55 protein-coding genes, 1 tRNA gene and 1 pseudogene (1 of these 57 running past the window's edge) are annotated in these 55397 nt (G+C 71.9%); 39 read left to right on the top strand and 18 right to left on the bottom strand.

The features are described 5' to 3' along the window. Positions 1-1131, top strand: partial view of an MMPL family transporter gene (locus ACIOFR_RS31325; protein WP_401002615.1) — the 3' portion only. Its footprint begins 1074 nt before the window's first position; 1131 of the gene's 2205 nt are visible here — the last part of the coding sequence; its start codon lies off the left edge, out of view; its stop codon occupies positions 1129-1131. 153 nt (positions 1132-1284) lie between these two features. Next, positions 1285-2874, top strand: coding sequence for an MFS transporter (locus tag ACIOFR_RS31320; RefSeq protein WP_401002614.1), 1590 nt, complete (start codon positions 1285-1287; stop codon positions 2872-2874). A gap of 31 nt (positions 2875-2905) precedes the next feature. Here ACIOFR_RS31320 and ACIOFR_RS31315 read toward each other — a convergent pair whose 3' ends face one another. Continuing rightward, the gene (locus ACIOFR_RS31315; protein WP_401002613.1) at positions 2906-4549 is read right to left on the bottom strand and encodes an FAD-dependent oxidoreductase; all 1644 of its coding nucleotides are present in this window, start codon (positions 4547-4549) and stop codon (positions 2906-2908) included. Between the two features lie 338 nt (positions 4550-4887). Here ACIOFR_RS31315 and ACIOFR_RS31310 point away from each other — a divergent pair, with 338 nt between their 5' ends. From ACIOFR_RS31310 to ACIOFR_RS31275, 8 genes are all read left to right on the top strand, one after another. Further along, a complete protein-coding gene (locus ACIOFR_RS31310; protein WP_401002612.1) occupies positions 4888-5976 on the top strand; it encodes a SchA/CurD-like domain-containing protein in 1089 nt (362 codons plus the stop codon). A gap of 80 nt (positions 5977-6056) precedes the next feature. Further along, positions 6057-6497, top strand: coding sequence for a cupin domain-containing protein (locus tag ACIOFR_RS31305; protein WP_401002611.1), 441 nt, complete (start codon positions 6057-6059; stop codon positions 6495-6497). Then, positions 6494-7759 carry a beta-ketoacyl-[acyl-carrier-protein] synthase family protein gene (locus ACIOFR_RS31300; RefSeq protein WP_401002610.1) on the top strand — a complete coding sequence of 422 codons (1266 nt, stop codon included), beginning with the start codon at positions 6494-6496 and terminating at the stop codon, positions 7757-7759. The genes ACIOFR_RS31305 and ACIOFR_RS31300 overlap by 4 nt, the downstream gene beginning before the upstream one ends. Beyond that, the gene (locus ACIOFR_RS31295; protein ID WP_401002609.1) at positions 7756-8988 is read left to right on the top strand and encodes a beta-ketoacyl synthase N-terminal-like domain-containing protein; all 1233 of its coding nucleotides are present in this window, start codon (positions 7756-7758) and stop codon (positions 8986-8988) included. Before ACIOFR_RS31300 ends, ACIOFR_RS31295 begins: the two co-directional genes overlap by 4 nt. A gap of 46 nt (positions 8989-9034) precedes the next feature. Continuing rightward, on the top strand, positions 9035-9289 hold the full coding sequence (locus tag ACIOFR_RS31290; RefSeq protein ID WP_401002608.1) for an acyl carrier protein: 255 nt from the start codon (positions 9035-9037) through the stop codon (positions 9287-9289). Between the two features lies 1 nt (position 9290). Then, positions 9291-9746, top strand: a complete 456-nt coding sequence (locus ACIOFR_RS31285; RefSeq protein ID WP_401002607.1) for an SRPBCC family protein — start codon at positions 9291-9293, stop codon at positions 9744-9746. Between the two features lie 5 nt (positions 9747-9751). After that, positions 9752-10084 (top strand): TcmI family type II polyketide cyclase, encoded by a 333-nt coding sequence (locus ACIOFR_RS31280; RefSeq protein WP_401002628.1) that lies wholly within the window; start codon positions 9752-9754, stop codon positions 10082-10084. A 319-nt stretch (positions 10085-10403) separates the two neighbouring features. Further along, a complete protein-coding gene (locus ACIOFR_RS31275; RefSeq protein WP_401002606.1) occupies positions 10404-10769 on the top strand; it encodes a hypothetical protein in 366 nt (121 codons plus the stop codon). Between the two features lie 79 nt (positions 10770-10848). On the opposite strand, the gene ACIOFR_RS31270 is transcribed toward ACIOFR_RS31275, so the two are convergent. Together ACIOFR_RS31270 and ACIOFR_RS31265 are read right to left on the bottom strand one after the other, a co-directional pair. After that, positions 10849-11949 (bottom strand): methyltransferase, encoded by a 1101-nt coding sequence (locus tag ACIOFR_RS31270; protein WP_401002605.1) that lies wholly within the window; start codon positions 11947-11949, stop codon positions 10849-10851. A 50-nt stretch (positions 11950-11999) separates the two neighbouring features. Next, positions 12000-13061: a nitrous oxide reductase family maturation protein NosD gene (locus ACIOFR_RS31265; RefSeq protein WP_401002604.1), complete on the bottom strand. Its 1062-nt coding sequence runs from the start codon at positions 13059-13061 to the stop codon at positions 12000-12002. Positions 13062-13309: 248 nt separating this feature from the next. On the opposite strand from ACIOFR_RS31265, the gene ACIOFR_RS31260 reads away from it, so the two are divergent. Then, entirely contained in the window at positions 13310-13816 is a 507-nt protein-coding gene (locus ACIOFR_RS31260) for a pyridoxamine 5'-phosphate oxidase family protein (RefSeq protein WP_401002603.1), read from the top strand. Positions 13817-13944: 128 nt separating this feature from the next. Here the strand turns inward: ACIOFR_RS31260 and ACIOFR_RS31255 are convergent, their stop codons facing one another. After that, positions 13945-14472: a gamma carbonic anhydrase family protein gene (locus ACIOFR_RS31255; RefSeq protein WP_401002602.1), complete on the bottom strand. Its 528-nt coding sequence runs from the start codon at positions 14470-14472 to the stop codon at positions 13945-13947. A gap of 237 nt (positions 14473-14709) precedes the next feature. Then, positions 14710-16620, bottom strand: coding sequence for an OmpL47-type beta-barrel domain-containing protein (locus ACIOFR_RS31250; RefSeq protein ID WP_401002601.1), 1911 nt, complete (start codon positions 16618-16620; stop codon positions 14710-14712). A gap of 1056 nt (positions 16621-17676) precedes the next feature. On the opposite strand from ACIOFR_RS31250, the gene ACIOFR_RS31245 reads away from it, so the two are divergent. Together ACIOFR_RS31245 and ACIOFR_RS31240 are read left to right on the top strand one after the other, a co-directional pair. After that, positions 17677-19173 carry an AAA family ATPase gene (locus ACIOFR_RS31245; protein WP_401002600.1) on the top strand — a complete coding sequence of 499 codons (1497 nt, stop codon included), beginning with the start codon at positions 17677-17679 and terminating at the stop codon, positions 19171-19173. 32 nt (positions 19174-19205) lie between these two features. After that, positions 19206-19922 carry an HNH endonuclease gene (locus ACIOFR_RS31240; RefSeq protein WP_401002599.1) on the top strand — a complete coding sequence of 239 codons (717 nt, stop codon included), beginning with the start codon at positions 19206-19208 and terminating at the stop codon, positions 19920-19922. 80 nt (positions 19923-20002) lie between these two features. Here ACIOFR_RS31240 and ACIOFR_RS31235 read toward each other — a convergent pair whose 3' ends face one another. Then, positions 20003-20686, bottom strand: a complete 684-nt coding sequence (locus ACIOFR_RS31235) for an HAD family hydrolase (RefSeq protein WP_401002598.1) — start codon at positions 20684-20686, stop codon at positions 20003-20005. Continuing rightward, the gene (locus ACIOFR_RS31230) at positions 20683-21531 is read right to left on the bottom strand and encodes a GntR family transcriptional regulator (RefSeq protein WP_401002597.1); all 849 of its coding nucleotides are present in this window, start codon (positions 21529-21531) and stop codon (positions 20683-20685) included. Before ACIOFR_RS31230 ends, ACIOFR_RS31235 begins: the two co-directional genes overlap by 4 nt. A 597-nt stretch (positions 21532-22128) precedes the next feature. Between ACIOFR_RS31230 and ACIOFR_RS31225 the strand changes: the two genes are divergently transcribed. The 15 genes from ACIOFR_RS31225 to ACIOFR_RS31155 all read left to right on the top strand — a co-directional run bounded on the left by ACIOFR_RS31225 (position 22129) and on the right by ACIOFR_RS31155 (position 34571). Then, the gene (locus ACIOFR_RS31225) at positions 22129-22371 is read left to right on the top strand and encodes a hypothetical protein (RefSeq protein ID WP_401002596.1); all 243 of its coding nucleotides are present in this window, start codon (positions 22129-22131) and stop codon (positions 22369-22371) included. Next, entirely contained in the window at positions 22371-22709 is a 339-nt protein-coding gene (locus ACIOFR_RS31220) for a WhiB family transcriptional regulator (RefSeq protein ID WP_401002595.1), read from the top strand. Before ACIOFR_RS31225 ends, ACIOFR_RS31220 begins: the two co-directional genes overlap by 1 nt. Continuing rightward, entirely contained in the window at positions 22709-22882 is a 174-nt protein-coding gene (locus tag ACIOFR_RS31215; RefSeq protein ID WP_401002594.1) for a hypothetical protein, read from the top strand. Before ACIOFR_RS31220 ends, ACIOFR_RS31215 begins: the two co-directional genes overlap by 1 nt. Next, positions 22879-23805 (top strand): hypothetical protein, encoded by a 927-nt coding sequence (locus tag ACIOFR_RS31210; RefSeq protein ID WP_401002593.1) that lies wholly within the window; start codon positions 22879-22881, stop codon positions 23803-23805. Before ACIOFR_RS31215 ends, ACIOFR_RS31210 begins: the two co-directional genes overlap by 4 nt. Then, a complete protein-coding gene (locus ACIOFR_RS31205; protein ID WP_401002592.1) occupies positions 23802-24173 on the top strand; it encodes an RRQRL motif-containing zinc-binding protein in 372 nt (123 codons plus the stop codon). The genes ACIOFR_RS31210 and ACIOFR_RS31205 overlap by 4 nt, the downstream gene beginning before the upstream one ends. 46 nt (positions 24174-24219) lie before the next feature. Further along, positions 24220-24471 carry a hypothetical protein gene (locus ACIOFR_RS31200; protein WP_401002591.1) on the top strand — a complete coding sequence of 84 codons (252 nt, stop codon included), beginning with the start codon at positions 24220-24222 and terminating at the stop codon, positions 24469-24471. A 93-nt stretch (positions 24472-24564) separates the two neighbouring features. After that, positions 24565-26295, top strand: a complete 1731-nt coding sequence (locus ACIOFR_RS31195; protein ID WP_401002590.1) for a hypothetical protein — start codon at positions 24565-24567, stop codon at positions 26293-26295. 117 nt (positions 26296-26412) lie between these two features. Continuing rightward, a complete protein-coding gene (locus tag ACIOFR_RS31190) occupies positions 26413-28521 on the top strand; it encodes a hypothetical protein (RefSeq protein WP_401002589.1) in 2109 nt (702 codons plus the stop codon). Positions 28522-28764: 243 nt separating this feature from the next. Continuing rightward, complete coding sequence (locus tag ACIOFR_RS31185) at positions 28765-28953, top strand: hypothetical protein (RefSeq protein WP_401002588.1); 189 nt, start codon at positions 28765-28767, stop codon at positions 28951-28953. 17 nt (positions 28954-28970) lie between these two features. Then, complete coding sequence (locus tag ACIOFR_RS31180; RefSeq protein WP_401002587.1) at positions 28971-29384, top strand: hypothetical protein; 414 nt, start codon at positions 28971-28973, stop codon at positions 29382-29384. Between the two features lie 122 nt (positions 29385-29506). Next, a complete protein-coding gene (locus tag ACIOFR_RS31175) occupies positions 29507-30091 on the top strand; it encodes a hypothetical protein (RefSeq protein WP_401002586.1) in 585 nt (194 codons plus the stop codon). After that, a complete protein-coding gene (locus ACIOFR_RS31170) occupies positions 30088-31053 on the top strand; it encodes a bifunctional DNA primase/polymerase (protein ID WP_401002585.1) in 966 nt (321 codons plus the stop codon). The genes ACIOFR_RS31175 and ACIOFR_RS31170 overlap by 4 nt, the downstream gene beginning before the upstream one ends. Positions 31054-31276: 223 nt before the next feature. Beyond that, complete coding sequence (locus tag ACIOFR_RS31165) at positions 31277-32539, top strand: DUF3631 domain-containing protein (protein WP_401002584.1); 1263 nt, start codon at positions 31277-31279, stop codon at positions 32537-32539. A gap of 93 nt (positions 32540-32632) precedes the next feature. After that, on the top strand, positions 32633-32983 hold the full coding sequence (locus ACIOFR_RS31160) for a helix-turn-helix domain-containing protein (RefSeq protein ID WP_401002583.1): 351 nt from the start codon (positions 32633-32635) through the stop codon (positions 32981-32983). A 58-nt stretch (positions 32984-33041) separates the two neighbouring features. Continuing rightward, entirely contained in the window at positions 33042-34571 is a 1530-nt protein-coding gene (locus tag ACIOFR_RS31155; protein WP_401002582.1) for a tyrosine-type recombinase/integrase, read from the top strand. A gap of 118 nt (positions 34572-34689) precedes the next feature. On the opposite strand, the gene ACIOFR_RS31150 is transcribed toward ACIOFR_RS31155, so the two are convergent. Then, a tRNA-Pro gene (locus ACIOFR_RS31150) sits at positions 34690-34763 on the bottom strand. A gap of 100 nt (positions 34764-34863) precedes the next feature. Then, positions 34864-35805 carry a metallophosphoesterase gene (locus tag ACIOFR_RS31145; RefSeq protein WP_401002581.1) on the bottom strand — a complete coding sequence of 314 codons (942 nt, stop codon included), beginning with the start codon at positions 35803-35805 and terminating at the stop codon, positions 34864-34866. A gap of 189 nt (positions 35806-35994) precedes the next feature. Here ACIOFR_RS31145 and ACIOFR_RS31140 point away from each other — a divergent pair, with 189 nt between their 5' ends. Further along, complete coding sequence (locus ACIOFR_RS31140; protein ID WP_401002580.1) at positions 35995-36450, top strand: GatB/YqeY domain-containing protein; 456 nt, start codon at positions 35995-35997, stop codon at positions 36448-36450. A 173-nt stretch (positions 36451-36623) separates the two neighbouring features. On the opposite strand, the gene ACIOFR_RS31135 is transcribed toward ACIOFR_RS31140, so the two are convergent. After that, positions 36624-38888, bottom strand: a complete 2265-nt coding sequence (locus tag ACIOFR_RS31135) for a transglycosylase domain-containing protein (protein WP_401002579.1) — start codon at positions 38886-38888, stop codon at positions 36624-36626. A 349-nt stretch (positions 38889-39237) separates the two neighbouring features. Between ACIOFR_RS31135 and ACIOFR_RS31130 the strand changes: the two genes are divergently transcribed. Next, a complete protein-coding gene (locus ACIOFR_RS31130; protein ID WP_371503354.1) occupies positions 39238-39612 on the top strand; it encodes a WhiB family transcriptional regulator in 375 nt (124 codons plus the stop codon). Between the two features lie 257 nt (positions 39613-39869). On the opposite strand, the gene ACIOFR_RS31125 is transcribed toward ACIOFR_RS31130, so the two are convergent. Together ACIOFR_RS31125 and ACIOFR_RS31120 are read right to left on the bottom strand one after the other, a co-directional pair. Continuing rightward, positions 39870-41036, bottom strand: a complete 1167-nt coding sequence (locus tag ACIOFR_RS31125; RefSeq protein WP_401002578.1) for an ArsA family ATPase — start codon at positions 41034-41036, stop codon at positions 39870-39872. Continuing rightward, positions 41033-42106, bottom strand: a complete 1074-nt coding sequence (locus tag ACIOFR_RS31120; protein WP_401002577.1) for an ArsA-related P-loop ATPase — start codon at positions 42104-42106, stop codon at positions 41033-41035. The genes ACIOFR_RS31125 and ACIOFR_RS31120 overlap by 4 nt, the downstream gene beginning before the upstream one ends. Positions 42107-42266: 160 nt before the next feature. On the opposite strand from ACIOFR_RS31120, the gene ACIOFR_RS31115 reads away from it, so the two are divergent. The 5 genes from ACIOFR_RS31115 to ACIOFR_RS31095 all read left to right on the top strand — a co-directional run bounded on the left by ACIOFR_RS31115 (position 42267) and on the right by ACIOFR_RS31095 (position 44955). Further along, entirely contained in the window at positions 42267-42425 is a 159-nt protein-coding gene (locus ACIOFR_RS31115) for a DUF4177 domain-containing protein (RefSeq protein WP_095874066.1), read from the top strand. Continuing rightward, a complete protein-coding gene (locus tag ACIOFR_RS31110; RefSeq protein ID WP_401002576.1) occupies positions 42425-42895 on the top strand; it encodes a RidA family protein in 471 nt (156 codons plus the stop codon). Before ACIOFR_RS31115 ends, ACIOFR_RS31110 begins: the two co-directional genes overlap by 1 nt. A gap of 79 nt (positions 42896-42974) precedes the next feature. Beyond that, positions 42975-43847: an NUDIX hydrolase gene (locus ACIOFR_RS31105; protein ID WP_401002575.1), complete on the top strand. Its 873-nt coding sequence runs from the start codon at positions 42975-42977 to the stop codon at positions 43845-43847. A gap of 98 nt (positions 43848-43945) precedes the next feature. Next, positions 43946-44137 carry a hypothetical protein gene (locus ACIOFR_RS31100; protein ID WP_401002574.1) on the top strand — a complete coding sequence of 64 codons (192 nt, stop codon included), beginning with the start codon at positions 43946-43948 and terminating at the stop codon, positions 44135-44137. Then, on the top strand, positions 44134-44955 hold the full coding sequence (locus ACIOFR_RS31095; protein WP_401002573.1) for an MBL fold metallo-hydrolase: 822 nt from the start codon (positions 44134-44136) through the stop codon (positions 44953-44955). Before ACIOFR_RS31100 ends, ACIOFR_RS31095 begins: the two co-directional genes overlap by 4 nt. Positions 44956-45151: 196 nt before the next feature. Here the strand turns inward: ACIOFR_RS31095 and ACIOFR_RS31090 are convergent, their stop codons facing one another. Next, positions 45152-45826, bottom strand: coding sequence for a Crp/Fnr family transcriptional regulator (locus ACIOFR_RS31090; RefSeq protein ID WP_033818547.1), 675 nt, complete (start codon positions 45824-45826; stop codon positions 45152-45154). Between the two features lie 329 nt (positions 45827-46155). Here ACIOFR_RS31090 and nth point away from each other — a divergent pair, with 329 nt between their 5' ends. Both nth and ACIOFR_RS31080 read left to right on the top strand, forming a co-directional pair. Then, complete coding sequence (gene nth, locus ACIOFR_RS31085; RefSeq protein WP_401002572.1) at positions 46156-47025, top strand: endonuclease III; 870 nt, start codon at positions 46156-46158, stop codon at positions 47023-47025. Then, complete coding sequence (locus tag ACIOFR_RS31080) at positions 47022-47723, top strand: NUDIX hydrolase (protein WP_401002571.1); 702 nt, start codon at positions 47022-47024, stop codon at positions 47721-47723. Before nth ends, ACIOFR_RS31080 begins: the two co-directional genes overlap by 4 nt. Positions 47724-47766: 43 nt before the next feature. On the opposite strand, the gene ACIOFR_RS31075 is transcribed toward ACIOFR_RS31080, so the two are convergent. Continuing rightward, on the bottom strand, positions 47767-48762 hold the full coding sequence (locus ACIOFR_RS31075) for a DUF4389 domain-containing protein (RefSeq protein WP_401002570.1): 996 nt from the start codon (positions 48760-48762) through the stop codon (positions 47767-47769). 164 nt (positions 48763-48926) lie between these two features. Between ACIOFR_RS31075 and ACIOFR_RS31070 the strand changes: the two genes are divergently transcribed. Both ACIOFR_RS31070 and ACIOFR_RS31065 read left to right on the top strand, forming a co-directional pair. After that, positions 48927-50111, top strand: a complete 1185-nt coding sequence (locus tag ACIOFR_RS31070) for a MarP family serine protease (protein WP_401002569.1) — start codon at positions 48927-48929, stop codon at positions 50109-50111. 110 nt (positions 50112-50221) lie between these two features. Then, positions 50222-50923: a metal-dependent hydrolase gene (locus ACIOFR_RS31065; protein ID WP_401002568.1), complete on the top strand. Its 702-nt coding sequence runs from the start codon at positions 50222-50224 to the stop codon at positions 50921-50923. Positions 50924-51353: 430 nt separating this feature from the next. On the opposite strand, the gene ACIOFR_RS31060 is transcribed toward ACIOFR_RS31065, so the two are convergent. The 4 genes and pseudogenes from ACIOFR_RS31060 to ACIOFR_RS31045 form a co-directional block, all read right to left on the bottom strand. Next, a complete protein-coding gene (locus ACIOFR_RS31060) occupies positions 51354-52316 on the bottom strand; it encodes an alpha/beta fold hydrolase (RefSeq protein WP_401002567.1) in 963 nt (320 codons plus the stop codon). Positions 52317-52447: 131 nt separating this feature from the next. After that, on the bottom strand, positions 52448-52921 hold the full coding sequence (locus ACIOFR_RS31055; protein WP_401002566.1) for a phage holin family protein: 474 nt from the start codon (positions 52919-52921) through the stop codon (positions 52448-52450). Between the two features lie 218 nt (positions 52922-53139). Then, positions 53140-54438, bottom strand: coding sequence for a Na+/H+ antiporter NhaA (gene nhaA / locus ACIOFR_RS31050; RefSeq protein WP_401002565.1), 1299 nt, complete (start codon positions 54436-54438; stop codon positions 53140-53142). A 696-nt stretch (positions 54439-55134) separates the two neighbouring features. After that, positions 55135-55397: pseudogene (locus ACIOFR_RS31045) on the bottom strand (acetyl-coenzyme A synthetase); the annotation flags it as partial.

Here is a 55397-nt window from a genome sequence, read left to right as displayed (position 1 = left end):
GCCGAGTCCTCGACCGGACCGGGCGAGGAGGCCGCCGGTTTCTGGCACCGCTACGCGCGGCGGGTGGAGTTCCGGCCCTGGTCCTTCCTGGCCGGCGGCGTGGTGGTGATCGCGATCCTGGCGATCCCGCTGTTCTCCATCCAGCTCGGGCACATCGACGACGGCGCCGACCCGATCACCTTCACCGACCGGCGGGCCTTCGACCTGATGAGCGACGCCTTCGGCCCCGGCTCCAACGGGCCGCTGACCGTGGTGGTCGACCAGACCTCGGTGGCCTCCGCCGACCGCGCCGCGCAGGGCGCCGCCGTCCAGCAGGCGCTCACCGGCCTGCCCGGCTCCTCCAGCGTCACCCAGCTCCAGCCGACCCCGGACGGCGAGGTGCTGTTCGGCACCGTCTTCTCCTCGACCGTGCCGCAGGACGAGAACACCACCCACCTGGTCAACCAGCTCCGGGACACCGTCCTGCCGGCCGCACTGGCGGGCACCCCGGCCGAGGGCTACGTGACCGGCTCCACGGCCGGACAGGTCGACTTCCTCGACATCGTCTCCGCCCGGCTCCCGGTGATCATCGCGGTGGTGGTCGGCCTGGCCTTCCTGATCATTCTGCTGGTCTTCCGCGGGCCCCTGGTCGCGCTCAAGGCCGCCGTGCTCAACCTGCTGTCCATCTCCGCCTCCTACGGCGTGGTGGTCGCGGTCTTCCAGTGGGGCTGGGGCGGGCCCGCCCTGGGCGTCAACGGCAAGGTGCCGATCGAGAGTTACGTGCCGATGATGATGTTCGCCATCGTCTTCGGCCTGAGCATGGACTACGAGATCTTCCTGCTCTCCCGCGTCCACGAGGCCTGGACCCGGACGGCGGACAGCAAGGCCAGCGTCGCCCACGCCCTGGAGATCACCGCCCGCGTGATCACCTGCGCCGCGCTCATCATGTTCTCCGTCTTCGCGGCCTTCATCGTCAGCGACAACATCGTCGTCAAGATGCTCGGGCTCGGCCTCGCGGTCAGCGTGCTGATCGACGCCACCGTGGTCCGCCTGCTGATGGTGCCCGCGGTGATGACCCTGCTCGGCAAGTGGGCTTGGTGGACGCCGCGCTGGCTCGACCGGGTGCTGCCGCACCTCAGCCCCGAGGGCTGACGCCGCCGCGCGGCGGACGGAGGGACGCGCCCGCTACGGCGTGGCGCACGGGGGACGGTCGACGCGCCGCCATGATGATCGAGGACATCGGCAGTGGCGTCGCGACCCATCGTTAGGGGCTGGTCGGCAGCCCGCGTCGCGAAAGGCACCCCCGTGACCACACCACCCCCCGCCGGCGCCCCCGCCGACGACGCCGGGCAGCACCCGCACACCGCCGCCGGCACCGCCCCGGCCGGCCCGCCCCCGGGCGCCGGGCCCGGGGATGCGGAGCTCTACGAGCGGCGCTGGCAGGCCCTGTTCGTCTGCCTGCTGGCCGGCTTCATGTCCCTGCTGGACATCAGCATCGTCAACGTCGCCCTGCCCTCCGTCCGGACGGGCCTGCGGCTCTCCGACAGCGGCGTGCAGTGGGTGCTCTCCGGGTACGCGCTGGCCTTCGGCCTGGTCCTCGTCCCCGCCGGTCGGCTCGGCGACGCACGCAGCCGCCGCGCCGTCTTCATGACCGGCCTCGCCCTGTTCACCGCGGCGAGCGCCGTGGCCGGGGCCGCGCAGAACGAGACCTGGCTGGTGACCGCCCGCTTCGCCCAGGGCGTCGCCGGCGGCCTGCTGGTCCCGCAGATCTCCGGGTTCATCCAGCAGCTCTTCCGCGGACCGGACCGCGGCCGCGCCTTCGGGATGCTCGGATCCACCATCGGCATCTCCACCGCCGTCGGCCCGCTGCTCGGCGGGATCCTGATCGAGGCCTTCGGCGCCGAGGAGGGCTGGCGGTGGGTCTTCTTCGTCAACCTGCCGATCGGCCTGGTCGCGCTCGTGCTGGCCCACCACCTGCTCCCCGGCCCCCCGGCCTCCCCCGACGGTGCGCCGCGACCCGCCGCCGGCCGGGGCGACTTCGACCCGGTCGGGGTGCTCCTGCTGGGCGCCGGCACCCTGCTCCTGCTGCTGCCCTTCGTGGAGCAGCAGTGGCGCAACGAGGCCAAGTGGCTGCTGATCCCGGCGTCGGTGGTGCTGCTCGCGGCCTTCGTCGGCTGGGAGCTCCGCTACGGCCGCGACCGCGAGCCGGTGGTCCGGATGAGCCTGTTCCGGGCCCGCTCGTACTCGCTGGGGGTGCTGCTGTCCCTGGTCTACTTCGCCGGATTCACCGCGATCTTCTTCGTCTTCAGCCTCTACCTGCAGAACGGCGAGCACTACAGCGCGCTGCTCGCGGGCCTGGCGATCACCCCGTTCGCGCTCGGCTCGGCCGCCTCCGCGGCGATCGGCGGCCGGGTGGTGCACCGGTACGGCAGGCCGCTGGTGACCGCCGGGCTGGTGCTGGTGGTCCTGGGGCTGGCCGCCGCGGCGGTCACCGTGCACATCTGGTCGGGGCGGTACGTCGGCTGGGCGACGGCGCTGCCGCTGCTGGTGGCCGGGGTGGGCAGCGGCCTGGTCGTCTCGCCGAACCAGACGCTGACGCTCAGCCAGGTCCCGGTCGCCCGGTCGGGCAGCGCCAGCGGCGTGCTGCAGACCGCGCAGCGGATCGGCTCCGCGGTCGGGATCGCCGCCGTCGGCGCGGTGTTCTTCTCCTGGATGGGCACCCACCGGGCCGACTGGCCCGGCGCCTTCCAGCTGGGCCTGCTGATGGCGCTCGGCTTCGTCGTGCTGGCCCTGCTGGTGGCCCTCGCGGACGCCGTCGCCTGCCGGGCCCGACGCGGACACGCTCCGGCTGCCGACCCCGAGGGGGCCGGCAGCCGGAGCGGCGCCGGGCACTGAACCGGTCAGGCGCCGCGGGACGGGCCCGCGCTCACGCGTCGAGGCACAGCACCGCGCGCAGCGCCTGCGCCAGCACCGGCTCCGCGGCCGCGGAGCCCGCCGCCGGGGCGCCGGTGGCCCGCCAGGCCACGAACCCGTCCGGGCGCACCAGGACGGCGCCGTCGGCGCCCGTCCCGTAGGCCTCGGCCCAGCCGGGCCCGGGCTCCGGCGCGAGCTCGTGCTCGGGCCCGTCGCCGATCCGGTAGGCGGCCAGCGGGACGCCGTGCTGCCGGGCGAGCCGCTGTGCCGCGGCCCGCCAGGCCTCGCCGTCGGGGCCGGTGAGCAGCACCATCGAGTCCTCGAACAGGTCGAGGGTGGAGATCCGCACGCCCGCCCGGCGCACCCACAGGTGCGGCGCGCGGCTGCCCGGCTCGCCGGTCGCGGCGAAGCCGTCCGGCACCGGCGGCGCCTGCGGGTCGGTGCCCACGACCGCGCCCACCGGGTAGCGGTAGCCGAGGGCGACGGCCAGCACGTTCTTCTGGCGGCCGGTGCCGGGCACCGCGTCGTAGCCCGGGTGCCGGTGCTCGGCGGAGCGGGCGGAGGCCCGCGCTCCGGTGGCCTGGGCGACCGGCCGCCGCTCCTGACCGTAGGTCTCCAGCAGGCCGGGCCCGGCCCAGCCGCCGAGCACGGCGGCCAGCTTCCAGGCCAGGTTGTGGGCGTCCTGGATCCCGGTGTTGGAGCCGAACGCGCCGGTGGGGGACATCTCGTGGGCGGAGTCGCCGGCGAGGAAGACCCGCCCGGATTGGTAGCGCTCGGCCACCCGTTCGGCCGCGTGCCAGGGGGCCTTCCCGGTGATCTCGACCTCCAGGTCCGGCACCCCGACGGCGGCGCGGATGTGGGCGGCGCAGCGCTCGTCGGTGAAGTCCTCCAGGGTCTCGCCGCCGTCCGGGTTCCAGGGGGCGTGGAAGACCCACTGCTCCTGGTTGTCGACCGGCAGCAGTGCGCCCGGACCCTGAGGATTCGTCAGGTAGCAGGCGATGAAGTAGCGGTCGCCGACCACGTCGGCGAGCCGCTTGGCGCGGAAGGTGATGCTGACGTTGTGGAACAGGTCGCCCGGGCCCTCCTGCCCGATGCCCAGCCGCTCGCGGGCGGGGCTGCGCGGCCCGTCGGCGGCGATCAGGTAGTCGGCGTGGACGGTCCGCAGCGTGCCGGTCTCCCGGCTCCGCAGGACGGCCCGCACCCCGTCGGCGTCCTGCTCGAACTCCACCAGCTCGGTGCTGAAGCGCAGGTCGCCCCCGAGCTCGCGGGCCCGCTTCAGCAGGACCGGCTCCAGGTCGTTCTGGCTGCACAGGCACCACCCGGTCGGGCTGAACCGGGAGAGCGCGCCGCCGGGGTCGATCTCCCGGAACAGCCACTCCTGGTCCGCGCCGGTGAGGGTGTCCGCCTGGAGGATGCCGTGGTTGTCGGCCAGCACCGAGGCGGCCTCGCGGACCGCCTCTTCCACGCCGGCGGCCCGGAAGAGTTCCATCGTCCGGACGTTGTTGCCGCGTCCGCGCGGGTGGTGCGAGGTGTCCGAATGCTTCTCGACCAGGAGGTGTCTCACCCCGAGCCGCCCCAGGAAGAGCGAGGCGGACAGCCCCACCAGGGAGCCACCCACGATGAGGACCGGTACCCGGTCGCTGACCTCTGACTTCATCGAATCACTCCAGTCTCTGCGGGACGTGCGGCGGGATGCGGGCCTTCCGGCGGTCCTGCGCCGACCTCGGACAGCCCACGTACAGACTCCGGCGGAGAGGGCCCGTACGCCCGGTGAGGGGATGTCATGTCCCGGGTTTTCGCTCGGATGGCTTCCAGCCCTCGCGCCGTCCGTGACGGCGCCTCACGATCGAGCTCAGACCCGGTGGCCCGCACCCCGGCGGCGCCCGCTCCCCGCCGGACGCCGGATCCGACGTCCCGTCAGCTCGCGCGACCGGGCGCCGGACGCCGGACGCGGGCCCCCGGCACTGCCCGCCCTCCCAAGGAGAGACCGAAGACATGACGACCCTGACCGAACCCGTGTCGCGGCCCCAGGCCCTCGTCGCCTCGCGACTGCGCGTGGTGCTGTTCTGCGACATCATGGACGGCACCCAGCAGCGCTTCCTCGACGCCTACGAGCAGCTCCGCCACCAGGTCGCGGCCGTGCCCGGGCACGTCAGCGACCAGCTCTGCCAGTCGATCGAGGACCCCTCGCAGTGGCTGATCACCAGCGAGTGGGAGAGCGCCAAGCCGTTCCTGGCCTGGGTGGACAGCGAGGCGCACCGCGAGATGGTCAAGCCGCTGCACGGCTGCGTCCGGGACACCCGTTCGCTGCGGTACAACATCATGCGCGAGACCGCCGGCGACCGGACCTTCGACGGCCCGGCGCCGGTGACCGACGGCACCGTCCGGCACGCCCTCACCTTCAAGGTGAAGCCCGGCAGCGAGGCGGCCGTCGCGAAGATCCTCGCGGGCTACAGCTCGCCGGCCGCCCGGGTGGACGACCACACCCGGCTCCTGCGCACCTCGCTGTTCATGCGCGGCAACCGGGTGGTGCGCGCCGTCGAGGTCGCCGGCGACCTGGCCGCGGCCCTGCGCCACGTGGCGCAGCAGCCCGAGGTGCGGGCGGTCGAGGAGGCCATCAACCCGTACCTGGAGGAGGCCCGGGACCTGAACAACCCGGAGTCCGCGCGGTCCTTCTTCATGCGGGCCGCGCTGCCCGCGGTGCACCACGTGGCACGCTCCGCGGCGCCCGGCAGGGTCACCCGGTACGCGCTGCTGTACCCGGTCCGCAGCGGCTGCGGGGCGGCGCTGGCCGACCTGCTGGCGGCCCAGGACCAGCTCGCGGTGGCCGAGCCGGGCGGGGTGGTCGCGGCCGCCACGCTGTTCCAGCGCGAGGACGTGGTGGTCCGCGTCGTCGACCTGACGGCCGCCCCGGAGACCTCGCCCGACGTGGTGCTCGGCGTGGTCGGCGACCGCTCCGAGGGCGTGTTCGCCCGGCTGGTCGACCTCGACGGGCACGAGCTGAGCGACGGCGCGGCGGTCGGCCGCTTCCTCGCAGAGTGCCGGATGGACCTGGTCACCGACCGCCGCTCGAAGGACGCCTGAACCCGCGTCGTCCCCCCGTCCCGGGGCGGCGGCCCGCCCGCTCCGGGGTCTTCCCCGTCAGTCATCTTGGAGGTAGCACCATGACCACGCAGTTCCCACACATCGTGCACGTCGACGAGGCCGAGCCGAACCGACGACGCGGCGGTGACCTGCGCGCGATGCTCACACCGACCACCGTGGGCGCCACCAGCGGGTTCATGGGCCTGGCCATCGTGCAGCCGGGAGACCGGATCGGTGAGCACTACCACCCGTACTCCGAGGAGTTCGTCTTCGTCGTGTGCGGCGACCTGGAGGTCGACCTCGACGGGGTCGCCCACCCGCTGCGCCCGCAGCAGGGCCTGATGATCCCGCTCAACATGCGGCACCGCTTCCGCAACGTCGGCGACACCGAGGCCCGGATGGTCTTCCACCTGGGCCCCCTGGCCCCCCGGCCCGAGCTCGGGCACGTGGACACCGAGGAGACCCCCGTCGACCAGTCGGCCCGGGCCGTTCCCCCGGAACACGCCCGGGTGAACTCGTGACCAGGCGGGTGGCGGTCACCGGGATCGGCATCGTGGCCCCCGGTGGCGTCGGTGTCCGGGCCTTCTGGGACCTGCTCACCGCGGGCCGGACGGCGACCCGCGGCATCACCCTCTTCAACCCGGAGGGCTTCCGCTCCCGGATCGCCGCCGAGTGCGACTTCGACCCGGCGGCCCACGGCCTGGACGCCGAGCAGATCGCCCGTGCCGACCGGTACGTGCAGTTCGCCCTGGTCGCCGCCGCCGAGGCGGTCGGCGACTCGGGCCTCGACCTCGCCGCCGAGGACCCCTGGCGGATCGGGGTCTCGCTCGGCACCGCAGTCGGCGGCACCACCCGGCTGGAGCACGACTACGCCCTGGTCAGCGCCGGCGGCGCGCGCTGGGACGTGGACCACCGCAAGGCCGAACGGCACCTGCACCGGGCCTTCGCGCCCAGCACGCTGGCCTCCGCCGTCGCGGAGCAGAGCGGCGCGCACGGCCCGGTGCAGACCGTCTCGACCGGTTGCACCTCCGGCCTCGACGCGGTCGGCTACGCCTTCCAGTCCATCCAGGACGGGCGGGCGGACGTCTGCATCACCGGCGCCTCCGACTCGCCCATCTCCCCGATCACCGTGGCCTGCTTCGACGCCATCCACGCGACCTCCGAGCGCAACGACGACCCGGCGCACGCCTCCCGGCCGTTCGACGCCAACCGGGACGGCTTCGTGCTCGGCGAGGGCGGCGCCGTCCTGGTGCTGGAGGAGCTGGAGCACGCCCGCCGCCGGGGCGCCCGGGTGTACTGCGAGGTCGGCGGCTTCGCGACGTTCGGCAACGCCTACCACATGACGGGACTCACCCAGGAGGGCCGGGAGATGTCCGAGGCGATCGACAGCGCCCTGGCCCAGGCCCGGGTGAACAGCTCCGACATCGACTACGTCAACGCGCACGGGTCCGGCACCAAGCAGAACGACCGGCACGAGACCGCCGCCGTCAAGCGCTCGCTCGGCGCGCACGCGTACGCGACGCCGATGAGCTCGATCAAGTCGATGGTCGGCCACTCGCTCGGCGCCATCGGCGCCATCGAGCTGGTGGCCTGCGCCCTGGCCCTGGACAACGGCGTGGTCCCGCCGACCGCCAACTACGAGACGCCCGACCCGGAGTGCGACCTCGACTACGTGCCGAGGACCGCCCGCTCGGTCGCGCTGCGCAACGTCCTGTCGGTCGGCAGCGGCTTCGGCGGCTTCCAGTCCGCCGTGGTGCTCCGGCGCGAGGGGGTGACGGCATGACGGCCGCCCGGACACCCCGCCGCGCCGTGGTCACCGGCATCGGCGTCGTCGCGCCCAACGGCGTCGGCGCCGACGACTTCTGGAAGGCGACCCGCGAGGGCGCCTCCGTGCTCGGCCCGATCACCCGGGAGGGCTGCGAGCGGATGCCGCTGCGGGTCGCCGGGGAGGTGCACGGCTTCGACGCGCAGGCTGCCATCGAGGGCCGGTACCTCGTCCAGACCGACCGCTTCACGCACTACGCGATGGCCGCGGCCGACCTCGCGCTGGAGGACGCCCGGCTCACCGCCGACCCCGAGGACCCGTTCCGGGTGGGCGTGGTGACCGCGGCCGGCTCCGGCGGCGGCGAGTTCGGCCAGCGGGAGCTGCAGAACCTCTGGGGCCAGGGCCCGCACTTCGTCGGCCCCTACCAGTCCATCGCCTGGTTCTACGCCGCCAGCACCGGCCAGATCTCCATCCGCGGCGGCTTCAAGGGGCCGTGCGCGGTGGTGGCCAGCGACGAGGCCGGCGGCCTGGACGCGGTGGCGCACGCCGTCCGGACCATCCGGCGGGGCACCGACCGGGTCGTGGTCGGCGCCGCCGAGGCGCCGCTCGCCCCGTACTCGATGGTCTGCCAGCTCGGCTACCGCGAGCTCAGCCTCGGCGCGGACCCGGACCTCGCCTACCTGCCGTTCAGCGCGGCCGCCCGCGGCTTCGTGCCGGCCGAGGGCGGTGCGATGTTCGTGGTCGAGGACGAGGAGTCGGCCCGCGCCAGGGGCGCCCGGATCCGGGCCGTCGTCGCGGGTCACGCCGCCACCTTCACCGGCGCGTCCCGCTGGGCCGAGTCCCGGGAGGGCCTCGCCCGTGCGATCCGCGGCGCACTGGAGGAGGCGCGCTGCGCCCCCGACGAGATCGACGTGGTCTTCGCGGACGCCCTCGGCGTCCCGGAGGCCGACCGGGCCGAGGCGCTGGCCCTCGCCGACGCCCTCGGCGAGCACGCCACCCACGTCCCGGTCACCGCACCCAAGGCCGGCACCGGCCGTGCCTACTGCGGCGCACCGCTGATCGACGCCGCGGCCGCGGTGCTCGCCATGGAACACGGCCTGGTGCCGCCCACCCCCAACGTCACCGACGTCTGCCACGACCTCGACCTGGTGACCGGCTACCCGCGGACGGCCGGGCTGCGCACCGCCCTGGTGCTGAGCCGGGGGCTGATGGGCTCCAACGCGGCCCTGGTGCTGCGCCGGCCGTGACCCCGGCCAGGAACCGCCCGACCGACCCGACAAGGAGAACACCCTGATGGACCACCACCTGACCCACGAGGAACTCGCCGAACTGATCAAGACCCGGGCCGGCATCACGATCGCCGCCGACGCGATCGAGCACCCCGACGCGACCTTCGACGAGTTCGGGGTCGACTCGCTCGGCCTGCTCGGCATCGTCGGCGAGCTGGAGAACCGGTACGGCACCCAGATCACGCCCGGTGCCGAGATGTCCAAGACCCCGCAGCAGTTCCTCGACGCCGTCAACTCGTCCGTGAAGACAGGAGCCTGACATGCCCGGCCACACCGACAACGAGATCCTCATCAACGCCCCGGTGGACCTGGTCTGGGAGATGACCAACGACCTGGAGAGCTGGCCGCAGCTGTTCAGCGAGTACGCCACCGTCGAGGTCCTGGAGCGCGAGGGGCAGCGGACCATGTTCCGGCTCACCATGCACCCGGACGAGAACGGCACGGTCTGGAGCTGGGTCTCCGAGCGCGAGACCGACCGCGCCGCCCTCGCCGTCAAGGCCCGCCGGGTCGAGCCCGGACCGTTCGAGTTCATGGACATCCGCTGGGAGTACGCCGAGGCGCCGGACGGCACCCGGATGCGCTGGATCCAGGACTTCGCCATGAAGCCGACCGCCCCGGTCGACGACGCCGCGATGACCAACCACATCAACCGCAACTCGCGGATCCAGATGGAGCTGATCAGGGAGAAGGTCGAGAAGCGGGTGGCCAACGCATGAGCGAGCTGCACCGCACCCTGATCGTCGCCCGGATGAAGCCGAAGTCGGCCGAGGGCATCGCCGAGGTCTTCGAGGCCTCCGACCGCGGTGAACTCCCGCACCTGATCGGCGTCACCGGACGCAGCCTGTTCCAGTTCGGCGACCTCTACATGCACCTGATCGAGGCCGACCGCCCGCCCGGCCCCGAGGTCGCCCGCCTCGCCGGCCACCCCGAGTTCCGCGAGGTGAGCCGCCAGCTCACCGCGTACGTGGAGGCCTACGACCCGGCGACCTGGCGCGAGCCGAAGGACGCGATGGCCCGCGAGTTCTACCGCTGGGAGCGTCCCCGCACCTCGTGACACCGGCCCGGGCACTCCGCGACGCCCGCCCGGGCACCCCGAACCGATGGAGACCCACCGACGGCTGCAGGTCGAGCGCCCGGTGACCGCGACGGTCACCGGCGCCGACCGCTTGCACTCGCAGCCGCCCGCCCGCCGCCCGCCCGGAGAACCGGAACGGCCGTACCGGAGCTCGTCCGACGAGCCCCCGGCCGCCGGTGACCGTCGCGGGTTCCGCGCGTTCCCGACCACCTGCGGCACGCCGCAGGCGCAGTGCCGTGCGTCCCCTCTTGCCGACCGGATCGGCAAACGCACCGAAGGTATCGAAAGGAAGATCCCCATGCGTTCTGCACGCACCCTTCTCACCGGGGCGGCGCTCGCCGCGACCGTGCTCCTGGCCGGCCCGGTCGCCCAGGCCGACGACGGTTCCGAGGCCCGCCCCGAGCTGACCTGGGAGCAGAAGCAGGCCAAGGCCGCCTCGCCCGAGGGGCAGAAGACCTGGGCGGAGAAGCAGGCGTCGGCCGCGGCCGAGGGCGGCCAGGCGGCGAAGCCGACCGGTGGCGTGCACGCGGGCGGCGGCGGCACGGCCCTCACGCCCGGCGGGTCCGTCGCCGGGCAGGTCGCCGGCTCGGTCCTGCTGGCCGGCGGCCTCGCGGCCGGCGCGGTGGCGCTGCGCCGCCGCGCGGCCGGGAACGCCGCCCGCTGACCCCCTCGCACGCGCACAGCGATCCGGCCCGTCGGCTCAGCCGACGGGCCGGATCGCGGTCTCCCCGAGTTTCCCCGGGTCAGGCGGGAACGACGCTCTCGAACGCGTGCAGGTACGGGTTGACCGGCCGGACGTCCTGGACGAGCAGGCCGGCCTCGGTCATCAGGGAGAGCATGCTCTCCCGGGAGTGCTTGGCGCCGCCGACGTTCAGGAGCAGCATCAGGTCCATCGCCGTGGTGAACCGCATCGAGGGGCTGTCGTCGACCAGGTTCTCCACCACCACCACCCGGGCGCCCGGGCGGGCGGCGGCCAGCACGTTGCGCAGCGTGCGGCGGGTGCTCTCGTCGTCCCACTCCAGGATGTTCTTGATGATGTAGAGGTCCGCGCGGACCGGGATGTCGACCCGGCAGTCGCCCGGGACGAGCTTCGCGCGGTCGGCGAGGACGCCGCCCGGCCGCAGCCTGGCGTCGGCGTTCTCGACCACCTGGGGGAGGTCGAGCAGCGTGCCGTGCAGCGCCGGGTGCTTCTCCAGCAGGCTGGCCAGCACGTGGCCCTGGCCGCCGCCGATGTCCACCACGCTGGAGACGCCGTCGAGGTCGAGGAAGGCCGCGAGGTCGGCGGCGGACTGGCGGCTGGAGCTGGTCATGGCCTGGTTGAAGACCCGGGCCGAGTCGCGCGCGTCGTCGTGCAGGTAGTCGAAGAACTCCTTGCCGAACACGTCCGGGAAGATGTTGCGGCCGGTGCGGACGGCCTCGTCCAGGCGGGGCCAGGCCTGCCAGGTCCACGGCTCGGTGCACCACAGGGCGATGTGGTGGAGGGTGTTCGGGGCGTCCTGGCGCAGCTGACGGGACATGTCGGTGTGGGCGTAGCGGTCGTCGTCCGTCTCGGTGAACACGCCGTAGCAGGACAGCGCCCGCAGCAGCCGGCGCAGCGGTCTCGGCTCGGCGTGGACGGCCGTGGCCAGCTCCTCGACGGTCGCGGGCCGCTCGCCGAGCGCGTCGGCGACGCCCAGCGACGCGGCGGCGCGGACGGCGGCCGCGCAGGCCGCGCCGAAGACCAGCTCGCGCAGGCGCATGGCGGCTTGCGGGGATCCGGGCGGTGCGGCGCCGGCGGCCGCCGGGGGCGGGGGCGTCGGCTTCGCCGTGCTGCGGCGGGCGGCGGTCGGTCGTGCGGTGGTCATCGGGTCACCTTTCTCGTGGCGGGGATCCGGCCCCGGCGGGGCCGGGCTGGTCAGCAGTGGCCGGACGGTTCGGAGACCCGGCAGGTGTTTCCGGCGAAGGAGTTGTCCGTCCCGGCGGCGTCGCGGTCGGCGAGGTCGGCCGGGCCGTTGCGGAGGACGATGTTGTCCTGGACGGTGATCCGGCTGTTCGGGGTGCCCACCACGCTGCGGAACAGCACGATGCCGCCGGACATCGGCGAGGCGCCCTCGTTGTCCTCGACGCGGTTGCCGCTCACCTCGGTGTCCTCCACGCCGGTGAGGAGGATGCCGGTGCCCTGGATGTAGTCGAGCCGAGGGTTGGGCGGGCAGTACCGGTTGTTGGCGAAGACGTGGTTCTGGCGGACGGTCAGCGCGCCGGCCTTCGGGACGCCCTCGTCGCCCACGACGAAGACGCCGCCGCAGTTGCCGGAGATGCTGTTCTGCTCGACGGTCAGCTCCCGGGCCCGGCGGACCACGACGCCGATCCGGTTGCCGGTGAGGCGGTTGCCGCTGATCACGGCACCCCGGGTGTCCAGGCCCCCGCCCTCCTCGTTGGCGGCGTTCGCCAGGAAGACGCCGGCCTGGCCGTTGTTCCTGGCCTCGTTGCCGACCACCGTGGACCGGGTGGACTTCTCCTGGCTGATGCCCTGCTGGCCGTTGTCGCGGGCGACGATGCCGCGGACCTGGAGACGGTCCGTCATGGTGGCGGTGAGGCCGTTCTTGCTGAACCCCTGGAGGGTGAGCGCCTCGATCCGCACCCCGGACAGCGGGGTGGTGGCGGTGCCGCTGATGCACAGGCCGTGGCCGGCCGCGGCGCAGGCCTGCCCGGTCGGGGTCTCGGCCGGGGAGATCACGGTGGCCCGGCCGGCCCCGCGGATGGTGAGGTTGGGGGTGGTGACCTGCACGCTCCCGCGGTAGGTGCCGGCGAGGAGCTGGATGCCGTCGCCGGGGGAGGCGGCGTCGACGGCCTGCTGGATCGACTCACCCGGCCGGACCACGTGCCAGCTCGTCGCGTGGGCGGGGGGTGCCGTTCCCAGGGCGGCGAGCAGGGCGGCGGCGAAGCCCGCGCAGTAGTGAATCGGTCGTGTGGGCATGGGTGGTGACCTGCCTTCCGGGAGTTCGGTGGAGTCCGTGGGCGGTGACGTGCCGAGGCCCCGCGGGGTGCACGCCCGTCGGATCGAAGCTATGGGCGATCGGAGGGGGCCGCCACTCAGGGTGTCCGTGTGGATTCCGAGGGTGAAGGGGGGTGTGCCTGCGCGTCCGTCGCGTGTCGCGGCCGTACGGTGGGCGCAGCCCGCACCGGCGGGCGGTCGACGGCGTGCTGCCGCACGGAGGTGATCCGGTGTTGGAACCGTCCCGGGCCCGCCCGCACATGCCCGGTTACGGGATCCTGCCGGCGGACGAGGGCACCGGTCTGCTCCCGTGGTCGTGGGCCTGCGAGCGGCTGACCGGCTCGCACGACTACTGGCTCTCCACCGTGCGGCCGGACGGCAGGCCGCACGCGATGCCGGTGTGGGGCGTCTGGCTCGACGGCGCGCTCTGGTTCAGCAGCAGCCGGGCCTCGCGCAAGGCCCGCAACCTGGCCGCCCGCGCCGACTGCGTGGTGACCACGGACGACCCGCACGAGCCGGTGGTACTGGAGGGCCGGGCCGCCACGGTCGTCGACCCGGCGGGGATCGCCGTGTTCCTGGCCGCGCTCAACGGGAAGTACGGCACCGCCTACGGGATCGACTTCCTCGACCCGGCGGTGAATTCGACCTTCCGGGTGCGGCCCTCCGAGGTGTTCGGCCTGGTGCAGGAGGACTTCACGGGCTCGCCCACCCGGTGGAGCTTCCCGGCGGAGCACTGAGACCGGTGCGCTCGGACGGGCGCTCGGGCCGGCGCTCGGGCCGTCTCCCCGGTGGGCCTCCCGTCGTCACCGGCGCGCGGTGGACCGCGCGCCGGCGTGTACCCGGGGGTGAGCGTGGGCGTGGGCGGTCAGGGAGCCTCGATCTCGGCGTGCGCCAGGGCGAGCAGGACGTACCCCTCGCCGTTGGCCTTGATGCCCGCCCGCTCCTCCTCGGTGAGCTCCCGCCGGACCTTGGCGGGCACCCCGGCGACCAGGGATCCCGGCGGCACCTGCATCCCCTGCGGCACCACGGCGCCGGCCGCGACCAGCGACCCGGCGCCGATCCGGGCACCGTTGAGCACCGTGGCGCCCATGCCGACCAGCACGTCGTCCTCGACCGTGCAGCCGTGCAGCACCGCGTTGTGGCCGACCGAGATCCGTTCCCCGAGCACCGCGGGGAAGCCGAGGTCGCTGTGCACCGTGCAGTTGTCCTGGATGTTGGTGTCCGCGCCCACCACGATGGACTCGGCGTCACCCCGCAGGACGGCGCCGTACCAGACGCTCGCGCGGGGGGCGACGGTGACCGATCCGACCACCACCGCGTTGGGGGCGACGAACGCCGTGGGGTCGACGTCCGGGACACGGCCGGCGACGGCGGCGATCAGGGGCTCTGCCATGGTTCTCCCTCAGCTGGTGACGGCCGTACGGCCCCGGCCGGCCTTGCGGCCCTGGCTCGCCAGGCAGGCTACCCGCGGAGGGGCGGTGGCCGTGGGGGAACCTTCCTGACGGGCGGTCGGGCGGTCGGGCCGTGCGGCGAGCGCGGCCGGGCATGCGGGGACCCCCGGGCCGGAGGGGTGGCCCGGGGGTCCTGCGGAGCGGTCAGACACGCGGGAGCGGAGCACCCGCGGCCGGCGTCACGACGTCTGCTGCCAGCCGTCGTGCCGTCCGCCGTCGCAGTCGATCCGGATCGTCAGCGACCTGGTCTCCTCCAGGTTCTGCGAGTGGTCGACCGAGCGGTACAGCAGGGTGTGCTCGCCGTCGCCGCCCACCCGGACCGGGCCGGTGTACTCACGCCAGCCCGCGCCGTCGAGGTTGTACTCGGTCCTCGCCACGCCGGAGATGTCGTCCGTCGCGGTGAGGGTGACGGTGACGTCCTCGTGGTGGACCTGGTGCTTCCCGGGGTGCGGGTACGTCGTCGCCGTGGTGACCGGCGGTGTGGTGTCCACCGGGAGGTCCATGGCGGCCTCGTCGGGCGCCAGCTCGTCGTCGGGGGTCGGCGCCGGGACGCCGCCGGAGTCACCGGGGTGGCTGATCGAGCCGCCGCGCAGCTGGACGGCGTTCCAGTCGTCGTGGCCGGTGAGGGCGGTGATCTGCCCGTCGTTGTTGGTGTCGGCCGAGACCGGGTTCTCCTCGATCATGCCGTTGCAGTTCCAGTCGACCTGGCCGGCGGAGGCCAGCACGGTGACGAACGAACCGCCCCCGGTCGGCTTGGCGCAGTAGTGCCGGACGTCGAAGCTGCCCGTGCTGCCCGGGTACTGGCGCTCGTTCAGGCTGCTCTCCTGCAGCGAGGCCGCCTGCCGGGAGTAGTCCATCAGACCGGTGGTGGTCCCGGAGGCCAGACCCATCTGGTACGAGTAGTTCATCACGCTGAAGTACTGCGGCCGGTGGTTGGGCAGGTCGAAGTCGCCGCCGTGCCGCAGGCCGAGGTTGTGGCCGAGCTCGTGCATGAACGTCCCGGCCTGCTCGTTGACCGTGCCGACGCTGTTGGTGAAGCTGCCCAGGCTGACGATGAAGTCGCTGGCCGGGGTGCCGGCGGAGATGCCGCTGGATCCGGAGCCGGGTTCCAGGTTGTGGGCGGAGATCGCGTAGTGGAAGATCGACGCCCGCCCGGTGTTCACGAAGCCGCCCGTGGTGGCCGTCTTCAGCGCGTTGAAGGCGTTCCAGGTGTACATCCCGTTCGCGTCCTTGACCCCCAGGTTGGTGGTCTCGGTCAGCGCCTTCGCCTTGCTGAGGGTGCCCCAGGTCGCGCCGGTCGCGAAGTTGAGGACGCTGTTGGGCCCGGCGTCGACGTGCAGGTTGATGCCGGTCGTCGGGGAGTGCCGGTTGAACGGCGACTTCGCGAAGGCGTCGACCACCTTCCTGATCGCCTGCGGGTCGAGCGCGTGGCTGTGGGCCGTGCCGGCCATCCAGTCGAGCTGGACGAAGACGTCCGGCTTGTTCACGTCCGCACCCATCTTGGGCAGGTCGATGAACTGCGGGGCGGCGCCGTTGCCCGGGTTGATGGTGACGCCGTTGCGCTTCCAGTCGTCGGGGATCCCGTCGCAGGTCGTGGAGTTGCAGTCGAAGGTGAACCGGGCGGGCGAGGTCGGGTCCGCGCCGCCGCTGAGGCTCACCACGTAGCCGGTGGGCGCCTTCTGCGTGAAGCTGTTCTCCCCCGCGAGCGGGACGATCCAGCCCACGTCCACGGTCGCCGTGCCCTCGCCCGCGACCTGGTAGGAGACCGTTCCCTCGGTGCCGGCGAGGTCGCCGCACGCCACCGCCGTCCAGCGGCCGGTGGTCCCCGCGTTGATCCGCCCCGGAGCCGGGGCGAGCAGGCAGCCGTGCGCGACGTTGATGGCCGAACCGATCAGGTCCCGGTCGCTGTTGTTGACGACCTCCACGGTCACCGTGCCGCCCGCCCGGCGCGCGGCGGCGGCCGGCGTGATGGTCGCGACGACGGTGAGCAGGGCGAGCGCCATCACGAACAGGGCCGCGAACCCGCTCCGCCGCGACGCACCCGGCGCGGCCGGACCCCCGGGAACACCGGGAAAACGTTCTGTATTCATACGGTCACGCTAGGTGTCGAGCCCCCGTCGACCGCCCGCGACCCGTCCGGTTTGTCACTCCGACGGCCGCGTCGGCAGCCGCCCGGACCCGCCCGGGCCACCGCCGCGACAGGAGGCGGACGCAGAAGCCTTCCTGTCCACCCGTCACCGAGCCCCGGGTCGACCGCCCTTGCCGTCCACTGTCGGCGCACACGACAGAGGCCCTGCCGGATTTCTCCGGCAGGGCCTCTGCACTGGGTCGGGGTGGCGGGATTTGAACCCACGGCCTCTTCGTCCCGAATGAGGTCCGGATTCGCTAGGCACCTGCCACGACTGGGATCCATGCAGCTCAGGCCGTTGGTCTGCGTTGGCTTGGCCTGCCTTCGGAGACCCCTGATGGCAAATGCTTCTCCCGGAGTTCTCCCAGCCGCCACTCCGGCGAGGTCTAGTGGCCGGAAGCGGGCCTCGGCTCACGAGTCCACTTGCCTTCCGTTCGCGCACCCGTGGGCGGGCCAGGTCTGTGTTGGTTCAACCTGCGCGGGCAGCACGCCTCGACAGTAGCTTGCAGCGGCCCTCTGCGGGACGCGCTAGCTGGCTTCTACTGGTACCGCGCATCGAACCACTGACCGCTACCCGGGCCCGCCAGTCCTGACGGTGGGCTGCGGTGCCGGCGAGGAGGGCACATGTGCTTTGGCCCACCAGAGGACTCATCAGCTGGGAGTGTTGACGGAGATGCCTGCCGGCTCTGGCCTACGGTTCTGCCCTCGAGAGGCCGCTAGCCGAGCAGACGATGGAGGCTGGTTAGCCGTCAGTAGCTCCCTATACAGTCGCGGTCGCCAGCTGGAAGTCCCACAAATCTTCGGTTGGAGTAGCCAAACCGGGTACCGTCACTGTCATGGATGAGAGGGGCCGACGAGCGGGGCGCATGCGGCATCAGTTCTCTTCTCGCATGCGCTTGCTAGAGCGCGACGCTAGCCCCAACTCCTTCGACAGTTTGCGGGGAGTTGCGATGCAGACCTCCGTGGCTGACGCCACGTCCAACAGATCCCGCGCCCTGTACCTGAGGGAGAATTTGGAATGTACGTAAATAAGCTGACTATGAATGGCGTTCGAGGATTCGACGGAAAGCGAAAAGTTGCACTCGATTTCGCGCGGCCAGACGGCAGCTATGCAGGCTGGACCGTCCTAGCCGGACGCAATGGGTCGGGCAAGACGACGCTCCTTCGGGCGATTGCCATTGGCCTCATCGGGCAACGACTGTCAATGCAGCTGGAAGATACTCTTGAGGGGTGGCTTTCAGAAAACAGGAAGCAGGGAAGTATCGCTCTGGAGATCTCGAATGACCCACTCTGGGATGCGGGATATTCGGAGGAGACCTTGGGCACGGTCGCGATGTCTTGGAGGTTTGGGTCGGGCCGGTCCAGGAAGGTAATGGATGAGGCTCTTTTTGAGTATCGACTCAAAGAGCGCAATGAATTCCGCCACTTCATCGCACCTGAGCTCCAAGAGCACCTTCTGCTCGATCGAGTATCGGTATCCTTCAAGGCTGATGCCCTCCTAGGGGAAGTGCTTTGGTCGGGATCAAGGATTCCTGGATGGTTTATTGCTGCATATGGCCCTTTCCGCAGGTTGACGGGTGGAGACAGCGATTTTGAGCGATCCCCTGTTAATTCAAAGAATCCACGATCCAGCCGCATCCCCGACTACGCGGATAAGATGTTCGCGGTTCGGACTCTTTTTAGTGAAAGGGATTCGCTTTCGGAGGCGGTCGCTTGGCTTGTCCGTCTTCATTTGCAGCGCCTTGAGGAGCAGCAAGAGAATGTAAATTCGCGAGGATCGGCGGAGCTTCTGGAAGCCATCTTCGAGCTGCTCCAGGATGGCCTTCTCCCAGATCACTATAAAGTTGATCGTGTGGACTCGCAGGGCCTCTGGATCATTCATGATGAGACCGGAAGGTCCACACCTCTTCGCCAGATGAGCGACGGTTATCGGACCGTCGTTGCCTTGGTGCTAGATATTATCCGGCGCATGTTTGCAGCCTATCCTTATCCAGACGTTCATCGCGTTGTGTATCAAGATGGACGTCCGACGCTTCGGCATCCAGGGGTAGTCCTGATCGATGAGGTGGACGCGCATCTCCATGTTTCATGGCAGCAGCGGATTGGTGCTTGGTTGAAGCTTCATTTCCCTCAAGTGCAGTTCATCGTTACGACGCACAGCCCATACATCTGTCAGGCCGCGGACGAGAACGGCCTTATCAGGCTACCTGGTCCGAGTGAAGCTAGCCCCCCGAGCGTCGTTGACCAAGACCTCTACAGGCGGGTGGTTTATGGCACGGGGGATGACGCGGTAATCTCCGACCTTTTCGGGCTCGATACGCCATATTCAATGGAGGCTCAGGATCTTCGAAAGCGACTCTTGCGCCTGGAGAGGCTTCTGATCAGTGGACATGCCTCGGATGAGGATGTTGAATCGCTCCGGGAGATTAAGGTGCAACTCTCCAGTTCCCCAGTTACTCGTGTCGATGAAATCTCCGTCCGACTGCTAGGTGATTCCAATGGCGGTGGAATTTGATTCCCATTCGTCGAGTCGATCTGCCTAGCTCGGTGGAGTCTAAGCTTGCAATCCTTACCGGAGAGGTCGAGGCGTCGAGCGATCGCCTTAAGACGGTATCACTGGCGTGGAATCGGCAGACATTTAGGCGCGACGGGTACGCACCAGCACTGGAGGCGCTTCGAGGGATGGCGGCGGGTCATGACTGCTGCATGTACTGCGGGCAGAACCTCGCGGATCACATCGACCATTATGTGCCTGTTCATAGCGATCCCATGAAAGCCTTCATGTGGCTGAACTACCTACTTGCCTGCAGTACGTGCAACAGCAGGTTCAAGAAGGGTATTCATGAAGTTGATTCCGTGGGGGTTCCCATGCTTGTCAATCCGACGGCCGAAGATCCCTTTGTGCATCTCCACTTGATCCTGGATACGGGTGAATACTTCGGCATTTCGGATAGGGGAGAATATACGGTCAGGACTTGCGGGCTTAACAGTGAGAAGCGCCCCGACGCTCGTCGCCATGCGCTTGAGCTGATGTCCCTGGCTATTGGGCAGTGGATGAACGCCCGAGTTGAGGGCGCCTTGGCTGAGATGGATAGGGCGGCTAGCGTTATCCGAGATCAGCCTTTTGCTGCAGTCTTCCAATCTATGCTCAGGCAGGCTATGAGGGTCGACGCAGACGTGCTATTTTCTGGCATAGGTGATGCTCAACTACTGAATATGCTACGAGATCCTAGAGTGCAGGGCGACCTGAGATTATCTGTCTAGGTAGATTCTTGTGAATCGATGAGCGCGGTGAATCGTGATGCCGGCTGGCAGCGATTTCCCTGTCGCTACTCGAAGTGGGCTTAGACCAAGGCGTCTGCAATCGCTTGCATTGAGTGCACGATGGCAATCGCGCCAGCGGCGGACAGCCTGGCATCTTTCCCTGGTTTGTTGGCGTAGCCGATGGTGGGGACGCTGGCTGCGTCTCCGGCTTCCACGTCGCGGGCTGCGTCGCCGATGAAGACACACTCCTCAGGTCGAGTGCCCGCAGCTTCCATGGCTGCCAGTAGGAGGTACGGGTTCGGCTTCATCGATGACGGGTTGCCAGGTACCCGTCCGAAGACTCCGCTCACGCAGTCGCTCAGGCCGTGATCGGCCAGGTAAGCCTTGATTGCTACGGTGGCGTTGTTGCTGACGACAGACACTGACCGGCCCGAGTCTGCGCAGGCACGTAGAACCGATTCTCCGCCCGGAGTCGGCCGACCCACGCGCGCGGCTTCGGTCTCCAGCGCTGTCAGCAGGTTGTCTGCGCGAGCGGTCAGGTTCGGTCGGGCATCCGAGATCAAGCGAAGCAATGCGAGCGGGTCCTTCTCTCCTTCGCCTCCAGGCGGGGCCTGCCCGATGGCGAGCAGGCCCTCACGAAGTCGTTCCGCCACCTCAGGGGCTGGCAGCCCCGCGAAGACGGAGCAGATCGGGCCGTCGAAGTCGAGCAGGACGTGCTTCACCGGCCGGAGCACGTCCGCGAGCGACTGGGGGACCGTGCTCATCGCTGGCGCTCGTAAGCGATGGTGGTCCATACGCTGTCGAACCACATCTGGGCCTGCTGGACGTACTGCGACCCGAGCGACGCGTCATCAGGGCCGGCGGCATGGTGGAACAGGGTGGTGTCCTTGCCGGTCACGTCGTAGAAGGTGTGGTCGGCACCCTCGACCGCGATGGTCCGCTCGCGCAGCGGATAGAAGCCGAAGAAGGCTTCCGACCGGTTGAGGATGTACAGCTTGAACAGGCTCGACGCCCGGTGGACCTTGACCTGGACGCTCGCCGACTGAACCAGCCCCAGCTCTGCCAGCACCTCCACCGAGTGGGCGATGCCACCTGCGTTGGTCAGCGCGATGTTCCTGGCCCGCTCGCGAAGTGCCACCTCGTCAGCGAGGCCGTCGACCAGTACAGGGACGGCCATCGGCGCTGTGGTGTCTGGCAGCAGCAGTCGGACGGTGATCGACTCCGGCGTCAGCCGACCGGAGCGGACTTTGTCGAGTGGCTCTTGCATCGCGTTGTGCAGCGTCTCGCTAGAGAATCCGGCGAAGTCGAGCGTGACTTGCTGCTGCTCGAAGGCTGCTTCAAGGTGCGGCCGAAGTCCGACCGGGCGAGATGTCCGCTCTCGGACGAATGAGCCGCTTCCCTGCCGGGTCACGATCAGCCCCTCGCTCCGGAGCAGGTCGAGAGCTTTGTCCACAGTGCCGCGTGCCACGCCGAAGTACTTGGCCAGCTCGGGTCCGGACGGAAGTTTGTCGCCGGTCTCGAACCCCGGCTTCTTCGTAAGAATCGAGGCCCGCAGGGCGCTGCTGACCTGCTGATACGGGGGTCGGGAGTCATCGGGGTCTAGGGCCATGGGCCAATGCTAGGGCAGACGCCCAACAGACGCGAGAGACCTGACCCTCTTGACCTGCCTAAGCAGGTTCTCTATGTTGAGAGTGCCGCAACCGGGAGATGCGGGAGCGGCGCAGAGGGGCCTTCTTTGGGCTGCTCTGACCTGCACGAACGTGGCCCTGAGGGCGCGCGACAGCCGCCTGCACGGGCTGCTGAGAGCTGAGGCGGAGGACGCTGCAATCTCCGCAAAGGCCAGGGGACAGGGGCTTCGGCCCTGACTGGCGAGGTGGCCCGGTGACCGCGATCAACGGCCGGAGAGTGGGGGCGTGGCCCCCCTTGCAGTGTGAATCCCTTGATCGCTCGAACCGAAGGAGGTCCCGATGAACCTGGTCATCCGCGAGTCCCATAGGTCGCCTCACCGTGCCGGTAGCCGGTGAGGCTTCCCGACCAGCGATCACGGCTCCCGACGTGCACCGCCTTGGGCGGCGGTACGCCGGGTTCCGCGGCCGCTCGTCAACCGACTTGTGGCCTGAGCCCGTTGAGTGGACCGCCGCGCATTCCTTGGCCGGGCGCGCGGCGGCCCTCACGGGCCCACTTACCCCTTGGAAGAGGTAGACCCGTGCGACTGATTGTTGCAGGCCAGGAGGCCGCTACGGCCTCCGAGTTCGCCGAATTGGCCCTCGGCATCGACGTGGAGTTGTTCGGCGGCCCTGCCGACGAGACGGACACCGACAAGGTGGTCCGCCTTGCGGTGGCCAGGGACGTGCTCCGTGACCTGGCCCCCGAGCCTGCCCGCTACGCCCGCGCCCTGCTCAACACCGCAGAGCGCCGCCGGGCCCAGACGTGGAAGGCGGCCGCGTGATGACCCGCTACGTGCGCCGCGGACTGCGCGGCACCAACCGCCCGCACCTGACCGCCAGCCCCGCAGGGGACGCGGTCTTCACCCCGCCCGAGGCGGCCGGCAGCCTTCCGGGCGCCGCCTGCACCGGCGCCGACCCGGACCTGTTCTTCCCCGACGACGACGCCGACAACTACGGTTTCTGCGTCCTGCGGGCCAAGGACATCTGCTCCGGCTGCCCGGTCCGCGACATGTGCCTGGCCCTGGCGATGGAGCGCGGCGAGAAGCACGGCATCTTCGGTGGCCTCACCCCGTATCAGCGTCACCTGCTGAAGGACCGGCAGCGGAAGCAGGTGGCCTGATGACCACCGCCGCGACCGTGACACCGCTGTCGCAGGCCGATGAGGCCTTGCGCCGGGTCCGCGAGCAGGCTGCCCGGCTGGCGGAGCGGGTCGAGCGGCACACCGCGGACCTCGACGCCCGCCACCGCGCCGAGCGCGCCACCACCCCGATGCCTACCGGGGGTGCCCGGTGAGCCGCGACAAGCACGGTCCCGACCCGGCAGGCACTGAGGTCCCGACCGAGCAGCAGGTCCGGCGGACCGGCCGGGTGATCACCACGTTCACGTGGGTGCTGACCGGCGCGGTCGTCACGGTGAGCATGTTCACCGCCGCCCCGTTCATCGACGCCCACTCCCAGGGCTGGGGGTCCGGCCCAGTCATGTCGGTCGCCGCGGACGGCTGCTTCATCCTCAGCCTGCAAGCCGACAGCACCCTGGCCCGCTACGACGCCGACGGCGGCGCCTGGCCCCGGCTCTTCCGGTGGGTCACCGGCCTGGCCACGGTCTGGCTCAACATCGGGGACGCCGCCCTCGCCAAAGACACCGTCGGCGTCGCCATCCACCTCATCCCCCCGCTCCTCCTGCTCCTGGTCGCCGAGGCCGGACCCGCCTACCGCCGGGCCCTCGCCTCCCTCACCCACCGCACGCCCGGCAGGGCTGCGGAGGACAAGGTGGCACCGCTGTGGGCGAGGCCCGTACCCGGTCCCGCCGGGGTGTACCCGGCGCCCGTACCCGCCGTACCCGAGCCGTACCCGGCCCCCGCGCCGGCGCCGGTCGAGCCCGCCGTCGAGGTGGTGCCGGAGCTGCTGTTCATGCCGCTCCCGGCCCGCCCCGCACCCGTCCCGGCGCCGGACCGTACCCGTCCGAGCGACGCCGACGGGTACGTACCCGAGGACGACGGATACACCGGATACACCGGCCCTGACCAGCAGGAAGAGGCCGCGGCGGCGGACGAGCTGACCCCGGCCGCGGCGGCCCGGTTCGCGGATGTACTCGCTGAGGGGAACCTGCCGTCGGTGCGTACCCTGCGCGCCGAGTACGGCATCGGCCAGCCCCGCGCCCAGCGGGTACGCGACGCGCTCCGCCCGCTGGTCGGCGCCGCGGCGGTGTCCGCGTGAAGCGCCGGATTGAGGCCCCGGCCGCGACCGGGCCGGGGTGTATCCCGACGTTCCGGTGGCGGCAGGCCCCCGACGGGTACGCCACCCGCAGGCAGCTCCGCAAGCGCGGCTTGCGGCCGGGCGGGCAGCCAGTCGCCGCGCAGATGTGCTGGCGGTCCCGCTTCGGCGGCACCGCCACCGCGTTCCTCTACCGCCTCGACCTCGCCGCGCCGGTCCGCCCGATGACCCCCGCCAAGCGGGGGGCACTCGCTGCGGCGAACCTGGCCCGGCGTTGGTGCCCGGAGTGCCAGCGCGACGCCGGCTACGTCCTGCCGCAGCGCTACGGCACCTGCGTGCCGTGCGCGGACCGTCTCGGGCTCGCTGCCTGAAGAACGGCGCCACCTCACCCAACCCCACGTGATTCCAGGAGGAATCGTGTCCAAGCACGTCCCGATGAACCCCGAGACCGGTCTGCCGGTCGGCACCGTCGCCCTGTTCCTGGGGGTGTTCAAGGCCCGGGTCGCGCTCTTCGAGCCCCAGCCCGGCGCGATGGCCTGGCACTGCCTGGGCTGCGGCCAGGTCAGCCAGAACCACGTGTTCACCGCGGCCGCCCGCACCGAGGCCAACGACCACGCCGCCCGGTGCCGCTCGATCGAGCTCAAGCCCCAGCTCACGGCCGCGGTCTGACCCTTCCTCGCCCCGGGACGGCCGTTCGTGCCGGCAAGCTGTCCGGCCGTCCCGGGCTCCGAACCCCTCATCGAAGAGACCGGAGTAGCCATCATGGCCGACGCCCCGACCCTGGTCGAGGTCACCACACAACCCCCACCCCCCGTCCCGCCCATGCCCGCCGCGCCGCCCACCGCGGGCAACCCCCCGGTGGCCCCGGTGCCGGGGCTGCCGCTCGCCGCCGCGGCCGCCAACGCCGTCGGCGCCGTCACCACCGGAGCCCTCAGTCTCGGCGGGCCGCTCTCGCTCGCAGCCGCCACGGTCGCTGCTGGCGTGATCGCGGTCGGCACCCTCGCCCATCGCACCCGCGCCGCCCACCGCACCGGCGCGCTGGGCACCACGCGCAGCACCGCCGGCACCCTCGGGGCCGGCGGGAACCGTGGCTCCGCGCTCCGGACGTCCGCCGGGGCCGGACACGTCCCCGGCGCCCGCCGGTCGTCGGGCGCCGCTGGTGGTGGGCTGCCGTGGTCCGGGCAGGCCCGGCCGAGCGCGTCCGGGCTGCGGGCCGCCGCCCGCACCGCCCAGCACCGCACCACCACCCCCGCAGGGACCACGCCCCGCCCGCACGGCGCGGCCGGCAGCCCGGCCGCCGGAACCGCCCCCGGGGCTTCCCCCCGGGGCTCGGCTGGCATGCCGAGCGTCGGCCTCGGCCGCCCCCGAACCACCGCCGCCGGGGCCGCCCGCACTGCCGGCTCGTCGGGCCGATCCGGGGCCGGGCACCGCGGCGGCTCCAACCGGGGCACTGGTGCTGGTGGTTGGCGCGAGCCGGGGTGGGCTGCCCGGTCGGTGGCGAAGGGCGCACAGGGCAACGCGCCGGGCCTGCGCGGCGGTTCGGGCGGCCGGTGGCCGGAGGCATCCGCCGGCCGGGCAGCGAAGATCGCCGACCGCACCGAGAAGCGCCTGATCAAGGGCCGTGAGCGCGCGATGCGCAAGGCCGGCCTCGACCCCGCCACCGGCCTCACCACCCCCACCACCACGACCAAGACCAGGGCGAAGGGAGGGAAGTCGTCCGTGCCAGTGGTGTCGACGCCCGAGCAGCGGAAGGCCTTGAAGCGCTCCGCATGGCGCTACCGGGCGAGGATGACCGGCGCCGTCCTCGGCACCGGCCTGGTCGGGCTGGGTTCGGTGCTGGCGTTCAACTGGCGGCACCGCGGCATGGTCGCCTCCCACATGCGCCGCACCTGGTGGCGGCTGGCGGGCAATGCCCGCTCGGCCCGTGAGGCCAGGGACGCGGCGATCGCCGGAACTGACCTGACCGGTGTCGGTGAGGTGCCGGTGCCCGCCGAGACCGTGAACGACCCTGCCCGCAAGGCCAAACCCACCGCCACCTCGGCTCTTAAGAGGCGTGCGGTGCAGGCCCCGACCGTCTGGACACCGACCCGCGTCATCTTCGGCTGGCGCCCCGAGGAGGCAACCATGCCCGACTCCCAGTCCACCGTTCCCGCGTTCTCCCTCTCCTCCGCCGCCGACGTCATGCTGCAGGCCGCCTCCACGTTCGACCCCGAGCACATGACGGAGTTCGAGCAACTCGTCAACGACCTGCCCGGCGCGTTCCTCACCATCCAGGACGTGCTGCGGGTCCTCGCGGAGCTGTCCGCCGAACGCCTGCCGGTGGACCCGGCGGTGGTCGAGGAGATCGGCGAGGGCTACCGCGCCATGGGCAAGGTCGTCGCCGCCCTCGAAGAGGTCCCCGTCATCTACCGCCGCGTGCATGAGGCCGACATCGAGCGAATCGAGAACCCCCGCAACGGCGTCGACGGCGAACGCCGCTGGAACGTCCAGTAACCCCGCCGACCCGCCGCACCTCCGGCTCGACCCCGCACCGTCGCTCGTCCCGGGCCGCCCACCACACGGTGGTGGGCGGCCCGTTCCCTCCCCCTTCGTGAGCAGGAGAGAAGCACGATGACCAACCCCAAGCACCCCGCCTCCGGGGTGCGGATCGACTGGAAGGCCGGACACGGGATCCTGTCCGGCACCGTCAACGGCACCTGCGGCGCCCTCACCACCGCGTCCCTGGGTCACGTCACCGGCATGCCCGCCGGTTGGGCCCTCGCGGCCGGTGCGGCGGGGGCGGTCGGGACGCTCGCCGCCGGGATGCGCCGCCGCCTCACCGGCGCCACCCTCACCTTCCGCGGGGCGTGCTGGCTCACCGCCGGCGGCTGGTCGTCCTGGGCGATCGCCCACGGCGGCCCGTGGACCTGGCCCCACCTCGGTTCCCTCGCCGCCGCCGGTATCGCGGTCGGGACGCTGGCACGGGGGTTCGCCGCGCACGAGGAGATCGAGCAGGAGTCCCGCCGGCACCTGCTGCTGATCGGTGCCCGCCGGCAGATGGGCGCCGAGTGGACCGCCCGCATCAAGCGTGTCTGCGGCGTCGACGTGGTCGTGCTGGGGATCGAGCACTGGCCGTCCGGCGCCGGCTACACCGTTGAGGTCGAGCTGCCCGAGGGCGGCACCACCCGCCGGACCATCACCGACCGCGCTGAGGGCCTGGGCACCGACCTCGACCTGCCGGAGGGCTGCGGCCTGGCCACCATGCCCGGCATCTCCCGCCGGCGGGTCCTCATCATGGTCACCACGAAGAACCTGGCCGGGACCGAGCTGCCGTTCCCGGTCGAGGACCTGCACGAGACGACCACGGTCAACAACCCGGTCCCGATCGCTTTGCTGTCGACCGGGGAGCGCGCGGAGCTGGACCTGCGGCAGGCGTCCACGGTCGTCACCGGCCCCACCGGCTCCGGCAAGACCAACTGGCTGCACACCCTGATCGCCCTGCTCGACCAGACCAACGACACCCTGGTCTGGGTGATCGACCTGAACGCCGGGTCGATCGGCCTTCCGTGGCTGAACGCGTGGCGCGACGCCCAGACCGGCCGGGCGGGTTCGCGGTGGGCGGGGGCGGACATCCCCACCCCAGGGGTGGACTGGGTCGCCTCCACCCCGGCGGAGGCCAAGCGGATGCTGGCGGCGGCGGTGCGGATCGCCAAGCGCCGCAAGACCGCCTACCAGGACGCCATGCGCGACGCCAACGACGACAAGCTGCCCGTCAGCCCGGACGTCCCCGAGATCGTCATCATCATGGACGAGGGCGCCGAGGTCGCCGCCACCCGCGAAGCACGCGCCGTCCTCGCCGGGATCTCGGAAGTCATCCGGATCGCCCGCGCCATGGCGATCCGCGCCGTGATCTCGGTGCTGCGGGTCACCCAGGACGTCATGCCCGACCCGCTGGTCCGCAAGATGGCCTCCAACCGGGTCGCGACCGGTGCGCTGGAGGACTCCGAGCTCGGGCACCTCTTCGGCTGGCGGGCCCTGCGCGCCGAAGACTCGTTCTCGGGGCCGGGGTCGCTGCTGGTCGGCACCGAGGGCAAGCAGCCCGCCAAAGCGAGGCAGTGGCGGATCACCCCCGGGCAGATCGAGGACATCGCCGCCCTCACCTCCCACCGCCGTCCCGCCCTCGACGCCCCCTCACTCGACGCCGCCGGCACCGACTACGCCGAGCGCTGGTCGTTCGAGCGGTGCGGGCACCTCTGGGACTCCGCCCCCGTCCCGCCCGGCCGGCAGCCCGGAGCGGGCGGCCCGGCGGAGCAGGGGCTGAACACCGGGCCGCCGCCGGGCGGGTGGAAGGCCACCGCCGGATGGGACCGCCCCACCGACGGACCGGCCGACGAGCTGGAGAGCCTCTGGCTGCTGCCCCCGGCCGACAAGGACAGCACCGCCACCGCAACCGACTGGTCCGACCCCACCACCTGGTCCAGCGGCCGCGAACAGGACACCCCGGAACAGCCCGGCGCCCGCGAAGCCGCCCTCATCCTGCTGCTCAAGGCGGGGCCGGAAGGCACCGGGGCGACCGCGATGGAGCGGGTCCTGAAGCCCGAGTTCGGCACCACCCGGCAGACCATCAACGGCTGGCTCAAGGAGTGGGCCGAGACGGGCGAAGCGGTCCGGGTCGGCGAGAGCAACAAGGCCCGCTACGTCCACCTCACGCACGCCCCCAAGCCCCCTACCGAGGGCTGAAACAGGCCTGCTGTCGCCCGCACTGTCGCACTGTCACCCCGGGGTGGGTCCGAGCTGTCACAGCCCCGCAGAACCCCCTCCGACCTGGCAGGCGACAGTCGTCACGACAGTCGGGACGACAGCACCACGACAGTACGGACGACAGCTCCGGCGCAGTCCGCACGACAGCACCCGGCCCCGCCCCACGACCCTCCCGGGCGGGGCCCCGCCACACCCACACACCGCCTCACGGAAGGCACGTCCGTGATCGTCTCCGTCTCCCTGGCCGTCCTGCTCGCCGTCGTCAGCGTCCTGCTGATCCGCGGCCGGCGGGTGTCCCTGCCGACCGCCGCCGCGCTGTGGCTGTCCGGCTTCACCCTCGCCTCGACCGGTGTCGCCGGACCCGTCAACGCCGCCATACAGGCCGCCGTCGGACTCATCTCCCACCACTGAACGAGGAGAGCACCGCCATGAACCAGCACCAGCAGCACACCCCGGCGGTGCTCTACACCGCCGACGGCCAGCCCTACTACCTCCCCGGCCCGACCACCGCCGCGCCGCTCATCCCGTACCAGCCCGCACCGCACCCGCACCTGACACACCAGCAAGCTCCGGCCGTCGGGCAGCTCCACAGCCCGATGCCGGTCCTCAACACCACGCCCGAGCGTGACCCGTGGCCCGTTCGGTTGCTCGCCGGTGGCGTCGGCACCGGCGCGGCCGGCCTCGGCGTCGGCTACATGCTGCAAGCCGTCGCCCAGGCCGCCACCGGCCTCGGCCTGCTCGCCGCCGTCCTTGCCCTCGCTTGGCTGCTCAAGAACAACAGCGGTTCGGGTGGGCGGGGCGCGGTCAACGTGCACGTCAGCATGACCAACCGCAACCACTGAACCCCCGGGCCACCGGCCCCGGACAGCACAAAACCCCGCAGCAGCCGGACGACCTTGCCGGGTGATGACCGGCTGCTGCGGGGCGATCCGCTCCCGCTTTCACGAGACCGAAGGACACCAGCATGCCCGAGTTCGGCCCCCGCACGCTCGCCTACGTGGACGACGCGTACGACAAGTCCCGCGCCTCCGACGGCCACTCCCGCTACGGCGCCTACCTCGCCCAGCACGCCCACCTGCTCCACGACGACGACCAGCCCCTCACCCCGGTGGCGTTCGCGTCCGTCGCGTGGATGGTCGCCACCAGCCCGATCATGTACCCCGGCTACGTCCGCATCCGCCCCGACCTCACCGACCTGACCACGACGGTCTCGGACGACTACCGGCTCGCCCTGCGGATCACGGTTCCGCTCCGCCACCACGCCCTCACCCGCCGGCCCGCCCGGGTCCTGGACTGGCAAGCCGAGCACGACCCGTGGGCGGACCGGCGGTGGCTGGCCCTGGAGGCGCCCGAGCAGACCGACCGGCCCGCGCTGCTGACCACCGCCACCCTGCTGATCCCGGTGGCCACCGAGCGGCTGACCACCCCGACCACCGCCGCCCCGGGCCGGGCGATGACCCGCGACGCCAAGCAGGCCATGCGGGTGCTGGTCGAGATCGTCAACGCGCACGCCCACCTGGTCAACGAGCTGACCGGCGGTGCCCGATGACCCAGACCATCACCGGCCAGGCCATGAGCATCACCGACCTGCTGGCATCTGCGCTGGGCGCCACCGGCCGCGGCTGGTACGTCTTCCCGCTCGCCCCGAACAGCAAGTACCCGGCCCTGCACGCCGAGGACGACTGCCCCCGCACCGGGCCCTGCACCAACGGGCACAACGGATGGCAGCAGCGCGCTACCACCGACCCCGACATCCTGCGGCGCGCGTGGGCGCACGGCCCGTACGGGATCGGCGTGGCCACCGGCCCCTCCCGCCTGGTCGTGATCGACCTCGACACCGCCAAGCACCCCGGCGACCTGCCCCCCGAGCAGTGGGCCGGGCGAGGCATCACCGACGGGTACGACGTGTTCGCCGCGCTGTGCGAGGACCACGGGCAGCCCGGCGACTACGACACCTACACCGTGCGGACCGGCCGCGGCGGCCGGCACCTGTACTTCACCGCCCCGCCCGGCCTGCCCTTGCGCAACACCACGGGCGATCGCGGCAACGGCCTCGGGTGGAAGGTCGACACCCGCGCCGACGGCGGGTACGTCGTCGCCGCTGGCAGCACCGTCAACGGCCGTCCCTACACCATCGTCCGCGACGTGCCGCCCATGCCGCTGCCCGGCTGGCTGGCCGTCCTACTCACCCCGAAGGCCCCGCCGGTCGCCCGGCTCGACACCGCGGAGATCCGGGCGCGGATCGGCCGTCTCACCGCCTACACACAGGCCGCCGTCCGCGGCGAGGCACAGAAGGTCGAGGCGGCCGGGGAGGGCGTGCGCAACCACACCCTGTTCGCGTCCGCCGCCGCCCTCGGCCGCCTGGTCGCCGCGGGCACCCTCCCCGAAGGGGACGCCACCGACGCCCTTCTGGCCGCCGGTCAGAAGGCGGGTCTCGGGGAGGCGGAGTGCCGCCGCACCATCGCCAAGGGCCTGACCCGCGGAGGCAACCACGCTGGGCGGGCCGCATGAGCAACCACCACCCCTCGTCCCTCCCGGAGAAGCGCTTCTCCGACAGGGACCGGCCCCGGCGGGAGGCCGAGTGACCGCCCCGACCCTCCGCACCACCGAACCCCACCCCGCCGCCGGCGCTCGGTACCCGGCGGCCTAGCTCAGCCAGGGGCGGCCGCCGCTCTCGCCAAAGATGACCGGCCGCCCCGAACCCGAGTCCCTCACGGAACCAGGAGACCCCAGCATGACCGATCCCACCCCGCTCGCCAACGACACCCCGCCCGAGGACGGCGCCGCCCTGCTGGACGCCGTCGAGGCCCACCACCGCCGCTTCAACGTGTTCCCCAGCGAAGCCGCCTACGTCGCCGTCGTCCTGTGGGACGCCCACGCGCACCTGATGGACTCCTTCGAGGCCACCCCGCGCCTGGCGTTCCTCTCCCCGGAGCCCGCCAGCGGCAAGACCCGCGCGCTTGAGATCGTGGAGACCCTGGTCCCGAGGCCGCTGGTCACCGTGGACATCAGCCAGTCCGCGCTGTTCCGCTCCGTCTCCGACGGGGACGCCCGCCCGACGGTGCTGTTCGACGAGATCGACACCGTCTTCGGCGCCGCCGCCGGCGGCAACGAGGAACTGCGCGGCCTCATCAACGCCGGCTACCGCCGCACCGGCGGCGTCATTCGCGCTGTCCGGGACGGCGACAACCACGTCGTGCGGAAGTTCCCCGTCTACGCCGCCCTCGCCATGGGCGGACTCGGCGACCTGCCCGACACCATCATGAGCCGGTCCGTCATCGTCCGGATGCGCCGCCGCGCACCCAACGAGACGGTCGAGCCGTTCCGGCAGCGGATCAACGAGCCCGAGGGGCACGCGCTGCGCGACCGGCTCGCCGCCTGGGCCGACACCGTCCGCGAACGGATCGAGGGCGCCTGGCCCGAGCTGCCCGACGGCGTCACCGACCGGCCCGCCGACGTCTGGGAACCCCTGCTCGCCGTCGCCGACGCCGCCGGCGGCCACTGGCCCACCAGGGCCCGCGCCGCCTGCCTCGAACTCGTCCACGCCGCCAAGGCCAACGACAAGGGCTCCGTCGGCATCCGCCTGCTCGCCGACCTGCGCGACGTCTTCAACGGCGCCGAACGGCTCACCAGCGCCACCATCATCGAACGCCTCACCAGCATGGACGACGCCCCCTGGGCCGACCTCGACAGCCGCCCCCTCAACACCCGCAGCCTCTCCAAGATGCTTGGCGACTACGTCACCGCCGCCAACGACCCCATCCGCCCCCGCAACATCAAGATCGGAACCGCCGTCGCCAAGGGCTACTACGCCGCCGACCTGACCGACGCCTGGGCCCGCTACTGCCAGCCCGTTCCCGAAACGTCCGCTACCACCGCTACTCCCGCTACCGCGCAGGTCAGGGCCCTGTTTCCGGTAGCGGAACCGGTAGCGGTAGCGGATAGCCCGCCGCCCGCCACCTCCACCGCGTCCACCGAGCTCATCACCGTCGGCTGACCCACTAATCCGCTACCGCTACCGCATCCGCTACCGCCACACCCCCTCCCACCTGCCCGGTAGCGGAGTAGCGGCGGTAGCGGACCTCCAGAGATGAGAGGGCAGAACTTGCCAACGAGCCGTGACCGGCCGCCGGCTCTCTTCCGGCCGGCCGACGTAGCCAGGGTGCTCGGAAAGTCCGAGTGGTGGGTCAAGGAGCAGGCTCGCCGCGGTCGCATCCCGTTCACGAAGCCTGGTCGGGCCTACCGATTCACCTCCGAGCACATCGCCGAGATCGTCCGCCTGTACGAGTGGCGCCCCGAACCGGCCGTCGCTCGACCGCCCGTGCGTGCGGCACCTGCTCCGGCTGCCAAGGCGTCGCTCCCGGCCCCGTCGGTCCGCCTCCGGGCTCGGCTGCCGCGCCGGGTGGCCGCCAACCTCGACCAGCAGCAGAACGCCGCGTGACACCTGCCCCGCCCTGGTGCCCACATCAGGGCGGGGCTGACCCCGAGGGGGATACACCGTGGGATACGCCGAGAACCGCGGCGACTACTGGCGCGGCCGTTACAAGATCGGGCCCGGCAAGTACGGGACCGTCTCCGACGCGAGCGGCAAGACCATCCGCTTCAAGACCAAGCGCGCTGCCGAGAAGGCCGCCGCTGTGGCCGAAGACACCGAACGGAAGACTCAGGAAGCCGCTGCCCAGCGCCCGGCCGAACCGGTGGCCGAGCGGATGACGTTCGGCGAGTACGCGAGTGCCTGGTACGAGCGGCAGGACCTTGCCGCCTCGACCATGCAGAACTACCGGCGCCACATTGAGGAGCACTTGCTCCCCGAGTTCGAGGACGCTTTGACGGACGAGATCAGCAAGGGCGAGATCGACGCTTGGGAGCGCAAGGAGCGTGGCCGGGGATACAAGCCCAGCAGCATCAAGACGTGGCGGGGCACGCTGCACCTGATCCTCGAAGACGCTGTGGAGGAAGGGCTGCGCGACTCCAACCCCGCGACCCGCCGCCGGGGCCGTGGCAAGCGCGCCGGGCGCTCACGCAACCGGGGGCCGGAGAAGGTGGTCACCTCAGCGCTCGGCATCCTGCTGATTGCCGAGCGGACCGCGCTGCTGTCGGGGCGGGAGGACGAGTTCGCCGCCGTCCTGCTCAAGGGCTATACGGGCCTGCGATGGGGCGAGATCGTCGGGCTGGAGCGTGAGTTCGTCCGGCCGGCGGCCGTCCGGGTGGAGTGGCAGCTGTACGAGCTGGACACGGGCGAACTGCACCGGTGCCCGCCCAAGGACGACTCCTATCGGACGGTCGACACCCCACCCTTCCTCTCCGCGCTGTTGACAGGGCAGGCGGGCCGGGCCAGTGACAAGCCGTGTGACTGCCACGGCCTGCGGTACCTCTTCAGCGGGCACGGTGCGGCGAACGGCGCTGCCCGGCGGCCGGGCGCCAAGCTGGTGGACGTCGCCCGGTTCGCGGGGGTCTCCACCGGCACCGTCTCCAACGTCCTGAACCGGCCCCATGCCGTCGCCCCTGATACCCGTGACCGGGTCGAGAAGGCGATCACCGAGCTCGGCTACATCCGGTACTGGCCGACCGGGGAGAACGCGGCACACTGGCGGCGCAGCGGCTTCGCCACCTGGCTGTTCCAGCCGGCGGCGACGGGCCGATACCCGAAGCGCGGGAGCAAGGAGGAGCACCCGGTGCCACTGCTGGCCGACCCATGGCCAGGGATCCCGGCCCGCGGACGTGGCGCCTCCGGGCGCACGGAGGCATCCTGGCTGCCGATCGCCCGCGGCCTGACACCGCACGGCCTGCGGCACACGCACAAGACGATGATGGACGAGTTCGGCACCCCACCGAAGCTCAAGGACGAGCGGATGGGCCACGAGGACGGATCCGTCCAGGCCCGCTACTCGCACGTCACCGCCGAGATGCGCCGCACCCTGATGGACGACCTCACCCGGGTGTGGGCGGAATCCCTCGCGGTGCGTCGGGAGATGTCGCCGGGCTCGCCGGTGAGCACGCTCGATACCTTGCTGAGGGCGGGTCAGTAGACCTCAGCGGAGAGCCTCCGGGACGGGGTTTCTCCCAGGATTCTCCCGAGAGGCCCCGGAAAGCCAGTCAGGGCCGGTCTCCCTTGCGGGAGACCGGCCCTGAGCTGGTCTTACTGGGTCGGGGTGGCGGGATTTGAACCCACGGCCTCTTCGTCCCGAACGAAGCGCGCTACCAAGCTGCGCCACACCCCGGTCCTGCTGTTGTTGCTTCCGTCTCCGGCGCAACGAGTAGAACTCTACCGGACGTGCGCCGAGAGACGAAATCCGATTCCCCGGAGGGCTCCGTCGCAGGTCAGCGCCGGGGGGTCAGGGTGAGCAGGGTGGCCTCCGGCGGGCAGGCGAAGCGGACCGGGGTGTAGCGGTTGGTGCCGCAGCCGGCCGAGACGTGCAGGTACGAGCGGTGGCCGCCGGCGCGGTGGGCGGACAGGCCCTTCACCCGGTCGGTGTCCAGGTCGCAGTTGGTGACCAGGGCGCCGTAGAAGGGGATGCAGAGCTGTCCGCCGTGGGTGTGTCCGGCCAGTATCAGCGGGTACCGGTCGGCGGTGAAGGCGTCCAGCACCCGCAGGTACGGGGCGTGCACCACGGCCAGCGAGAGGTCGGCGTCGGGGGAGGGCCCGCCGGCCACCTCCTCGTACCGGTCGTGCCGGATGTGCGGGTCGTCCAGGCCGGTGAACTCGACGTCGAGGCCTGCCAGGGTCAGCCGGCCGCGGGCGTTGTTGAGGTTCAGCCAGCCGGCCGCGTCGAAGCCGTCGCGCAGCTTCTGCCACGGGTTGTGGACGGCTCCGGTGATGCCCCGTCGACTGGTGCCGTCCGGGTTGTTGAGGCCGTGGATGCCGCTGCGCAGGGCGCTGAGGTAGCGGGTCGGGCTCTTGCGGGCCGGCCCGTAGTAGTCGTTGGAGCCGAAGACGTAGACGCCCGGGAAGTCCATCAGCGGGCCGAGCGCGTCGAGGGTGGCGGGTACGCCGAGCGGGTCGGAGAGGTTGTCGCCGGTGTTCACCACCAGGTCGGGCCGGAGCCCGGCCAGGCTCTGCAGCCAGCGCTGCTTCTTGCCCTGTCCGGCGACCATGTGGATGTCGGAGAGCTGGAGCACCCGGAGGGGCCGGGCGCCGCGCGGCAGGATCGGGACCTCCACCCGGCGCAGCCGGAACGAGCGGACCTCGTACCCGGCGGCGTAGGCGAGGCAGGCGGCGCCGGTGGCGGCGATTCCGAGCGGGACGGAGTACAGCGGTCGCATCGGTCCATGCTCTCAGACGGGAGATCAGGGTCCGAACGCGCAGGTGGTCGCGGAGGACGTGGATGAGCTGCCGTGACACCCCCGGCGAGTGCCCGGCCGCCGGGGTTCGGCCCGTGGGCGGGCCCCGCGACGTCCGGGGCAGGCCTTAATCAGGGGCGTCGGTGCCGGTCAGGTGCGAGACTCGTCGGCATGACGACGCTTAAGCAGCAGCTGCAGGAGGACCTGACGGCTGCGATCAGGGCCCGGGACGAGCTGCGCTCCTCCACCATTCGGCTGACACTGTCGGCCGTCACCTCGGAGGAGGTGGCCGGCAAGACGAAGCGGGACCTCTCCGACAGCGAGGTGCTCCAGCTGGTGGTCCGGGAGGCCAAGAAGCGCCGGGAGGCGGCGGAGGCCTTCGAGCAGGCCGGCCGGACCGAGTCGGCGGCCCGGGAGCGCGCCGAGGGCGAGGTGCTGGCGCACTACCTGCCGCAGCAGCTCTCGGACGAGGAGCTGACCGCGATCGTGGCCGAGGCGGTGGCCGCTGCCGGTGCCACCGGCCCGCAGGCGATGGGCGCGGTGATGAAGCTGGTGCGCCCCAAGGTCGGTGACCGGGCCGAGGGCGGCCGGGTGGCCGCCGCGGTGAAGGCCGCGCTGGCGGGCTGACCCGGCTGCGCCGCTCCGAGCCGGCGGGGGCCGGTGCCGGGGTCGGTGGGGGCCGGTGCCGGGGCCCGGACGGCCCGCCGGTGTGTGCCGGACACGCCCGAGGGCGGTCCCCGTGGGTCGGGGACCGCCCTCGGGCGTCGGTCGTCCTGCGGGCGCGGAGCGCCTCGCCGGGGTCAGTGGTGCCGGCCTCCGCCGTTGCCACCGTTCCCGCCGTTGGCGCCGCCGATGCCTCCGTCGGTGCCGATCGGCGGGAAGGTGAAGCCGCCGTTGATCAGACCGCCGCCGTTGTTGCCCCCGTTGTTGTTGCCGCCGTTGGCGGCGTCCCCGGACGGCGGGGTGGCGCCGTCGGTGGGGGTCGGGGTCACCGGCACCGGGATGTTGACCGTGTGGAAGTTCGACCTCGGCGTGCCGTCCAGCGCGTCGTTCATCGCCATCTGCCAGATCGGGCCGGGGCCGTCGGCGCCGTAGACCGCGCTGAACGGGTGGCCGCCGATCTTGATGTTCTTCATCGAGACGTTGCCGGTGGGGCCGCCGAGCCAGACCGAGGTGGACAGCTCCGGGGTGAAGCCGGTGAACCAGGCGGCGTACCGGTTGTCGGTGGTACCGGTCTTGCCGGCGATCGGGCGGCCGCCGTCGAGGCCGAGCGAGGAGCCGGTGCCCTTCTCGGTCACGCCCAGCAGCAGGGTGGTGACGCCGTCCGCGGTGGACTGGGACATCGCCTGGGTGCAGTTGGGCTTCGGCACCTCGAGCTTCTTGCCGTCGGCGGCGACCATCGAGCTGATCGCGACGGGGCTGCAGTACAGGCCGCGGGCGGCGAAGGTCGCGTAGACGTTGGCCATGGTCAGCGGGCTGACCTCCTGGGTGCCGAGCACCATGGAGGGGACCTGCTCCATCGGCTTGCCGTTGGCCTTGTTCTTGATGCCGAGCTTGTCCGCCATCTGCTTCATCGGGCAGAGGCCGACCTGCTGCTCCATCTGCACGAAGTAGGTGTTGACCGACTTCGCCATCGCGTCCTTGAGCGAGAACGGCCCGATCTCGGTGGGCGACTCGTTCTCCACGGTGGCCGCGTTGCGGGTGCTGTTCTTCCAGGTGCCCTCGCAGGTGCTCATGGACGGGTAGTCCATGTCGTGCGGGGAGGGGAACTCCTGGGTGATCGGGACGCCCGACTCCAGGGCGGCCGCGGCCAGGATCGGCTTGAAGGTCGAGCCGGGGGAGAAGCCGTTGCCGCCGCCCATCGCGGCGTCCACGTTGAGGTTGAGCACGGTCTGGTTCTGCTTGCCGTCCAGGCCGTACGGCCGGGTCTGCGCCATCGCCAGGATCTCGCCGGTGCCGGGCTTGACCATGGTGGCCGCGGCCGAGACCGAGTCGGTCGCGTAGACCTTCTTGGTCACCGCGTTGTAGGCGGCGGCCTGCTTGTCCGGGTCGATGGTGGTGTTGATCTTCAGGCCGCCCTGGCTCCACAGCTTCTGCCGGTCGGTGGCGGTCTTGCCGAACACCGGGTCCTGCTTGACCACGCGGCGCACGTAGTCGCAGAAGAAGCCCATTCCGGCCTGCGCGGTGATGCAGCCGTTCAGCGGCTCGCGGTACTTGATCCCGAGCGCGGACTCGGTGGCGGCCTTGGCCTCCTCCGGCGAGATGTGCTTGTACTCCAGCAGCTTGGCGATGACCGTGTTGCGCCTGGTCTGCGCGGCCTGCGGGTGCAGGATCGGGTCGTAGGCCGTGGGGTTCTGCACCAGCCCGGCCAGCATCGCGGCCTCGGGGATGGTCAGGTCCTTGGCGCTCTTGCTGAAGTAGCGGTTGGCGGCGGCCTCGATGCCGTACGCCTGGTGGCCGTAGAAGGTGATGTTGAGGTAGTTGGTGAGGATCTGATCCTTGCTCAGGTCCTCCTCCAGCTTGATGGCGTACTTCAGCTCCTGGATCTTGCGGCCCAGGCTCTTCTTGGTCGCCTCGAGGAACGCCTGCTGGTCGTCGCCGGCCTGCTCGACGAAGACGTTCTTCACGTACTGCTGGGTCAGCGTGGACGCGCCCTGGGTGGCGGAGCCGGCCTCGGCGTTCTTGGTGATCGCCCGCAGCACGCCCTTGAGGTCGACGGCGCCGTGCTCGTAGAACCGGCTGTCCTCGATGTCCACCTGGGCCTTGCGCATGATCGGCGCCATCTGCTCGGCGGTCAGGATCGTGCGGTCCCGGTCGTAGACCTTGGCGATCAGGCCGCCCTTGGCGTCGTAGATCGTCGACGCCTGGGAGAGGGTGGGCGTCTTGAAGTCGGCGGGGATGTTGTCGAAGCTGTCCGCCGTGTCCTTGGCCGTGAGTCCGAGCGCGCCGACGGCGGGCAGGGCCATGCCGGCGACCAGGACGCCGGCGAGCACGCTGCCGCCCAGGAACTTGACTCCGAGGCTCGCCTTGTCGAGCGCTGATCCCGAGGTTCGCTGAGGTGCCATGGGAGAACACTACGTGCCGGATTCCCCACCATGGGGGCAGGTGTTCGCCTAGGCTTGTCACAAGACTGCGACAGCTTCGCTCTGTTCATCATCACCACTCTTGTGAGTGATGAGCTTTGCCCGATTTAGCGCCTTTTGCGCCCAATGATGCCCGGGTATCCGTCCATTTCTCGTAGCGCAGCGTGACGATAGTTGTCTCGGGAGTGTCGGCAAGGCCTTCGACCTGCGATCACTCCAACGAGTGAGGTATCGGGTACCCATAGTCCGATTGGGTCATTTGAGATTGAGCCCGAAGGGGCTGTTGCGGAGTGCGGTTCTTCCGTAACGTCCTCAACTGGCAGCGGTGAATATGCCGTTGCCGCCGTGGGGGAGCCCCGATTCGGGAGAGGACGGCGCCAGCATGGGCTGGGTAGACGACTGGAGCGCACTGGCGGCCTGCCGCACGAGCGATCCGGATGAATTGTTCGTACAGGGGGCCGCGCAGAATCGCGCCAAGGCCGTGTGCAGCGGATGCCCCGTTCGCACCGAGTGCCTGGCCGATGCGCTCGACAACCGGGTCGAGTTCGGCGTCTGGGGAGGGATGACCGAGCGGGAGCGCAGGGCGCTGCTGCGGCGCCGTCCCACCGTGGGCTCCTGGCGCAGGCTGCTGGAGACAGCCCGGGCGGAGTACGAGGAGTCGCTGGCCACGGGCGTGATCCTGCGCGACTACGCACAGGCGGGCTGAGCTCCTCCCGCCATCGACCGCAGGGATGCTGACGGGCAGTCGGCAGGTGTGGGGGCGGCGAGCGACAGGTACCGGTCCGGCCGGTGCCCGTGTCCCGCCCGGTGCACCAGAGGGGGTCTGCTGCCCGGGCTGCGTTCCGAGTTCCGCCCGATCACGCCGTTCACCGTGGTCGGTTCACCGTCGCGCCACCGACCGTCGCGCCGTCCACTGCCGCAGCGTTCACTGCTGCAGCTTTCACCGTCGCCGTGTTCACCGCTTCACCGCTTCGCCGTGCCCGAGGCCGCCGGGGTGCCGAGGCGTTCGCCGATGGTGCGCAGTCCGGCCAGGTCGTGCACGTCACCGGCCAGCGCCGGCACCTCCACCATGGGAACGTCCGGGTAGACCGAGACGAACCGGTCCCTGGTCCGGCGTTCCCGGTTCATGATCTGCATCCGCTCCGCGTGCAGCCGCAGCAGGCCCGCAGCCAGGGTCTCCGCCTGCACCGTGGCGGTCTGCGAGCCGTTCTCCTCCAGGGCCTCGGCGGCGGCCAGCGCCCGTTCGGCGGTCAGCTGCGCGGCCCCGGTGGAGTGCACCCGGTTGAGCACCAGCCCCGCCAGCGGCATCTCGTCGGCGGCCAGCCGGTCGACGAAGTACGCGGCCTCGCGCAGCGCGTCCCGCTCCGGCGCGGCGACCACCAGGAAGGCCGTGCCCGGCGCCTTGAGCAGTTGGTACGTCCGGTCGGCCCGCTCGCGGAAGCCGCCGAACATCGAGTCCATCGCGCTGACGAAGGTCTGGATGTCGGTCAGCAGCTGGGCGCCGAAGATCTTCCCCAGGGTGCCCGTGAGCAGGCCCATCCCGACGTTGAGGAACTTCATCGCACTGCGGCCGCCGACCTTGGCCGGGGCGGTGAGCATCCGGATCACCCGCCCGTCCAGGAACGAGCCGAGCCGGCCGGGCGCGTCCAGGAAGTCCAGCGCGGAGCGGGACGGCGGGGTGTCCACCACGATCAGGTCCCAGCGCTCGGCCGCGCGCAGCTGGCCGAGCTTCTCCATCGCCATGTACTCCTGGGTGCCGGCGAAACCGGCGGACAGCGACTGGTAGAAGGGGTTCTCCAGGATCGCCCTGGCCCGCTCCGGGTCGGCGTGGGCCAGCACGACCTCGTCGAAGGTCCGCTTCATGTCGAGCATCATGGCCTGCAGCTCACCGGGGCCGTCGACGTCCTTGACCAGGCGCGGGGTGTTGTCCAGCTCGGTCAGGCCCATCGACTGGGCCAGCCGCCGGGCCGGGTCGATGGTCAGCACCACGGCCTTGCGGCCGCGCTCGGCGGCCCGCAGGCCGATCGCCGCGGCGGTGGTGGTCTTGCCGACCCCGCCCGAGCCGCAGCAGACGACGATCCGGGTCTTCGGGTCGTCGATCAGCGCGTCGATCTCCAACCGGGTCGTCATGCCGCCCCCTGCCGCTTGAGTTCGCTCGCGAGCCGGTACAGCCCACCGAGGTCCACACCTTCGCCGAGCAGCGGCAGCTCGTACGTCGGCAGCTCCAACTGCTGCAGGTCGGCCCGCTGGTCGCGTTCCAGTTCCACCCGCTCGGCGTGCTCCCTGGCCTGTTCGAGCAGGGGGTCCAGCAGCGGCTCGACGGCCGCCCGGACGGTCTCCGGCTTGCGCGACCGGCCGCCCAGGCCGGCCTCGCCCAGCGCCTGCGCCACCTCCTCGCGGTGGTCGCCGTGCACCGCCGCCACCGCGGCCGCGTCCAGCAGCGGCGGGCGGACCATGTTGACCATCACCCCGCCCAGCGGCAGCTGTGCCTCCCGGAGGTCGGTGATCCCGTCCACCGTCTCCTGCACCGGCATCTCCTCCAGCAGCGTGACGAAGTGCACCGCCGTCTCCGGCGACTTCAACACCCGCATCACGGCCTGCGCCTGAGTGTGTATCGGGCCGAACCTGGCCAGCCCGGCGACCTCGGAGTTGACGTTCAGGAACCGGGTGATCCGGCCGGTCGGCGGGGCGTCCATGACGATCGCGTCGTACGCCCGCAGGCCGTCCGGCCGCTTGCGGCGGGCCGCCTCGCAGGCCTTGCCGGTGAGCAGGACGTCGCGCACGCCCGGGGCGACCGTGGTCGCGAAGTCCACGAAGCCGACCTTCTGCAGGGCCTTGCCGGCCCGGCCGAGCTTGTAGAACATCTCCAGGTACTCCAGCAGCGCCTGCTCGGTGTCGATCGCCAGCGCGTACAGCTCGCCCGGCCTGCCGCCGGGCTCGGCGGGCAGCCCCAGCCTGGCCCGGCTGACGGTGGCGACCTTGCGCTCCTCGTACGGCAGCGCGGCGATGCCGAACAGCTCGGCGATGCCCTGCCGGCCCTCGACCTCGATCAGCAGCGTGCGGCCCCCCTCGGCCGCGAGCGCCAGGGCGAGCGCGGCCGCCAGCGTGGTCTTCCCGGTGCCGCCCTTGCCGCTGACGACGTGCAGCCGCACGCCCTCCCAGTCCGGGGCGCGCTCCTCGGGGCCGGGGGTGCTCGCCACGCTCCGTCTCCGTCCGTCCGTCGACCGGCACCGCCTGGTGCCCTCCCCGTGAGCGTAACCAGCGCGCGCCGTCGATGACGGGAGCATCCGGACGGGCGCCCGGATTGATGCCCCCTCTGTGTCCCACCTCACACCCGCGCCGGCGGCTAGAGTCACCTCCATGACCAAGTGGGAATACGTCACCGTGCCGCTGCTCGTGCACGCGACCAAGCAGATCCTGGACACCTGGGGCGAGGACGGCTGGGAGCTCGTCCAGGTCGTGCCCGGGCCGAACAACCCCGAGCAGCTGGTTGCCTACCTGAAGCGGGAGAAGAGCTGATGAGCAAGGTCGAGGACAGGCTGGCCGAGCTCGGGCTCACCCTGCCCGCCGTCGCGGCACCGGTCGCCGCGTACGTTCCGGCGGTGCGGTCCGGCGACCACGTGCTGACCGCCGGCCAGCTGCCGATGGTGGCGGGCAAGCTCGCGATCACCGGCAAGGTCGGCGCCGAGGTCACCGCCGAGGAGGCCAAGGCGCTCGCGCAGACCTGCGCCCTCAACGGCCTGGCCGCCGTGAAGTCCGTGATCGGCGACCTGGACCTGATCGAGCAGGTCGTCAAGGTGGTCGGCTTCGTGGCCTCCGCCCCCGACTTCACCGGCCAGCCCGGCGTGATCAACGGTGCCAGCGAGCTGCTCGGCCAGGTGCTCGGCGAGGCCGGCGTGCACGCGCGCAGCGCGGTCGGCGTCTCGGTGCTGCCGCTGGACGCCCCGGTCGAGATCGAGTTCCAGGTGCGGGTCCGCGCCGCCGGCTGACCCGTCCGCATCTGCGATTTCCGCGCGGGGCCGGGGTCGGGTCTGTCCAACCCGGGCCCCGCGCGTCTAGCATCCGGGCATGGATCATCGAGCAGGGTCGCTCCCGATGCCGCCGTCCTGGCCTGCGCGGATCCGCGCGCTCGCGGCCGGTGAGCTGACGCCGGCGACGCCGAAGCCGTCGGCCACCGTGGTGCTGCTGCGCGACGGCGGCTCCGCCGCGGGCGCCGGACCGCAGGCGTACCTGCTGCGGCGGCGTACGTCGATGGCGTTCGCGGGCGGCATGTACGCCTACCCCGGCGGCGGGGTCGACCCGCGCGACGCGGAGGCCGACCTGCGCTGGGCCGGGCCGACGCCCGCCGAGTGGGCGCAGCGGCTCGGGACCGACGTGAGCGCCGCCCAGGCGGTGGTCTGCGCGGCCGTCCGGGAGACCTTCGAGGAGGCCGGCGTCCTGCTGGCCGGACCGGACGCCGAGACGATGGCCGAGCCCCGGGACTGGAGTGTCGAGCGGGCGGCCCTGGAGGCCCACGAGCTGTCCTTCGGCGAGTTCCTGAGCAAGCACGGACTGGTGCTGCGCAGCGACCTGCTGGGCGCCTGGGCCCGCTGGACCACCCCGGCCTTCGAGGAGCGCCGCTTCGACACCTGGTTCTTCGTCGCCGCCATGCCCGCCGGGCAGGACGCCGCCGCCCACGTCGGCGAGGCCGACGAGGTCGCCTGGCTGTCGCCCACCGAGGCGGTCGAGGGCTACGAGGCGGGCCGGATCGGCATGCTTCCGCCCACCGTGACCGTCCTGCGCGAGCTGCTTCCGGCCGGTTCCGCGGCCGAGGCGCTCGCGGCGGCGGAGCACCGCGTCATCAGCCCCGTCCTGGGGCAGGCCGAGGTGGCGGGCGATCGAATGACGGTGCGATGGTCTGGGTATGAAGAGCTGACCATCGATGGGGAATTCCCGGCATAGCGGTGCCGGGAGTGAGGAACCGCCCGGCATAGCGGTGCCGGGAGTTGGAGAGGGGCCCGGTTCAGGCCGGGTCACCGTAGACGGAAGGAACTCGGCCGATGATCCACAATGACGTGGCTCGCCGGACGGCGCACGCCATGCCCGCCCGAAGCCTGACGCCCCGAAACCGGCGCGGCACCACCGCCGCGTACGACGTGTACGCCCCGCGTGCGCTGACGCGACCGCTGCCGGCCCGGAGCCTCTTCCGCCGCAGCGCGGACGTGGACCGCGGAACCGAGGGCGGCCAGTGAGCGGTCTCCTCCCGGGTGACCCCGCCGCCACGGTCGGCGGTGGGGCCACCCCCCGGGCGCTGTGCGTGCTGGCGCCCAACCCCTCCCCGATGACACTGGACGGCACCAACACCTGGCTGCTGTCCGAGCCCGGCTCCGACCGCGCGGCGGTCGTCGACCCGGGCCCGCTGGACGAGGGGCACCTGCGGCGGGTCGTCGAGGCCGCCGAACGGCAGGGCAAGCGCATCACGCGGACCCTGCTGACGCACGGCCACCACGACCACGCCGAGGGCGCGGCCCGCTTCGCCGAACTCACCGGCAGCCGGGTGCTCGCCCTGGACCCGGCGCACCGGCTCGGTGACGAGGGGCTGCACCATGGCCAGGTGCTCGACGTCGGCGGTCTGGAGATCCGGGTGGTCGGCACCCCCGGCCACACCTCGGACTCGCTGACCTTCCACCTGCCCGCCGACGGCGCGATCCTGACCGGCGACACCGTCCTCGGCCGGGGCACCACGATGGTCGCGCACCCCGACGGCCGGCTCGGTGACTACCTGGACTCGCTGCGCCGCCTGCACACCATGGCCGCCGAACACGGCGTGCGCACCGTGCTGCCCGGGCACGGCCCGGTGCTCGCGGACGCGCTGGGCGCCGTCGACTACTACCTGGCGCACCGCGCCAACCGGCTGGCCCAGGTCGAGACGGCGGTGGAGGCCGGCTGCCGGACTCCCGCCGAGGTGGTGGCCCGGGTCTACGCGGACGTGGATCCGGCGCTGTGGCCGGCCGCCGAGCTCTCGGTGCGGGCCCAGCTCGGATACCTGGAGGACCACGGCCTGATCTGAGGCCGTCGGCTCCGTCAGCCCCGTCAGCCCAGCCGGCCGGCTGAGGCGGCCGGCGGCGGCGAGGACCGGGAACTCCCTCCGGATCGCCCGAAGCGGCGGGATCGCCGGAGGAGCCGGGATCGCCCGAGGGCCCGTGGGAGCTGTCCCACGGGCCCTCGGTACACGCGTCGTCAGCGCGGGGTGTCAGCGCGGGGTGTCAGCGCGAGCGGCGCGACAGCCGTTCGACGTCCATCAGGACCACCGCGCGGGCCTCCAGCTTCAGCCAGCCGCGGCCGGCGAAGTCCGCCAGCGCCTTGTTGACCGTCTCGCGGGAGGCGCCGACCAGTTGGGCCAGCTCCTCCTGCGTGAGGTCGTGGGCGACGTGGATGCCCTCGTCGGACGGCACCCCGAAGCGGCGGGAGAGGTCGAGCAGGGCCTTGGCCACGCGCCCGGGGACGTCCGAGAACACCAGGTCGGACATCACGTCGTTGGTGCGGCGCAGCCGGCGGGCGATGGCGCGCAGCAGCGCGATCGACACCTCGGGGCGGGCGTGCAGCAGCGGGAGGAGGTCGCCGTGGCCGAGGCCGAGCAGCTTCACCTCGGTCAGTGCGGTGGCGGTGGCGGTCCGCGGGCCCGGGTCGAACAGCGACAGCTCGCCGATCATCTCGCTGGGGCCGAGTACGGCGAGCATGTTCTCGCGGCCGTCGGGGGACGCACGGTGCAGCTTCACCTTGCCCTCGACCACGACGTACAGCCGGTCGCCCGGGTCGCCTTCGTGGAACAGCGACTCACCGCGGGCGAGGGTCACCTCGGTCATGGAAGCCCGCAGCTCGGCAGCCTGGTCGTCGTCGAGTGCCGCGAAGAGCGCGGCGCGCCGCAGAACGTCGTCCACGAGCTTCCTCCTGCTGGTGTCTGGGCAGTGCTACTCACCACCAAGGATGACGCATGTCACTCCGATCATATGAGGAGGGGGTGACCTGCTGGACACCGTACGGGGCCATTTGTACCCATCCGCACGGTGCGGCCGCACCTGGGCGGACCCGTCCGTGGGGTCGGAACGCCCTCGGAACGCCCCCGGAGGGGCTCCGTTCGGGGCTCGGCGCGGGTCCCCGGGTGCCCTCCGCGGGCCGCCTCCCGTCTCCGGGCGGGCCCGGCGGGCGGCTCGGCCCGGACCGGCGGAACCGACCACGGAGGGCGACCCGCTCGGCGTAGCCTGCGTGCATGGCAGAGAGCAAGGTCCGGAAGGCGGCGCCCGCGGTGCAGCGGGTCGCGAAGCCGAAGAAGCCGGAGTCGAAGCTGGCGATGGTGCGACGGGCGCGGAAGATCAACCGGGCGCTGGCGGAGCTGTACCCGTACGCCCACCCGGAGCTGGACTTCGAGTCGCCGTTCGAACTGCTGGTGGCGACGGTGCTGTCCGCCCAGACGACCGACCTGCGGGTGAACCAGACCACGCCGGCGCTGTTCGCGAAGTACCCGACGCCGGAGGACATGGCGGTGGCGGTGCCGGAGGAGCTGGAGGAGATCATCCGGCCGACCGGCTTCTTCCGGGCCAAGGCCAGGTCGCTGATCGGGCTGGCGGCCGCGCTCCGGGACCGCTTCGACGGTGAGGTGCCGGGCCGGCTGGCGGACCTGGTCACCCTGCCGGGGGTCGGGCGCAAGACCGCGAACGTCGTGCTCGGCAACGCCTTCGGGGTCCCCGGGATCACCGTCGACACCCACTTCGGCCGGCTCGCCCGGCGCTTCGGCTGGACGGACGAGGAGGACCCGGTGAAGGTCGAGGCGGTCGTCGCCGAGATCTTCCCGAAGTCGGAGTGGACGATGCTCTCGCACCGGGTGGTCTTCCACGGCCGCCGGGTCTGCCACTCCCGCAAGCCGGCCTGCGGTGCCTGCCCGATCGCCTCGCTCTGCCCGTCGTACGGCGCGGGCGAGACCGACCCGGAGAAGGCCCGCAAGCTGCTCAAGTACGAACTGGGCGGCCAGCCCGGGCAGCGGTTGCGGCCGCCGGCGGACTACCCGGGGCAGCCCGCCCCGCGCGCGGGCGGCGGGAACGGCGAGCCCGGCGACGCCGCTGATCCGGAGGGGGCGGCATGACGGTGTCGATCGAACGGGACGGGTTGCCGGACTGGCTGCTGCCGGTGCGGGAGGCGGCCGAGACGGTGCGGCCGGAGCAGTTGAGCCGGTTCCTGCCGCCGGCCGAGGGCGGGCGGCCGTCGGCCGTGCTGATGCTGTTCGGGGAGGGGCCGCTCGGACCGGACCTGCTGCTGATCGAGCGGGCCCGCTCGCTGCGCTCGCACGCCGGTCAGCCGTCCTTCCCCGGCGGGGCGCTCGACCCGGAGGACGGGGACCCGGACGGTCCGGGGCCGGTGGCGGCGGCGCTCCGGGAGGCCGCGGAGGAGACCGGTCTCGACCCGTCGGGCGTCCAGGTCTTCGCGACCCTGCCCGCTCTCTTCATCCCGGTGAGCGATTTCGTGGTGACACCGGTGCTGGGGTGGTGGCGGCGGGAGACCCCGGTCGCGCCGGTCGACCTGGCCGAGACGGGCGCGGTCTTCCGGGTACCGCTGGCCGACCTCACCGATCCGGCCAACCGGGCCAGGACCAAGCACCCGTCCGGCTTCACCGGGCCGGTCTTCGACGTGGCCGGCCGCCTGGTCTGGGGCTTCACCGCCGGGGTGATCGACCGGGTGCTGCACTACAGCGGCCTGGCGCGGCCCTGGGACACCGGGCGCATGATCCCGCTCTCGGACGAGGCGCTCGGGCTGGCCGGGCGGGGGTTCGGCGAGCGAGGGTGAGCGGCCCGGGCGGGTGCCCGGGGCCGTCCGCCGCCGCCCGTCGTCATCCGTCCCGGGTCGTCCCGCCGGGTACGTCCGCGGGCCCGCCCGACGCCTGGCCGCCGAACGCCGGCGCCGTCGCGTAGTAGTCGTCGGAGTCGTAGTTGCGGGTGACCGAGCTGGCGATGGACGAGGCGAGGCCGGCCACCAGGAACAGCACCAGCAGTGCCTTCCCGGCGCCGCTGACCACCAGCGGCCTGGTCGCCGACGCCCCCGCGATGCCTGAGGCGCCCAGCGCACCCGCTCCGGCGGCGTCCGCCCCGACGGCCCCGGCCACCGGACCGGGGGCGGCCGTCCCCTCGGGAGGCGTCCCCTGGGCGGGCATGCCCGGGGCCGGTGCGGCGGGCGCCCCCGCCGTGGTCCCGGGCCAGGCACCCGCGGGCGGCAGCGGCGGCTCGGCCAGCGGCTCCGGGTCGCCGAACACCCGCTTCGGGTACGCCGGCGTCAGCATCAGCAGGTACGCCCCGAACCGCATCCGGTACCGCAGGACGGCCGCCGTCGCCTCGAACAGGGGCCGCGGCATCCGCCCCAGCACCAGGACCACCAGCCAGCTGAAGAAGGCCACCACCCACCAGCCGGTGACCAGCAGGTTCTGCACGATCGCGGCGGGGATCACCAGCAGCAGCCGGAAGAACACCGCCAGCCGGTTGAGGGGGCCGGGCCGGAGCTCGATCCGCACCGGGTACTTCGCCGGCTCGAACTCGAACGGCGGGTAGCGGTCGACGAGCAGCATCAGGTAGCCCTCGACCCGGGTGTCGTACGCGACGTACAGCGCCAGGTACCGGGCGGCGAATTCGGGTAGCCGACCGAGGAACAGCGCACCGAACCAGCCGATCACCACGACCACGAAGGCGGCAATGCTCAGGAACCAGACGACGATGATCTGGGGCAGCGCCAGCAGGGCGCGGAGGAACACGGTGAACCGGTTCTGCGGCCCGGGCTCGGGGATGTCGAGCGGGGGAAGCCACTCGGCCTCCACTGCGCTGCTGGCGTCCCACATGCCTGCCTCCCGGAGTCCCTGCGGTGTCGGAGCGGTGTCGCGATGTGACGGTTCTCTGTCGAGACGTTGCCAGTGTGGTGCAGGCCGTGCCCGCTGGGTGGGCCGAGCGGGCGAGCGGGCGTGAGTGTGCCCTCCGCGCGCCGGGGGCATGGGAGGGTAGCCGGGTGAACGTCATGGATCTACTGCTGATCGCCGCCGCGGTGGGCTTTGCCGTGTCCGGTTACCGGCAGGGCTTCGTGGTCGGTGTGCTCTCCGTCCTCGGCTTCCTCGGCGGCGGCCTGATCGCGGTGCAACTGCTCCCCCTGCTGCTGCGACAGATCGGACCGGGTACCACGGCCTCGGTGGTCGCGGTGGTGGTGGTGATCGTGCTGGCGGCGATCGGCCAGGCCGTCACCACGCACTTCGGCTGGAAGCTGCGCGGCCACATCGACCGCAGACGGGCCAAGACCGTGGACGCGATCGGCGGCTCGGTGGTCAACGTGATCTCGATGCTGCTGGTGGCCTGGCTGATCGGGTCGGCCCTGGCCGGGACCTCGTTGCCCACCGTCTCCAAGCAGGTCCGCACCTCCGCGGTGCTGGGCGGCGTCCAGGACGTCCTCCCGGCGGACGCGCCGAACTGGTTCTCCGACTTCAGCAAGGAACTGGCCCGCAGCGGGTTCCCCCAGGTGTTCAACCCCTTCGAGCACGAGCCGATCACCGAGGTCGAGGCACCGGACCCGGCCCTGGCCGGCAGTGCCGCCGTCCAGCGGGCCCGCCAGAGCATGGTGAAGGTGGTCGGGACGGCCACGTCCTGCGGCAAGTCACTGGAGGGCAGCGGCTTCGTCTTCGCCCCGCACCGGGTGATGACCAACGCCCACGTGGTCGGCGGGGTCAGCGAGCCGACCGTGCAGATCGGGGGGGCGGGCCAGCTCTACGACGCCACGGTGGTCCGCTACGACTGGCAGAAGGACATCGCGGTGCTCGACGTCCCCCGGCTGAACGCCCCGCCGCTCGCCTTCGCCGGTGAGGCCAAGACCAACGACAGCGCGATCGTGGCCGGCTTCCCGGAGAACGGCGCGTTCAACGTCCAGCCCGCCCGGATCCGCGGCCGGATCCAGGCGAACGGCCCGGACATCTACCACCGCGGCCAGGTGGTGCGCGACGTGTACTCGGTCCGCTCGTTGGTCCGCCAGGGGAACAGCGGCGGCCCGCTGCTCACCCCCGACGGTCAGGTGTACGGGGTGGTCTTCGCCAAGTCGCTGGACAGCTCGGACACGGGGTACGTGCTGACCGCCGCCGAGGTGCGCGACGACGCGGTGCAGGGCGCCACCGCGACCGGGCGGGCGGACACCCAGGGCTGCGCGCTCTGAGGCTGCCCCGCGTGCCCCGCGTGCCCCGCGTGCCCCGCCTGCCCCCGTTCGGCTCAGGCGGACGAGGGCGGGCGAGGCGCAGGAGTCCGACGGAAGGTCAGCGGGACGTCATGATGGGTCACTCGCACGCGGTCAGTGGCGCGATGCTGTACGCCGCGTCCGCGCCGTTCCTGCCCCCGGTGCTGCTCGGCACGCACCTGCGGCCGGCCGACATCCTGATGGGCACCGTGCTGTGCGCCGGCGCCGCGCTGCTGCCCGACCTGGACCACCACGACGGGACCATCGCCAACTTCCTCGGCCCGGTCTCCAAGGTGCTCTGCCGCCTGGTGGGCTGGGTGTCCGGCGGGCACCGGCACGCCACCCACTCGCTGCTCTTCGTCGCGCTCACCGGAGCCGGTGCCTGGGCCGGGATCACGTACCTGGGGCGGAGCTTCACCCTCGGTCTGACCTTCTTCCTGCTGGCCCTGGCCGTCCGGGCCCTGCGGCTGCACCCGCCCGGGGACGGGCCCACGGCGTGGATCACCGTCATGGGCATGGCGGCGCTCGGCACGGCGGGCCTGGACACCTGGATGCCGAGTGCCCCGGGCTGGCTCCCGTACGCGGTGGCGCTGGGGACGCTCGCGCACCTGCTCGGCGATTGCCTGACGAAGAAGGGCGCGCCGCTGCTGTGGCCGCGCGAGGAGCGCTACGAGCTCGTCCTGATCAATCGCAGCGGCAACGGGGTGGAGACCAAGGTCCTCGTCCCGCTGATGACCGTCGCCACCTTCGTCCTGCTCTGGTTCACGGCGGTGTCGCCGACCGTGCTCACCTGAGGACGGCCCCGCCCGCGCCGTCGGTCCGGCGCGCGGGCGGCGCCGGGGTGGCTTCGGGGCGGAGCCGGGAGCGGGTCGGGGCCGGGCGGGCCTCAGGCCTCGCGTCGCAGGCGTGCGCCCACCCACCGGGCGCGCCGGCCGAGGATGCGCGGGATGCCCAGCCGGCGCGCGCCGGCACGCTGTGGCCGTGCCGAGCCCTCGTAGGGCCACTGGGGCCCGAGCTCCCGCTCGGAGAGGTGGGACCGCTCGGACTGGCTCTGCGAGCCGCTGCCGGGCCGGTGACGGCGCGCGGCGGGCTCACGATCGGGCATCCAGGTCATACCGGATGGATGCCCGTAGGCCGGGCGGAGTAACCGTCCCGAACGGGCATCTGTCATGTGCGATTGTCATATGAGCCTGCGTCAGGGATCGCGGATCACCCGTTCGGGCGTCAGTCCTTGTGCTGACCGACCCAGTTGACGAGCTCCGCCGTGAACTCCTCCGGCGCCTCCTCGTGCGGGAAGTGCCCGACGCCCGGCATCAGCCGCCAGCGGTACGGCGCCTCGACGTACTCGCCGGCCCCGAGCGCGGTCTGCGCCAGCAGCACGGGGTCGGCGGCGCCGTGCACGTGCAGGGTGGGGGCGGTGATCGGCTTCTTCATCCGGCGGGCGAACTGGATCCCGTCGGGCCGGGCCATCGACCGCAGCAGCCAGCGGTACGGCTCGATCGAGCAGTGCGCGGTGCTGGGGATCTGGATCGCCTTCCGGTAGGCCGTGAGCGCCTCCTGGTCCAGCGTGGCGGGCCCGGTCCAGGCGTTCAGGTACTCCGCGACCAGGGCGCCGTCGTCCGCGACCAGCTGCCGCTCCGGGATCCACGGCCGCTGGAAGCCCAGGACGTGGTCGAAGGCGGCGATCTGGCGGCGGTCGGTCAGCAGCGCCCGGCGCAGGTGCCGGGGATGCGCGGCGGAGACCACCGTCAGGCTCCGGATGACCGAGGGCCGCATCACGGCCGCCACCCAGGCCAGCGTGCCGCCGGTGGCGTGGCCGACCAGATGGGCCCGGCGCTCGCCGAGCGAGCGGATCACCCCGGTGATGTCCAGCGCCAGGTTGCCCGGGTCGTAGCCGCGCGGGGTCCGGTCGCTACCGCCCATGCCCCGCAGGTCGAGCGCCACCGCGCGGTACCCGGCCTCGGCCAACGCGGTCAACTGGTGCCGCCAGGCCCACCAGTACTGCGGCCAGCCGTGCACCAGCAGGACCAGCGGGCCTTCGCCGACCTCGGCGATGTGGAACCGCGCCCCGTTGGCGGCCAGGTCGCGGTGGACCCACGGACCGGCCGAGCGGACGGTCCAGTCGGCCTCGGCGGGCCGGGGCGTGGCGGCGGGCGGCGTAGGAACGGGCTTCTGGTCCAGCGGCATACCGAGAGCCTGTCATACCCGTGCTGCGGACACGTCCCCGGCACTCGCGTAGCCCACGAACCGCCGCCCGCTGCCCGTCGCCCTTCGCCCACCGCCGGGCGTGCCGGGGGCCAGGGTGCGGCCAGGTGCGGCTACGGGATGCGGCCCAGCGCCCGGTCGATCTCCTCCTTGGTGGCGGGCCGCGGCCGGGCGTTCTTGAGGACCTCCGCCGTCGCCTGGGCACCCTCGATGGTGCGGCGCGGCTTCTCGATCTTCTTGAACGAACGCAGGGCCAGCAGACCGAGCACCGCCGCCAGCAGCAGGTAGGCGCCGGCGACGATCAGGAACGACCAGCCCAGCGTCAGCCCCAGCGCCTGCAGCCCGTACGCCGCGGCGAAGCTCAGCATCGGGACGGCCGCCAGGGCCACCACGCCGGCCACGCTGAGCGAGACGCCACCGGAGACACCGCGCTTGACGTCCGCCCGGATCTCCGCCTTGGCGAGGGCGATCTCGTCGTGCACCAGGGCGGACAGGTCGGCGGTGGCCGCGGCGAACAGCTGCCCGACCGAACGCTCGCCCTCGTAGGGGGCCCGGCCGTTGCCTGGGTCTGCGGCTCCTGAGGCCATCAGCGGTTCTCCTTGCTCGCGCGGCTCATCACTCGATCGACAGCTCAGCATCATGCCTCTACCGGTCAGTCAGGCACCACTCCGGGGCCGCCCTCGGGGGGATGGGGACCCGCTTGGCCCAGGCGGGTCGACCCGTACGGGGTGAGCCGCCGTCAGCTCCGCCCGCGCCGGCGCGGGTGCGGGCGTAGCCGCTGTCGTCGGCGGGCGGTGCCGTCCGGTCAGTCGGCCTGCTGGTAGACGTCGGGGATGCCGTCGCCGTCGGAGTCGAGGTCCTCCTCCTCGCACAGCTGCCGGTAGTGCCGGTTGCGCAGCTTCAGCAGCACGGTGGCGGCGACCGCGCACAGCAGCGAACCGACCAGGACGGCGGACTTCGCGCGGTCCGTCAGCACGGGGTCGTCGGAGAAGGCCAGCTCGCTGATCAGCAGCGAGACGGTGAAGCCGATGCCCGCCAGCGTCGCCACCGAGAACAGGTCCGCCCACTTCAGCTGAGGATTGAGCTCGGCCCGGGTGAACCGGGCGGCCAACCAGGTACCGCCGAAGATGCCGACGGTCTTGCCCACCAGCAGCCCCAGCACGATCCCGAGCGGGAGCGCCTGGGTGAAGACCTCGCGCAGCGCCGAGACGGAGATCACCACGCCGGCGGCGAACAGCGCGAACACCGGTACCGCGAAGCCCGCCGAGAGCGGTCGGACCAGGTGCTCGATGTGCTCGCCGGGCGAGACCTCCTCGTCGCCCTCGGTGTGGCAACGCAGCAGCAGGCCCATCGCCACGCCCGCGACCGTGGCGTGGACGCCGCTCTCGTGCATCAGCGCCCAGATCACCAGCGCCAGCGGGACGAACAGGTACCAGCCGTGGACCCCGCGCCGGTGCAGGAACCAGAACAGCACCAGGCCGGCCAGCGAGAGCCCGAGCGCCCAGAACTTGATGCCCGAGCTGTAGAACACCGCGATGATCAGGATGGCGATCAGGTCGTCCACCACCGCGAGGGTCAGCAGGAAGGCCCGCAGGGCCGACGGCAGGTGGGTGCCCACCACGGCCAGCACACCGAGCGCGAAGGCGATGTCGGTCGCGGTGGGGATGGCCCAGCCCTCGCCGTGCCCGCCGGGGCCGCTGTTGACCACGGTGTAGACGACCGCGGGCAGCACCACCCCGCACATCGCCGCCACCACCGGCAGCATCGCGGCGCGCGGAGTACGGAGCTCGCCGGCGACGAACTCGCGCTTGAGCTCGATGCCGGCGACGAAGAAGAAGATGGTCAGCAGTCCGTCGTTGGCCCAGGCCTCCAGGCTCAGGTCCAGGTGCAGCGGACCGGAGGGGCCGATGGTGTACTCGCTCACCGTCTCGTACGCGTGCGGCCAGACGTTCGCCCAGACGAGGGCCACGACGGCGGCGATCAGGAGCAGGACACCGCCGACCGTCTCGGTGCGGAGCGCGTCGGTGATGAACCGGCGCTCGGGCAGCGGAAGCAGTCCGAGGAACTGACGGCGCTTGGCCGGGGGTGGCGGCGGCGTGGCCACGGCGGGGGACCTCCTGAGGGCGGGGCTGCGAACGGATACACCGGTGGTGCAGTGCCGACCAGACTTCCCGGCGCGCCTCTAGGGATCTTGATGTGTTGTTGACAGTTTACGGGGCTGGTCCTGCGATATCCGTTTTTCCATACTTTATGGCGGTTGTGGGTGTGTGTGGCGGCGGCGCGTATGGCGGCGAGGCGTATGGCGGCAGCTCAGGTCGGAGGACCTCATTCCGAGTCAGAACCGCGTTCATACGGATGCAGGACAGGGACCGGACGGGAGCCGGAGGGCACCCCGAGCGCCCCGCCCCCGCTCACCCCAGCCCGCCCGGGCCGCAGGAGGTCACCAACTGTCGGTGCGGGGCGGCGGCTGCGCTGGTCCGCCATGCGGGCTCGGCCCGGGGATCCTCCACTGGCGCAGGGTCGGCCCTGGTGGCCCGGGTCGGGCTGGTGGCGGTGGCGGACAGTCGACCGTCCTCGCGAAGGAAGTTCACCCGGGCGGCTCACCGAGCGCCGCGCGCGGGCTGGCTCAGGAGCGGGCCCGGAGCAGGTACCCCGGGCGGGTGCCCCGGGTGGGGCCGCCGAGCCGCTGACCGGTCCGCTGCTCGCCGATCGGTCGGACGTGTGCCGGGTGGTGGCCCGGTTGCGCGCGTACACGCGCGCAACCGGGCCACCCCGTGACGAGCTCTCGGAACGGCTCGGATCAGCCCTCGCTGCCGGTCGTGGGCAGCTGGGCCTGGATCAGGTTCATCACCGAGGAGTCGGCCAGCGTGGTGGTGTCGCCCACCTCGCGGCCCTCGGCGATGTCCCGCAGCAGGCGTCGCATGATCTTGCCGGAGCGGGTCTTGGGGAGTTCGCTGACGACCTTGATCTGCTTGGGTTTGGCGATGGGGCCGAGGGTGCGGCCGACGTGGTTGCGCAGGTCGGTGATGAGGTCGTCGTCGGCGGTGGCGGTGTGGCGGAGGA

It is taken from the genome of Kitasatospora sp. NPDC088346, from assembly GCF_044740765.1.
Lineage (GTDB): Bacteria > Actinomycetota > Actinomycetes > Streptomycetales > Streptomycetaceae > Kitasatospora.
This window is presented reverse-complemented; position numbering and strand designations above follow the sequence as displayed.

Excerpts from the sequence above, each read along its gene's own strand:
- ACIOFR_RS31315 (WP_401002613.1), bottom strand. The coding sequence starts at position 4,549 with ATGAAGTCAGAGGTCAGCGACCGGGTACCGGTCCTCATCGTGGGTGGC.
- ACIOFR_RS31310 (WP_401002612.1), top strand. The coding sequence starts at position 4,888 with ATGACGACCCTGACCGAACCCGTGTCGCGGCCCCAGGCCCTCGTCGCC.
- ACIOFR_RS31305 (WP_401002611.1), top strand. The coding sequence starts at position 6,057 with ATGACCACGCAGTTCCCACACATCGTGCACGTCGACGAGGCCGAGCCG.
- ACIOFR_RS31295 (WP_401002609.1), top strand. The coding sequence starts at position 7,756 with ATGACGGCCGCCCGGACACCCCGCCGCGCCGTGGTCACCGGCATCGGC.
- ACIOFR_RS31290 (WP_401002608.1), top strand. The coding sequence starts at position 9,035 with ATGGACCACCACCTGACCCACGAGGAACTCGCCGAACTGATCAAGACC.
- ACIOFR_RS31285 (WP_401002607.1), top strand. The coding sequence starts at position 9,291 with ATGCCCGGCCACACCGACAACGAGATCCTCATCAACGCCCCGGTGGAC.
- ACIOFR_RS31275 (WP_401002606.1), top strand. The coding sequence starts at position 10,404 with ATGCGTTCTGCACGCACCCTTCTCACCGGGGCGGCGCTCGCCGCGACC.
- ACIOFR_RS31270 (WP_401002605.1), bottom strand. The coding sequence starts at position 11,949 with ATGACCACCGCACGACCGACCGCCGCCCGCCGCAGCACGGCGAAGCCG.
- ACIOFR_RS31265 (WP_401002604.1), bottom strand. The coding sequence starts at position 13,061 with ATGCCCACACGACCGATTCACTACTGCGCGGGCTTCGCCGCCGCCCTG.
- ACIOFR_RS31255 (WP_401002602.1), bottom strand. The coding sequence starts at position 14,472 with ATGGCAGAGCCCCTGATCGCCGCCGTCGCCGGCCGTGTCCCGGACGTC.
- ACIOFR_RS31250 (WP_401002601.1), bottom strand. The coding sequence starts at position 16,620 with ATGAATACAGAACGTTTTCCCGGTGTTCCCGGGGGTCCGGCCGCGCCG.
- ACIOFR_RS31245 (WP_401002600.1), top strand. The coding sequence starts at position 17,677 with ATGTACGTAAATAAGCTGACTATGAATGGCGTTCGAGGATTCGACGGA.
- ACIOFR_RS31235 (WP_401002598.1), bottom strand. The coding sequence starts at position 20,686 with ATGAGCACGGTCCCCCAGTCGCTCGCGGACGTGCTCCGGCCGGTGAAG.
- ACIOFR_RS31230 (WP_401002597.1), bottom strand. The coding sequence starts at position 21,531 with ATGGCCCTAGACCCCGATGACTCCCGACCCCCGTATCAGCAGGTCAGC.
- ACIOFR_RS31220 (WP_401002595.1), top strand. The coding sequence starts at position 22,371 with ATGACCCGCTACGTGCGCCGCGGACTGCGCGGCACCAACCGCCCGCAC.
- ACIOFR_RS31215 (WP_401002594.1), top strand. The coding sequence starts at position 22,709 with ATGACCACCGCCGCGACCGTGACACCGCTGTCGCAGGCCGATGAGGCC.
- ACIOFR_RS31195 (WP_401002590.1), top strand. The coding sequence starts at position 24,565 with ATGGCCGACGCCCCGACCCTGGTCGAGGTCACCACACAACCCCCACCC.
- ACIOFR_RS31190 (WP_401002589.1), top strand. The coding sequence starts at position 26,413 with ATGACCAACCCCAAGCACCCCGCCTCCGGGGTGCGGATCGACTGGAAG.
- ACIOFR_RS31180 (WP_401002587.1), top strand. The coding sequence starts at position 28,971 with ATGAACCAGCACCAGCAGCACACCCCGGCGGTGCTCTACACCGCCGAC.
- ACIOFR_RS31175 (WP_401002586.1), top strand. The coding sequence starts at position 29,507 with ATGCCCGAGTTCGGCCCCCGCACGCTCGCCTACGTGGACGACGCGTAC.
- ACIOFR_RS31170 (WP_401002585.1), top strand. The coding sequence starts at position 30,088 with ATGACCCAGACCATCACCGGCCAGGCCATGAGCATCACCGACCTGCTG.
- ACIOFR_RS31165 (WP_401002584.1), top strand. The coding sequence starts at position 31,277 with ATGACCGATCCCACCCCGCTCGCCAACGACACCCCGCCCGAGGACGGC.
- ACIOFR_RS31160 (WP_401002583.1), top strand. The coding sequence starts at position 32,633 with ATGAGAGGGCAGAACTTGCCAACGAGCCGTGACCGGCCGCCGGCTCTC.
- ACIOFR_RS31145 (WP_401002581.1), bottom strand. The coding sequence starts at position 35,805 with ATGCGACCGCTGTACTCCGTCCCGCTCGGAATCGCCGCCACCGGCGCC.
- ACIOFR_RS31140 (WP_401002580.1), top strand. The coding sequence starts at position 35,995 with ATGACGACGCTTAAGCAGCAGCTGCAGGAGGACCTGACGGCTGCGATC.
- ACIOFR_RS31135 (WP_401002579.1), bottom strand. The coding sequence starts at position 38,888 with ATGGCACCTCAGCGAACCTCGGGATCAGCGCTCGACAAGGCGAGCCTC.
- ACIOFR_RS31130 (WP_371503354.1), top strand. The coding sequence starts at position 39,238 with ATGCCGTTGCCGCCGTGGGGGAGCCCCGATTCGGGAGAGGACGGCGCC.
- ACIOFR_RS31125 (WP_401002578.1), bottom strand. The coding sequence starts at position 41,036 with ATGACGACCCGGTTGGAGATCGACGCGCTGATCGACGACCCGAAGACC.
- ACIOFR_RS31115 (WP_095874066.1), top strand. The coding sequence starts at position 42,267 with ATGACCAAGTGGGAATACGTCACCGTGCCGCTGCTCGTGCACGCGACC.
- ACIOFR_RS31110 (WP_401002576.1), top strand. The coding sequence starts at position 42,425 with ATGAGCAAGGTCGAGGACAGGCTGGCCGAGCTCGGGCTCACCCTGCCC.
- ACIOFR_RS31105 (WP_401002575.1), top strand. The coding sequence starts at position 42,975 with ATGGATCATCGAGCAGGGTCGCTCCCGATGCCGCCGTCCTGGCCTGCG.
- ACIOFR_RS31100 (WP_401002574.1), top strand. The coding sequence starts at position 43,946 with ATGATCCACAATGACGTGGCTCGCCGGACGGCGCACGCCATGCCCGCC.
- nth (WP_401002572.1), top strand. The coding sequence starts at position 46,156 with ATGGCAGAGAGCAAGGTCCGGAAGGCGGCGCCCGCGGTGCAGCGGGTC.
- ACIOFR_RS31080 (WP_401002571.1), top strand. The coding sequence starts at position 47,022 with ATGACGGTGTCGATCGAACGGGACGGGTTGCCGGACTGGCTGCTGCCG.
- ACIOFR_RS31075 (WP_401002570.1), bottom strand. The coding sequence starts at position 48,762 with ATGTGGGACGCCAGCAGCGCAGTGGAGGCCGAGTGGCTTCCCCCGCTC.
- ACIOFR_RS31065 (WP_401002568.1), top strand. The coding sequence starts at position 50,222 with ATGATGGGTCACTCGCACGCGGTCAGTGGCGCGATGCTGTACGCCGCG.
- ACIOFR_RS31060 (WP_401002567.1), bottom strand. The coding sequence starts at position 52,316 with ATGCCGCTGGACCAGAAGCCCGTTCCTACGCCGCCCGCCGCCACGCCC.
- ACIOFR_RS31055 (WP_401002566.1), bottom strand. The coding sequence starts at position 52,921 with ATGGCCTCAGGAGCCGCAGACCCAGGCAACGGCCGGGCCCCCTACGAG.